Origin of the sequence: Nostoc sp. ChiQUE02 (genome assembly GCF_034531305.2) — a bacterium.
Taxonomy (GTDB): domain Bacteria; phylum Cyanobacteriota; class Cyanobacteriia; order Cyanobacteriales; family Nostocaceae; genus Nostoc.
The window spans coordinates 57,672-106,435 of sequence record NZ_JAVRBN020000026.1 but is presented as its reverse complement, the minus strand read 5'-3'; the positions used below and the strand labels follow the sequence as shown (position 1 = coordinate 106,435).

At 41.0% G+C, this 48,764-nt stretch carries 37 protein-coding genes and 1 pseudogene (1 of these 38 only partly in view); 21 read left to right on the top strand and 17 right to left on the bottom strand.

The features are described from left to right. The first annotated feature begins 896 nt into the window (after positions 1–896). The 6 genes from RM347_RS23980 to RM347_RS23955 all read left to right on the top strand — a co-directional run bounded on the left by RM347_RS23980 (position 897) and on the right by RM347_RS23955 (position 7,039). Positions 897–1,178: a 4a-hydroxytetrahydrobiopterin dehydratase gene (locus RM347_RS23980; protein ID WP_322716789.1), complete on the top strand. Its 282-nt coding sequence runs from the start codon at positions 897–899 to the stop codon at positions 1,176–1,178. Positions 1,179–1,772: 594 nt separating this feature from the next. Next, positions 1,773–3,500 (top strand): iron uptake porin, encoded by a 1,728-nt coding sequence (locus tag RM347_RS23975; RefSeq protein ID WP_322716790.1) that lies wholly within the window; start codon positions 1,773–1,775, stop codon positions 3,498–3,500. A gap of 356 nt (positions 3,501–3,856) precedes the next feature. Then, positions 3,857–4,294, top strand: a complete 438-nt coding sequence (locus RM347_RS23970) for an RrF2 family transcriptional regulator (protein WP_322716791.1) — start codon at positions 3,857–3,859, stop codon at positions 4,292–4,294. A 70-nt stretch (positions 4,295–4,364) separates the two neighbouring features. Then, positions 4,365–5,327 carry a cysteine synthase A gene (cysK, locus tag RM347_RS23965; RefSeq protein WP_322716792.1) on the top strand — a complete coding sequence of 321 codons (963 nt, stop codon included), beginning with the start codon at positions 4,365–4,367 and terminating at the stop codon, positions 5,325–5,327. A gap of 15 nt (positions 5,328–5,342) precedes the next feature. After that, complete coding sequence (locus RM347_RS23960; protein WP_322716793.1) at positions 5,343–6,044, top strand: J domain-containing protein; 702 nt, start codon at positions 5,343–5,345, stop codon at positions 6,042–6,044. Positions 6,045–6,166: 122 nt separating this feature from the next. Beyond that, complete coding sequence (locus tag RM347_RS23955) at positions 6,167–7,039, top strand: 6-carboxytetrahydropterin synthase (protein ID WP_322716794.1); 873 nt, start codon at positions 6,167–6,169, stop codon at positions 7,037–7,039. A gap of 66 nt (positions 7,040–7,105) precedes the next feature. On the opposite strand, the gene RM347_RS23950 is transcribed toward RM347_RS23955, so the two are convergent. Genes RM347_RS23950 through RM347_RS23940 form a run of 3 tightly spaced genes read right to left on the bottom strand, consistent with a single transcriptional unit; the run spans position 7,106 to position 9,580 of the window. Further along, entirely contained in the window at positions 7,106–7,663 is a 558-nt protein-coding gene (locus tag RM347_RS23950) for a Uma2 family endonuclease (protein ID WP_322716795.1), read from the bottom strand. Between the two features lie 32 nt (positions 7,664–7,695). Beyond that, positions 7,696–8,664 carry a PrsW family intramembrane metalloprotease gene (locus tag RM347_RS23945; RefSeq protein WP_322716796.1) on the bottom strand — a complete coding sequence of 323 codons (969 nt, stop codon included), beginning with the start codon at positions 8,662–8,664 and terminating at the stop codon, positions 7,696–7,698. Beyond that, positions 8,657–9,580 carry a class I SAM-dependent methyltransferase gene (locus RM347_RS23940; RefSeq protein ID WP_322716797.1) on the bottom strand — a complete coding sequence of 308 codons (924 nt, stop codon included), beginning with the start codon at positions 9,578–9,580 and terminating at the stop codon, positions 8,657–8,659. The genes RM347_RS23945 and RM347_RS23940 overlap by 8 nt, the downstream gene beginning before the upstream one ends. A 311-nt stretch (positions 9,581–9,891) precedes the next feature. Here RM347_RS23940 and mscL point away from each other — a divergent pair, with 311 nt between their 5' ends. Beyond that, positions 9,892–10,323, top strand: a complete 432-nt coding sequence (mscL, locus tag RM347_RS23935; protein WP_322716798.1) for a large conductance mechanosensitive channel protein MscL — start codon at positions 9,892–9,894, stop codon at positions 10,321–10,323. Between the two features lie 211 nt (positions 10,324–10,534). Here the strand turns inward: mscL and RM347_RS23930 are convergent, their stop codons facing one another. After that, on the bottom strand, positions 10,535–12,211 hold the full coding sequence (locus RM347_RS23930) for a DUF3352 domain-containing protein (protein WP_322716799.1): 1,677 nt from the start codon (positions 12,209–12,211) through the stop codon (positions 10,535–10,537). Between the two features lie 359 nt (positions 12,212–12,570). On the opposite strand from RM347_RS23930, the gene RM347_RS23925 reads away from it, so the two are divergent. The 5 genes from RM347_RS23925 to RM347_RS23905 all read left to right on the top strand — a co-directional run bounded on the left by RM347_RS23925 (position 12,571) and on the right by RM347_RS23905 (position 19,551). Continuing rightward, on the top strand, positions 12,571–12,705 hold the full coding sequence (locus RM347_RS23925) for a hypothetical protein (RefSeq protein ID WP_322716800.1): 135 nt from the start codon (positions 12,571–12,573) through the stop codon (positions 12,703–12,705). Between the two features lie 56 nt (positions 12,706–12,761). Beyond that, positions 12,762–15,425 carry a M1 family metallopeptidase gene (locus tag RM347_RS23920; protein WP_322716801.1) on the top strand — a complete coding sequence of 888 codons (2,664 nt, stop codon included), beginning with the start codon at positions 12,762–12,764 and terminating at the stop codon, positions 15,423–15,425. A 761-nt stretch (positions 15,426–16,186) separates the two neighbouring features. Next, the gene (locus RM347_RS23915; protein WP_322716802.1) at positions 16,187–17,911 is read left to right on the top strand and encodes an ABC1 kinase family protein; all 1,725 of its coding nucleotides are present in this window, start codon (positions 16,187–16,189) and stop codon (positions 17,909–17,911) included. 128 nt (positions 17,912–18,039) lie between these two features. Next, positions 18,040–18,408 (top strand): hypothetical protein, encoded by a 369-nt coding sequence (locus tag RM347_RS23910; RefSeq protein WP_322716803.1) that lies wholly within the window; start codon positions 18,040–18,042, stop codon positions 18,406–18,408. 258 nt (positions 18,409–18,666) lie between these two features. Beyond that, positions 18,667–19,551 carry a hypothetical protein gene (locus RM347_RS23905; protein ID WP_322716804.1) on the top strand — a complete coding sequence of 295 codons (885 nt, stop codon included), beginning with the start codon at positions 18,667–18,669 and terminating at the stop codon, positions 19,549–19,551. Between the two features lie 79 nt (positions 19,552–19,630). On the opposite strand, the gene RM347_RS23900 is transcribed toward RM347_RS23905, so the two are convergent. The 8 genes from RM347_RS23900 to RM347_RS23865 form a co-directional block, all read right to left on the bottom strand. Next, positions 19,631–20,665, bottom strand: coding sequence for an Npun_R2821/Npun_R2822 family protein (locus tag RM347_RS23900; RefSeq protein ID WP_322716805.1), 1,035 nt, complete (start codon positions 20,663–20,665; stop codon positions 19,631–19,633). Positions 20,666–20,681: 16 nt separating this feature from the next. Then, positions 20,682–21,572, bottom strand: coding sequence for an Npun_R2821/Npun_R2822 family protein (locus RM347_RS23895; protein WP_322716806.1), 891 nt, complete (start codon positions 21,570–21,572; stop codon positions 20,682–20,684). Positions 21,573–21,575: 3 nt separating this feature from the next. Then, complete coding sequence (locus RM347_RS23890) at positions 21,576–22,556, bottom strand: Npun_R2821/Npun_R2822 family protein (protein ID WP_322716807.1); 981 nt, start codon at positions 22,554–22,556, stop codon at positions 21,576–21,578. Between the two features lie 3 nt (positions 22,557–22,559). Next, complete coding sequence (locus tag RM347_RS23885; protein WP_322716808.1) at positions 22,560–23,519, bottom strand: glycosyltransferase family 10 domain-containing protein; 960 nt, start codon at positions 23,517–23,519, stop codon at positions 22,560–22,562. A gap of 90 nt (positions 23,520–23,609) precedes the next feature. Beyond that, on the bottom strand, positions 23,610–24,821 hold the full coding sequence (locus tag RM347_RS23880) for a glycosyltransferase (RefSeq protein WP_322716809.1): 1,212 nt from the start codon (positions 24,819–24,821) through the stop codon (positions 23,610–23,612). Positions 24,822–24,825: 4 nt separating this feature from the next. Then, complete coding sequence (locus RM347_RS23875) at positions 24,826–27,075, bottom strand: ABC transporter ATP-binding protein (RefSeq protein ID WP_322716810.1); 2,250 nt, start codon at positions 27,073–27,075, stop codon at positions 24,826–24,828. A gap of 231 nt (positions 27,076–27,306) precedes the next feature. Next, entirely contained in the window at positions 27,307–28,470 is a 1,164-nt protein-coding gene (locus RM347_RS23870; RefSeq protein ID WP_322716811.1) for a glycosyltransferase family 4 protein, read from the bottom strand. A 17-nt stretch (positions 28,471–28,487) separates the two neighbouring features. After that, positions 28,488–29,330, bottom strand: a complete 843-nt coding sequence (locus tag RM347_RS23865) for a glycosyltransferase (RefSeq protein WP_322716812.1) — start codon at positions 29,328–29,330, stop codon at positions 28,488–28,490. Between the two features lie 408 nt (positions 29,331–29,738). Here RM347_RS23865 and gloB point away from each other — a divergent pair, with 408 nt between their 5' ends. From gloB to dnaB, 3 genes are all read left to right on the top strand, one after another. Beyond that, entirely contained in the window at positions 29,739–30,512 is a 774-nt protein-coding gene (gene gloB / locus RM347_RS23860; RefSeq protein WP_322716813.1) for a hydroxyacylglutathione hydrolase, read from the top strand. Positions 30,513–30,735: 223 nt separating this feature from the next. Further along, positions 30,736–31,194, top strand: coding sequence for a 50S ribosomal protein L9 (rplI, locus tag RM347_RS23855; RefSeq protein WP_229464762.1), 459 nt, complete (start codon positions 30,736–30,738; stop codon positions 31,192–31,194). Positions 31,195–31,335: 141 nt separating this feature from the next. Next, positions 31,336–34,167: a replicative DNA helicase gene (gene dnaB / locus RM347_RS23850; protein ID WP_322716814.1), complete on the top strand. Its 2,832-nt coding sequence runs from the start codon at positions 31,336–31,338 to the stop codon at positions 34,165–34,167. A 78-nt stretch (positions 34,168–34,245) separates the two neighbouring features. Here dnaB and RM347_RS23845 read toward each other — a convergent pair whose 3' ends face one another. Both RM347_RS23845 and RM347_RS23840 read right to left on the bottom strand, forming a co-directional pair. Next, positions 34,246–34,767 (bottom strand): FKBP-type peptidyl-prolyl cis-trans isomerase, encoded by a 522-nt coding sequence (locus RM347_RS23845; RefSeq protein ID WP_322716815.1) that lies wholly within the window; start codon positions 34,765–34,767, stop codon positions 34,246–34,248. 78 nt (positions 34,768–34,845) lie between these two features. Continuing rightward, entirely contained in the window at positions 34,846–35,169 is a 324-nt protein-coding gene (locus RM347_RS23840) for a phasin family protein (RefSeq protein ID WP_322716816.1), read from the bottom strand. 177 nt (positions 35,170–35,346) lie between these two features. Between RM347_RS23840 and RM347_RS23835 the strand changes: the two are divergent. Next, positions 35,347–35,613, top strand: a pseudogene (locus tag RM347_RS23835) (TIGR03792 family protein); the annotation flags it as partial. A 223-nt stretch (positions 35,614–35,836) separates the two neighbouring features. Here RM347_RS23835 and RM347_RS23830 read toward each other — a convergent pair. Continuing rightward, positions 35,837–36,247: a 2TM domain-containing protein gene (locus RM347_RS23830; protein ID WP_322716817.1), complete on the bottom strand. Its 411-nt coding sequence runs from the start codon at positions 36,245–36,247 to the stop codon at positions 35,837–35,839. A 573-nt stretch (positions 36,248–36,820) separates the two neighbouring features. On the opposite strand from RM347_RS23830, the gene RM347_RS23825 reads away from it, so the two are divergent. Continuing rightward, on the top strand, positions 36,821–37,705 hold the full coding sequence (locus tag RM347_RS23825; protein WP_322716818.1) for a ParA family protein: 885 nt from the start codon (positions 36,821–36,823) through the stop codon (positions 37,703–37,705). 495 nt (positions 37,706–38,200) lie between these two features. Continuing rightward, positions 38,201–41,584 carry an EAL domain-containing protein gene (locus RM347_RS23820; RefSeq protein ID WP_322716819.1) on the top strand — a complete coding sequence of 1,128 codons (3,384 nt, stop codon included), beginning with the start codon at positions 38,201–38,203 and terminating at the stop codon, positions 41,582–41,584. 62 nt (positions 41,585–41,646) lie between these two features. Here the strand turns inward: RM347_RS23820 and RM347_RS23815 are convergent, their stop codons facing one another. Together RM347_RS23815 and ileS are read right to left on the bottom strand one after the other, a co-directional pair. Then, on the bottom strand, positions 41,647–42,798 hold the full coding sequence (locus RM347_RS23815) for a histidine decarboxylase (RefSeq protein WP_322716820.1): 1,152 nt from the start codon (positions 42,796–42,798) through the stop codon (positions 41,647–41,649). Between the two features lie 542 nt (positions 42,799–43,340). Continuing rightward, entirely contained in the window at positions 43,341–46,223 is a 2,883-nt protein-coding gene (ileS, locus tag RM347_RS23810) for an isoleucine--tRNA ligase (RefSeq protein ID WP_322716821.1), read from the bottom strand. Between the two features lie 317 nt (positions 46,224–46,540). On the opposite strand from ileS, the gene RM347_RS23805 reads away from it, so the two are divergent. The 3 genes from RM347_RS23805 to RM347_RS23795 all read left to right on the top strand — a co-directional run. Next, positions 46,541–46,909: a Crp/Fnr family transcriptional regulator gene (locus RM347_RS23805; RefSeq protein ID WP_322716822.1), complete on the top strand. Its 369-nt coding sequence runs from the start codon at positions 46,541–46,543 to the stop codon at positions 46,907–46,909. A gap of 321 nt (positions 46,910–47,230) precedes the next feature. After that, positions 47,231–47,596 (top strand): Lin0512 family protein, encoded by a 366-nt coding sequence (locus tag RM347_RS23800; protein WP_322716823.1) that lies wholly within the window; start codon positions 47,231–47,233, stop codon positions 47,594–47,596. A gap of 169 nt (positions 47,597–47,765) precedes the next feature. Then, positions 47,766–48,764, top strand: partial view of a Rieske 2Fe-2S domain-containing protein gene (locus RM347_RS23795; protein WP_322716824.1) — the 5' portion only. The gene runs 360 nt beyond the window's last position; 999 of the gene's 1,359 nt are visible here — the first part of the coding sequence; it begins with the start codon at positions 47,766–47,768; its stop codon lies off the right edge, out of view.

Here is a 48,764-nt window from a genome sequence, read left to right as displayed (position 1 = left end):
ATTTTGCTGAATGAGGGTATCCGCGCTTGGATGGCTCCTCAAGATCAACCCCACGAACAATTTGTATTCCCTGAGGAAGTTCTACCTCGCGGTAATGCTCTCTAAAACTCTAAGAACAAAAAGCCGACCATGACCTGAATAACAGTTGTGGTTGCCGAAAATTGACACTACCCAGATTAAATAATCTCCTTGTAATAAGCCAATAAAGTGTCAATATTCCCCATTCTCCAGTGATCTCCCACCAAAAGGTGGGAGATTTTTTTCTGTATATGGTTAATATCTCTAAATTTATGTGTTATGTTAGGTGAAGGTTATGAACCCAGAGTAAATTCTCTGCCCTTTTAAAACTAAGACCGCTTAGGCAATAAGGAGGTGATGCCCATGATAGAAAGTAGTAAATGCATGGGTCATCAGGTTGCAGTTAGCCGGCTGTGTGCCGGGGCTGTTCTCTAAAAGTTAGCCTTAGTCATCTTTGAGATACTAAGTTAGCTCAAGTAGCTAGGCAAGCTCGGAGTTCCTTCCGGCAGTCTGGTTGCAACCTGAAGACCCGCTAGACCGCTCTGACTTAGACCATCCGATCTAAATCAGGGCGGATAGTTTTTTATGGGTAACTTTTGTTTTATCAATGGTTAATTTTGAAAACTTAGATAACCATGCCTGCGGCGGGCAAAGCCAATGCGTTTAAGTTTTCTTAAAAAGAAAAATATTTTTCATCAAACCTTGGGGTCTGACCAGATGTGAGCAATAGCGTATATCTATTGAGTCTAATTTAAATATCCACACACGCATTATGCTCTGCTTTATCCTCCCATCCTTTCTTTGTAGAGAATAAAAGGGGTTGGATTTTATGAAATACATAATATGACCAATATAATACAACCAGGAATTTTGTGATTATGGCAAAACTACTTACCGAGGCGGAAATTCAAAAAAGTGCAAAGGTTCTGTCAGATTGGACTGTTGAAGGCTCCAAGTTGCAAATTACCCGTACATTCAAGAATTTTATCCAAGCAATCGAGTTTGTCAATAAGCTGGTGGAGCCGGCTGAGTCGGCAGGACATCATCCAGATATAGAGATTTCCTACAACAAAGTGAAGATTACACTCACAACACATGATGCAGGTGGGCTGACGCAGGCTGACTTTGATGTAGCGCAGGCGATTTCCCAAATTAATTAAGTAATTTCTTCTAACATCTTGCACTAGGCAACTGGAAGTTACCTCGACGGGACAACGTAGCGCATAGCAAGCTTTAAGAGTAGAACTACGGGTTTTGCTTTGGAGTGGGTGGGTTTCCAAAGCCTTGATTTTTAAGATCGCAATAGCAGACAAACTTCCTTTATATAGCCGAGCCAGTGTCTTTTAACTGGTGTGCGATTTTTACTAGGGCTAAGTGCAAGAAGTGATTTTTACTTACAATCTGCTAAGTGTCTAAAGCTTTGAGTAATTTAGCCAAATAGGGGGCAAATGCCCTAAACTCTACTCCATGCTTAGATATATAGATAACTTATGTGTGACAGTTATTAAGGCGATCGCTCTAATCTTGCCATCTAGATCAGATGTTTTATAATGTTATGATATAAAGATATGTTTTTGCATAAGTTAATTACATAAGTTTTTAACCCTAAGTTAATCGTTTATTAGCTTTGCAAAAACTAAAATTGTAGTAGTGGCAACTATGCCTCATCCACAAATTTTAATGAGATGTCGCATTTTTGAGAATTAGGTGCACGAAAACAATTATCTAAACAAGGTGTGAGGAGTAAGGAAAAGATGTCTAATTTATTGTGGAAATCCTTAGTGGTTAGCCCAGCAGTTTTGGGAGCAACATTGTTAGTTTCGACAACAGCAATTGCGGCTCCAAGCACAACCACTGAAGTATCACCAGCCAAGCAACTAGGTGTAACGGAAGTTGCCCAGCAGCCAGAAATATTGGCTCAAACAACGATAGATCAAGTTAATCGCTACAGCAACGAAGGCAATCAAAATAACTCTCAGTCTCAAGTAACATCGGTTTCTCAGTTTTCCGACGTACAACCCACCGACTGGGCATTCCAAGCATTGCAATCCTTGGTTGAGCGCTATGGTTGTATTGCAGGTTACCCGAATGCTACTTATCGCGGTAACCGTGCTTTGACCCGTTATGAATTTGCTGCGGGTTTGAACGCCTGTTTGGATCGGGTTAACGAATTGATTGCCACAGCAACAGCTGACTTGGTAACCAAACAAGATTTAGCTACCTTACAACGGTTGCAAGAAGAATTTTCCGCAGAACTGGCAACTCTACGCGGTCGTGTAGATTCCCTAGAAGCGCGGACTGCTGAATTGGAAGCTAATCAGTTCTCTACTACCACAAAACTAGTTGGTGAAGCCGTTTTTGCCGTTAGTGATGCGTTTGGGGGAACCACTGGTGATAACAATAATACCGTCTTCCAAGACAGAGTACGTTTAGACTTGCAAACCAGCTTCACGGGTAGAGATGTTTTGCACACACGTCTAGCAGCCGGTAATGCACAAGCCTTTTCACTAAGGGATAACGCTGGTAATCCTATCATCGGTGATGCGGAAGGCACACAAACATTTCAAGTCGGTAGCACTGGGAACAACAGCGTCAAAATAGACCGATTGACCTATGAAGCTCCCATAGGGCCAGCCCAAGTGTACCTCGCAGCTAGTGGTGGACGACACAGCCATTATGCAGCCGTTAATAATCCTTACTTTTTCGACAACACTGATGGCGGTAACGGCGCTTTATCTACCTTTGCTTCTGAAAGTCCCATTTATCGGATTGGTGGTGGTGCAGGTATAGCGCTCAATCTACCCCTTGGTAAAGGTGGCGGTATCCTGGGAAATAGCTCAATCACTGCGGGTTACTTAGCATCAGAAGCTAATAATCCTACTCTGAGTTCAGGTCTGACCAACGGCGACTATGCAGCTCTTGGACAGTTGAACTTTAGTGTTGGCGATCGGTTAGCTTTAGCTGCTACCTATGTTCACGGTTATAGTGCCGCAGGTGGTTTGTTATTCAATTCAGGTTCCACTTCAGATGGAACTTTTGGAGAGGTTCTAGTAGGTACTGGACAAGCTAACGCCCTTAGTGCTACAAATGCCTCTTCAAGCAATTCCTATGGTGTGTCGGCTGCGTTTAGACCCAGCGACAAACTGTCAGTTAGTGGCTTCGTATCTTACCATGATGTCACCGGCTTTGGTGCAGGTGATGATTATGAAGCTTGGAGCTATGGTGTTGGGGTAGCCTTACCTGATTTCGGCAAAAAGGGTAACGTTTTAGGTGTTTTTGCTGGTGCAGAACCCTATGCCTTTAACCGAGCAGGTGTTGCTGCTGGTAATGATATACCCTATCACTTTGAAGGCTTCTACAAGTATCGTGTGTCAGATAACATCTCTGTTACCCCTGGTGTAATCTGGTTGACCTCTCCTGGTCAAAACAGCGATAACGATGATGCAATTATCGGTACGCTCAGAACAACTTTCACCTTCTAGACTGTTGACTATCCACTAACAATTTTGAACTCTATTTCTCCCCGCCATCAGGCGGGGCTTTTTGTTTTCAGTACCAGCAATGGACAAACCCCAGTAGTTAACCGGAGTATACTAGAAAAGTTAGGAGTTGTGAGTTAGAGGTTATGAGTTATGGCGGTTTTTATATGAATAGAGCAGAGTAGGGTAGGCATTGTAATGCTCACCCTACCAGTGACGAACTTCTAACTTACGCTGCCAGCAACTTTTTCTGAGTGAGCTTTTCTAATAGAACTTGGCGGTATAAAGTTACATATCACGTAATATTCTAACTTCTAACTCCTAACTCCTAATTCCTAACCCTTAACTTATTGCTGCTTGTGGAACTATCGTGTAAATCAGAATACGCAATTCTGGCCTTATTAGAGATGGCCGCTCATTACGAAAGTGGCGAACCGCTGCAAATTCGACAAATTGCAGCACAACAAAACATACCCGATCGCTATCTGGAACAGCTACTAGCAACCTTGAGGCGTGGCGGTATAGTTAAGAGTCAGCGCGGGTCAAAAGGTGGCTATCTGTTAACGCGAGAACCCTGGAAAATCATCCTTTTTGAGATTTTGGAATGTTTAGAAGGGTTAGAGGCACGGGCTGGTGAAGAAAACGTTAATTCCAAAAGCATAGACAGTTCAGTTATAGAAGAAATTTGGCAAGAAGCAAGTCGCGCGGCAAATTCAGTGTTGCAAAAATATACGCTCCAGGATCTTTGTGAAAAACGAGATTCGCGGCGGCAATTGGATATCATGTACTACATTTAGTCAAGAGTCATTTGTCATTTGTTGATGACTAATGACCAATAACAAATAATTAATAATTAAGGACTAATTTATGCGAATAGCTCGTAACATTACAGAACTTGTCGGTCGTACACCCTTAGTGCAGTTAAACCGCATTCCTCAAGCAGAAGGATGTGTTGCGGAAATTGTGGTGAAACTGGAAAGTATGAACCCATCGGCATCAGTCAAAGACCGGATTGGGGTAAGTATGATTAACGCCGCTGAAGAGGAGGGGCTAATTACTCCTGGAAAAACAGTATTGGTAGAACCCACCTCTGGAAACACAGGAATTGCCCTAGCAATGGCAGCAGCAGCTAAAGGTTATCGGTTAATTTTGACAATGCCAGAGACGATGAGTGGAGAGCGTCGGGCAATGTTACGAGCTTATGGAGCAGAACTGGAACTAACACCAGGAATGGAAGGCATGAGTGGGGCAATTCAGCGGGCGCAACAAATGGTTAATACTACGCCAAATACCTATATGTTGCAGCAGTTCCGCAATCCAGCCAATGCAAAAGTGCATCGGGAAACTACAGCGCTTGAAATCTGGGAAGATACCGATGGACAAGTTGATATCATTGTGGCAGGAGTGGGTACAGGTGGTACGATCACTGGTGTAGCAGAAGTGATTAAAGCACGCAAGCCTAATTCCAAGGCGATCGCTGTTGAACCAGCCAATAGCCCAGTTTTATCTGGGGGACGTCCAGGCCCACACAAAATTCAGGGAATTGGTGCTGGGTTTATTCCGCAAGTATTAAAGATAAAATTGATTGATGAAGTGATTACCGTCACCGATGAAGAAGCGATCGCTTATAGTCGGCGTTTGGCAAAAGAAGAAGGGCTACTATCTGGCATTTCCAGTGGAGCAGCTTTATGTGCAGCAATTCGCGTTGCCCAACGTCAAGAAAACAAAGGGCGTTTAATTGTAATGATTCAGCCCAGTTTTGGTGAGAGGTATTTGAGTACGCCGTTGTTCCAAGACCTGGAGGCAAGGTTAGCCGCTAGCGTCAGTTAACAATAAATTGAATTAATGGTCAATTCTAAGCACGTTTCTAACCATTACGAAACTCTCAAAGTTAGTCCAAGTGCTAGCCAAGCGGAGATTAAGCAAGCTTATCGCCGCTTGGTTAAGTTGTTTCATCCTGACAGTAATCAGGAAACAGCCGATCGCGAGCAAATTATCCGCATCAATGCAGCTTATGAGGTCTTAGGCGACAACCAAAATCGCCGTAATTATGACCAAGAACTGCAAGATGACTCCCAAAAATTAAATAGCGATCGCCAACAGCGTACAGCATCAGCGCAACAGCATTACCAGACAAGACGAAAAACTGGACGGGATGTTGACGAGCAAGTTGAAGAATGGCTGCGCCAAGTCTACCAACCAGTAAATCGCTTGCTTTGTACGATTCTTTATTCGTTAGAAGAACAAATGGAGCAATTAGCTGCCGATCCCTTTGATGATGAGTTGTTAGATGAATTTCAGGAATACTTAAAAACCTGTCGAGATGACCTCAAGCAGGCACAAATTACTTTTCGCTCCCTGCCAAATCCTCCTAGTCTAGCAAGAACAGCTGCTCACCTCTACTACAGCCTCGATCAAGTAGCAGATGGACTCGATGAATTAGGTTATTTCCCTTTGAACTACGATGAGCGTTATTTACACACAGGTCATGAACTATTTCGCATAGCTTCGAGATTGCACTGTGAAGCACAAGCTTCTGTTACATAGTCAATTATTGCTGGATGACTAAGGACGAATGACTAAGGATGAATGACATATAACTTATGAATTAGTTTATGCTGGAAGCAGAGAAAAGTTAAGAAATTTTAAATTCTGCTCATAGTGTACTCATGCAATGCATTGTTAATCGCCGTGCTCAGTTTTCAGCAAGTCATCGTTATTGGTTGCCAGAACTGAGTGAAGCCGAAAATATAGAGAAATTTGGTGCAGGTACTAGATTTCCGGGACACGGACATAACTATGTTTTATTCATCTCCCTAGCCGGGGAATTGGATGAATATGGCATGGTGCTGAACTTGTCTGATGTGAAACACGTAATTAAACGGGAAGTTACCAGTCAATTGGACTTCTCTTATCTCAACGATGTGTGGGCAGAATTTCAACAAACTCTGCCCACCACTGAAAATATTGCACGGATTATCTGGCAGCGGCTAGCACCCCATTTGCCTCTAGTCCGTGTGCAGTTATTTGAACATCCTGAACTTTGGGCAGATTATATGGGAAACGCAATGGAAGCCTACCTCACCATCAGTACTCACTTTAGCGCCGCCCATCGGCTAGCTCATCCTAACCTCAGTAACGAAGAAAACGCTGAGATTTATGGTAAGTGCGCTCGTCCCCACGGTCATGGACACAACTATCATCTAGAAGTCACTGTTAAAGGTAAAATTGACCCACGCACCGGCATGATTGTCGATTTAGGGGGTTTGAATCAAGTTGTAGAAGATTATGTAGTAGAGCCATTCGATCACACCTTTTTAAACAAAGACATTCCTTACTTTGCCGAAGTTGTACCGACTGCTGAGAATATCGCACTTTACATTAGTAATTTACTGCGATCGCCCATTCAGGAATTGGGGGCTAAACTTTACAAAGTAAAATTGATTGAAAGTCCTAATAACTCCTGTGAAATCTACTGCACGGGGTCTGAATTAGATTCAGTCAACGCATCCGTAAATCAGTCAGTATTAGCACAAGTTTAACTAATTGAAAATTAGGCATAGGACATAGGGAATTTAGATCATCCCCATGCCCATGCCCATGCCCAGCTAGAAAAGTTTACTTACTAAGCAATTAAAACCAGGTAGCAAAGGACTTGTCAGTTCATCTTGATTAAATAAAGTAGCTGCTAACTTTAATGCAGCCTGTTCGCGTCGATAAACCTCAACTTTCTTTTGTACAGAATCGCAAATCCAATATTCTTGAACTCCTTGCACCGAGTACAGCTTTAGCTTTGTTTCTTTGTCGCGTTTTTCGTTTTTTTCGCCGGGTGATAAAACTTCTACTACTAACTCTGGTGCGCCCGTGAGATGTCCAGCCTCATCTAGCAAGTTTTGTAAGCGTTCATGACTTGCCCACACCACATCAGGAATCACATTGTCAGAATCTGAGAAAATAATTCCAGGTGCGATCGCAGCCTGACCTAAACCAGTTTCATCTGACCAAATTTTAAGAACTGTAACAATATTGGCGCAGCTCGTTTGATGATCCCAGTTAGGCGCTTTAGTCACAAATAGTTCTCCATCAATAATCTCATAGCGATTTCTGCGATCGCTAGCAAATAGCTCTAGATCAGCAGTCGTCCAACGCACTGGAGTTGTTTGCATAGAAACCCCCTAGCCTTTTCCTAAATCATATTTTAAAAATACCGACGGCGGGCAGAATATCGTAAATAGCGATAAATACCCCAAGCTAAAACTCCAAAAAAGAGATTTAGTAAAAAGCGACTAAATATAAACCACAAAATATAAGTGTCAAAAAGCTTTGACGGACTCAAAGGACTAATTTTTCTGGCTAGGAGTAACAACCCAAAAATAGCATTTCCACCCAGCAGGAGGGCAAACAGCACTAAACTCCTCTGCCAGTAACGGCGCTGGCTTGTACGGTCTGAAATCAGGGTAATTACAGTCTTACGTTGCACTTTTCGCAGTAATTGTTCCAGTCGCCAAAACATCCACAACAAAAACGGAAATAAACCATAACTCAGGAAACATATGGGTAATGAGTAACCCCAAGCAATAGATAGGACATTAACTAGAGCATGACAGATTACAGAATTTAGCCAAGCCCTAAAAATGAACTTCTTGTCTCGATTTAATCGAGTGTGAGAGGAAATATAGATTCCTAAGGCATATCCCCAAGGTGCAGAGAACATAGCGTGGACTGGCGTACCGATACTACGGTCAAGAGTTGATGCTGTACCGTGAAAAAAGTAAATCCAGTTCTCTTCGGCAGTGAATCCAAGGGCAACAGCTATAGTGAAGAGGAAAACGCTAGAGTGAAGTAATCGATACCTGGCTTGCAGATAGTAGGTTGGGACAATAACCGCAGCCAACTTGCAGCCTTCTTCAATTGGACCGACTTCCACAAGCTGCCGTAAGGCTACACCAAGAAGCGATTGCTTAATCTGATACCAGTCTACAAAAGAGTTGGCTACAATTTCAAAATTCCATTCGAGTCTAAGGGCTAAGATACCAGATATTGCCCCGATGATAAAGAACATCAGCAACCTTAAAAGAGGTGGGGCAAATGGTACCCGACAGTAGTAGTAGCCTAGCAGCAGCAATGGTGGTATTGCTGCCCACAGCAGTAGAGAAAAATCAACCACTCACCTGAGCAATAACTGTACGGTGACGGTGGGTATTGTTAGCGATCGTAGGAGTTTGGAAACCCGCCTCAACAATAGCTTGCTCAATGTCCAAAGCGAAATATTCATCTAAATACGGTTCAGTACTTTTGAGCAAAGTCAAAATGTAGGCTGGCATTTTTTTGTAAACTTCAGAATTTGGATTCATATCCATGATTGCCAAGTAGCCACCCGGACGCAGCAAGCGCCGCATTTCAGCTAAAATTTGTCGGGTTGCTGACTGGGGTAATTCGTGGCACATCAGGAAAATGGAAACTAAATCAAAAGAGGCATCAGGTAGCCCGGTCGATTCCGCTTGGGCATGAAGCCAGTTAATTTTAGCTTGACGTTGTTGGGCGCGGTAATTGGCAACAGCTAAAAAGTAGGGAGATAAGTCCAAGCCTGTAATTTTCGTATGGGGATAAACTGCTTGTAGGGCAAAACTACTCAAGCCAACACTACACCCTACATCTAAGATGTCTTGCGGCTCGTTAGGGATTTGACTTTTCAGGATATTGTGGTAGCTTTGGCGCAGCATAGGATCGCCTTGCGCTTCTTCAGCGCCCTGCCAAATCTTAGCGTGGACAGCGTAAGCAGCAGGTTCTACCTCAAAAGCAGCTTGCCAGCTGAGATTTCCGGTTTCGTAGGCATGGAATGAGGTGACGTAGTATTCTGGGTAGGAAAGCTGAAGATTTTCTACTTGAGCTAGATCAGCCTTCCAATCACGCGCCTGTAGCATTTCGACTTCTTGTGTCCAAGGCACACCAATTCTCTCGGCACGTTTAATCATCATTTGTCTAGCTTGATGCTTGGCTAGGTTAGCTAAAGGCTGGATTGCCAGTATGCCATTCACCAAGCGGGAAGCTAAACCAGGATTAGTGTTTACAGCAGCGGTCATAAATCAATTTGCATTTAACAGCCTTTTCTACTTATGACATACTTGCTGGACAGCAGTCTAAAAATGAATTGAATTGTATAACGGCAGTCTCACTGGCAGCTGAAAATTCGTGTTATGGAAGCTTTATATCTGGAAATCAGCGTCATTTGCTTCTCCATAGGCTCACCCTAATTTCCAATCTATAGTTCATCACAGCTATTCTTTTAAGATTGGCAAAATTTCAATAGTTAACAAAATCTATCTCAACAGGGAGGGCACAAAGCTAAATGCCATATAAAAAAAGACTACAACTAACTTATTGAGTCTCAAGTATGGCAAGAGCAAGAAGAAGAGTAAGTGGCTTTTTAAGAGATTTTCAAGAATTTGCCCTCAAAGGCAGCGTAGTTGACTTAGCGATCGCCGTCATCATTGGTACTGCTTTTGGCAAGATTATCACTTCCTTTGTAGAAGATGTGATCATGCCATTGATTAATCCCTTAATTAGTTTTACTGGCAAAGACTGGAGAACAATCACTATTAGTCCGGGAATCAAGATTGGTGAGTTTCTTAGCGCAATAGTTGACTTTGTAATCATTGCCTTAATTTTATTTGTGGCAATTCGAGCCTTACAAAAATTCAAGAGACAAGAAGAAGTCGCCGATGAACCCTTGCCAGATCCTAACCTTGTCGCCCAGGAAAGATTGACTGGCGCGTTGGATAGGCTCAACCAAACCTTGGAAACTCGGAATAATCAAGTTTTGTAAGTGGGGAGTGGGGGGATGAGGGAGAAATCAATTCAAAATTCAAAATTCAAAATTGAAGAAAAAGACTGGGGGAGATGTAGTTTTAACTTCCCGTAGGGTGGGAGATGAGGAAGTGAGGGAGTAGGGGAAGCAGGGAAGCAGGGAGCAAGGGAGAAGAGTTTTCCCCTCTGCTCCCTGCTCCCTGCCTCTTGTGCCTCTTGTGCCCAATGCCCTACTTTGCACTAGGCTTAAGAGCTAACAACATCTCCAATTCACTGGTGGATTTATCAGGGCTAATAGCGGTAAAACCAACACCACGAATGGAATTCAAAATGGTGATTGTATCGGCGTTAGATGATACAAAACTATTGATCAGAGGCACAGTTTTAGTTTTATCCATATCCAGGTAGAAATAGCCGCCGTTGGGCTTTTGCAAAGAACCAGTAACGGCTTTGAAAGCATCGCCATTATCGAGAGATGGATTCTTGCGATCGGCAACTGCGTCAGCAACTGGGCCACCAACAGCGACAAATACAGTATCTTGATCCAGCCAACCATGTGCCAGTAAAGCTCCTTGTCGGGGAATTTGCCATTCAGTTACGTCTTTACCACCGATATTTCTGTTGGCGACGTTGATTTGTTGGGTTTTGGCGAGGGTATCCAATTTTGTTAAGGTAGCTTCAGCAGTTTTGCGATCGCTAGTATCAAATACTAAAGCACCTCCAAAACCAACACTCGCTAACACCCCTTGATTTGATGGAATCGCACCAAAGGCAAATTCCCCATTCATCCAGCCAAAAATATCCTTATCCAGGTCTATATTGACAATTTTCAGTTGTCCTCGTGCTTGTTCCAAAGCTTGCTTCATTTCTGGATAATCTTTTGACTGTTCTACTAGCGCTTCCCAGCCACGGCTGATGCCATTTCCGCTAATCAGAGCAAAGGTATCAGTGGGAAATTGCCCAACTATATTTCCAGGGCTTGATTGATACTGAAACTTATTTAGTTGCGGATCTAAATTGGCGATCGCTTTTACTCGCACTCCTGCATCATCAACACCAATACCCGCCACCACAGATTTTATCTGCTTCAGTTGCGTCAGGGTTTGTGGGGGTAACTGCTTTGCCTGCGGACTTCCGGCTGCTAATTGCTGTACCATGCCTGCATAGTCTGGTACGTAAATTTGGGCAAGGCTGTTTTTGACATCCACTCCTTTAAGAATGTTACTAGCACCTTCTTGACTGGCAAAAGAAGACTGTCCTTTAAAGGTGTCAATTGCTTTTTCTACAGCTTGCTTTTTCGGAGCTAATACCAAGTGACTATTATTTAAAACAACGCTATAAGTCGGCTTGCCATTTTCTGTAGTTTCGATAATTTTTTGACCTTGATAGTCAGATTCCTGGAATTTTACCCCTTTTTGTGACTTCAATTTGTTAGCAAAATTCAAGGCACTCAGCTTGTCCTTGATTCCCACCACTATCAAGATATTCTGTTCCTGCTGTAAATTTGTTGGTACATTAGGTTTCCCAGAGGGCACGTTGAACTGTGCGGGTTTCACAGAATTTGGTGGTAGTACAGCAATCATGACACCACCAGCCCAAGGCTTTATGTCTTTTTCATAAGAAACGTTACCGTCACTGAACATTTGCTTATTGAAATCTTCCAGATTTTTTGCTACTAACTTTTTTGCTTCTGGAGTGCCAAACTGTTGTAATTTTGCCCAAGCTCCAGGGTCAGTAGTAATATAAGTTGCCATCAATGCTGTTGAAGGTACTACTTTCGCACTGCCTAGAGCATCTGAACTACCTCCTGACGGGCCTTTAAAATATGTATAAGCCGCTATACTTCCTGCTACAACTACAGCAGCACCAACAGCAGGAATGAAAAACTTTGATTTACTTTCGGGCATTTTGTTATCCTCTTTTGCTCAGATTGTCACCGAGATTTATACAAGTGTCACTGTAGAGTTTTCGGATTTATTAATAATTTCCGCTCATTGATCGGTATTTACTGATAAAATTAGTAGTCCTATAAGTTAGCAGTCTAAAATTACTCTCAAAAATACTTCAATGGGATGAGGAGCGAATCTGCACAATGATATGCTGTTCATCTCAAACAAAATAGCCTGCTCAACAGCGGCGAGCTATCCTAAGTTATAAGAACAATTAGGAGTATTTGTACTTAATGAGAAATTATCGAGGTGCAAGAGACTCTTGACTCGATGACAAAAAAGTGCAAAACATCAGGAAAAGTAAATGCGGAAGGGATATGGAAAAAAGTCCAAATATCGACAACCGACCTTTGGAAATTCGGGTGAGATTAATTTCAATCCCCAATCCCAAAGGTGAATTCTCACCTGCATATTACCCTGTTGATTTGGGAAATACAAATACCGCTATTTAGCTTAACAACATCCAGCCAAGCCAGACTTTTCAGGATTACAAGGTCAGTAAGGATCAATGTCGAAGTCTTATTTTGATACAGATAATAACGGACACAAACCTTTTGAGTTACCGGGAGCAAGACCACACTACAACCCCGATCGCCCCGGACAGGTAGAGCATATTTTTCTCGATCTCAGCTTGGATATTCCAAAGCATTGCTATCAGGGCAGTTGTAGCATTCGCCTCTTGCCAATCCGTAATGGCATTGACCGTTTGACTTTGGATGCTGTCAACCTGAATATCGAGTCTGTGCAGGTGGACGAGGTGCCACAAAATTTTGACTACGACGGGGAACAGCTTTCCATTCAACTTTCTGAGGCAACCCAGATTGGCAAACACTTGCTAATTGCGATCGCCTACTCGGTAGAAAAACCGCAACGCGGTATTTATTTTATTCAACCAGACAAGCACTACCCGAACAAGCCTACTCAAGTTTGGACTCAGGGAGAAGACGAAGACTCTCGCTTTTGGTTCCCCTGCTTTGACTATCCAGGGCAACTGTCTACTTCGGAAATTCGCGTCCGTGTTCCCAACCCTCTGGTGGCTATTTCTAATGGTGAATTGATTGACACCACAGAAGATGGTGATTATAAAATCTACCATTGGTCACAGCAACAAGTTCATCCTACCTATCTGATGACTTTGGCAGTAGGTGATTTTGCTGAAATTCAGGACGAGTGGAAGGGTAAACCAGTCACCTACTACGTAGAAAAGGGACGGGAGGAAGATGCTAAACGCAGCATGGGCAAAACTCCTCGGATGATCGAATTTTTGAGCCAAAAGTATGGTTATCCATACCCTTTTCCGAAATACGCTCAAGTTTGCGTCGATGACTTCATCTTTGGCGGGATGGAAAACACCTCCACAACCCTGTTAACAGATAGATGCTTGCTGGATGAACGCGCCGCTTTAGATAACCGCAACACCGAAAGTTTAGTCGTCCACGAACTCGCGCATCAGTGGTTTGGTGATTTGGTGGTGATTAAGCATTGGTCTCATGCTTGGATTAAAGAAGGAATGGCTTCTTACTCTGAGGTTATGTGGACAGAACAGGAATATAGTCTCCAAGAAGCAGCTTACTATCGTTTATTAGAAGCTCGTCGTTACTTAAGTGAAGATAGCAGCCGTTATCGTCGCCCGATGGTAACACATGTTTACCGGGAAGCTATTGAGCTTTACGATCGCCACATTTACGAAAAAGGATCTTGTGTTTATCACATGATTCGGGCCCAATTAGGAAATGAATTGTTTTGGCAGGCTATCCAAACATTTGTTCAAGATAATGCCCACAAAACCGTAGAAACAGTAGACTTACTCAGGGCGATTGAAAAGGCTACCGGACATAATCTTTTATTCCTCTTTGACCAATACGTTTTTCGTGGAGGTCATCCCGATTTTAAAGTAGCTTACTCTTGGGATGGGGATGCTAATTTGGCAAAAATCACGGTAACTCAAACCCAAGCTGCTGAAGGTAAAAATGGCAGTAAGGATTTGTTTGATTTAAAAATACCTATTGGTTTTGGCTATACCCAACAGGAAGAAGTTAGGAATGAGGAGTTAGGAGTTAAAAATAATTCCAAACTCCTAACTCCTAACTCACAACTCAAAACTTTTACTGTCCGGGTAAATGAACGTGAACAAAGCTTCTACTTCCCCCTAGAAAATAAGCCCCAATTTATTAGCTTTGATGTTGGAAATAATTACTTAAAAACAGTAGCTTTAGAGTATCCAATATCAGAGTTAAAAGCACAGTTAGAATTTGATCCCGACTCGATTTCGCGCATCTATGCATCAGAAGCTTTGGCGAAAAAAGGCGGGTTAGAAGCGACAAAAGCATTATCTGCGGCGCTAAAAAATGACCCATTGTGGGGTGTGCGTGTCGAAGCAGCGAAACAACTAGCCCAAATTAATTTAGATCAAGCCTTTGATGGCTTAGTTCTTGGGTTAAAAGATAAAAATGCTTACGTGCGACGATCTGTAGTGGAAGCACTTGCTCAAATTAAAACTGCTGAAAGCTATAAAGTTGTAAGAGGGTTAGTGCAAAAGGGCGATCCTAGCTACTACGTGGAGGCAGCAGCTTCTCGTGTGATCGGGGCGATCTCTGCGAGGGGCTTCGCCTACGCATCTGCAAACTTGGAAGAAAAACCCAAGGAAGACAAGGTATTAAAACTACTGAAATCCGTTTTAGAAGAAAAGGCGGGTTGGAATGAAGTAGTGCGAAGTGGTGCAGTTGCTGGATTAGCTGAATTCAAAACTTCGGAAACAGCTTTAAATCTGCTAATCGAATATACCAAACTTGGTGTACCACAACCTCTACGTTTAGCCACAATTCGCGCTTTAGGAAAGATTTCTATAGGTCAGAGTCCGGTTAATTTGGAACGAATTCTAGAAAAATTAACAGAACTAGCCAAAGAAACCTTCTTTTTAACCCAAGTGGCGGTAGCCGCAGCATTAGGACAAATGGAAACACCCAAAGCCGTTGGGATTTTGCGATCGCTAGCTGAACAAACAGCTGATGGGCGTGTACGTCGCTATGCTGAAGAAGAAATTTCCAAGGTGCAAAAGAATATTGGTTCAGAAAAAACCCTGCGTCAATTACGTGAAGATTTCGACCAACTCAAACAACAAAACCAGGAATTGAGAAGCCGTTTAGAAAACTTGGAGGCTAAATCTAAATAGCACTACATGATAATTAAAAGTAGCTAATTGGTAATTGGTAATTGTGGCAAAACCACCACCAATTACCAAATTTATAACAGTCAGAAATGATAATTCTGTTATGAGTCGTGGGTTGATTTGTTCCACCTAACTATACAATTTGTCCTGTAAGAAACCGAATAGATGGGCTTATAGATTGCTGATTTTGGAGCGTGAGGCGGAACCTTCTCGCTCTACATCTACAATTAGTGACAAAATGGGCTGTAATTACAGTTACCGCAGTAACTAGTGGTGCTTTTTTATCAACTTCATTCAGTAAGACGAGTGTTTTAGAAGACCATCTCGCAGAAGTATTCAAGCAAAGCTAAATGGGTAGCTAAGACAGTCTGAATTTTAAAATGATTAAATCCAAGACAGTAATATTACTAGTATTTTATCTAACTAGTAGTAAATAAAATTACCTAAGCTTCGCATTTTATTTAAACTCGCATACATTCAGACATCAGGTAAGCATTTATATTTTTATAACAAATGGTTAAGAAAAGATAAAATCATCTGAAAATTGGATAAGTAGTTGTAGTTTTATAAAGTATAATTAAGAAAAAGATAAACAAATCTAGGCAGTAATATAGGCTAAAATCACCTCGAACACTATCCTCAAAAGGGTAAAGTTCTAGTTGTTTTAGATAAAAGACTACCGCTATCCTGAACTTGCAACTAAGCTTGTGGGTCAGGAAAAAACAATAATTGTAAATTTTTCAGTTGAAGAGGCAAAAAAAGGCGTGAGTCAGTATCAACCTGCTCAACTAAAACTCTATAATCCAGATGCGATCGCTCGCTACTATAGTTACCGTCCCTGGCTAGCCTGGGGTCGATTGCTGAGAATCATCTGGTCTTTTGCAGGATTTATACTCAGTCTCAAGTGGGACGAATGGCAAGATCAAGTTGAGCAGAACAAGGGTAAACGAGCTATCCAGTTGCGAGAACTGCTCACCCGCCTCGGCCCGACATTTATTAAAGTTGGTCAAGCCCTCTCCACCAGACCTGACCTGATACGCAAAGATTTTTTAGAAGAACTGGTGAAGTTACAAGACCAGTTACCACCTTTCGACAATGCGATCGCTTACCAGATAATCGAAACGGAACTAGACCGGCCAATTCACGAAAGTTTTAGCGAGCTGTCACCTAATCCAGTAGCTGCTGCTAGCTTGGGTCAAGTATACCGGGGTCGTCTAATCAGTGGCGAAGAAGTCGCAGTCAAGGTGCAACGCCCCAATTTACACCCAGTAATCACACGCGATTTATATCTGATGCGTTGGGCAGCAGGTTGGCTAGCTCCTTGGTTGCCTTTAAATCTCGGTCACGACCTAACTTTAATTGTGGACGAGTTTGGCACGAAGTTATTTGAGGAAATTGACTATATTAATGAAGGCCGCAACGCCGAGAAATTTGCTAGCAACTTCCACAACGACCCACAAGTAAAAGTTCCAGGTATTTACTGGCGTTACACTAATACCCACGTTTTAACTCTGGAATGGATTAATGGCTTTAAGCTGACGGACACTAAACGCATCCGCGAAGCAGGTTTAGACCCAGAAGCAATCATCCAAATTGGTGTTACCTCAGGATTGCAACAGCTGTTAGAACACGGCTTCTTCCATGCTGACCCCCATCCTGGCAATCTGTTTGCGATGCCTGATGGACGTATGGCTTACATCGACTTCGGCATGATGGATCAGTTGGAGGAAACCACCAAACAAACACTGGTGGATGCCCTAGTGCATCTGGTGAATAAAGACTACACCGACTTAGCCGAAGATTTTGTAAAATTAGGATTTCTGACTCCAGACACGAATATTTGCCCGATTGTACCCGCATTAGAAGCGGTGCTAGGAAACGCTATTGGCAAAAATGTCAAGGATTTTAACTTCAAAACTATTACCGATGAATTCTCGGAACTGATGTATGAATATCCTTTCCGAGTCCCGGCAAAGTTTGCTTTGATTATTCGTTCCTTGGTGACTCAGGAAGGTATTGCCCTTAGCCTCAACCCGAATTTCAAAATTGTTGAAGTGGGTTATCCGTATATAGCACGGCGGTTGCTGACAGGGGAATCGCCCGAATTACGGCGACGATTATTGAATGTGTTGTTCAAAGATGGTAAATTCCAGTGGCAACGGTTAGAGAATTTAATTGCGATCGCTCGTACTGATAGCAACTTTGATGTATTGCCCACAGCCCAGATGGGGTTTCAATATTTAATGTCAGAAGAAGGCAAGTTTCTGCGACGACAACTGGTGCTTGCTCTCACCGAAGATGACCGCCTCCACACCGAAGATGTCCAACGCCTGTGGAACCTGGTTAAAGATGACTTAAAGCCGGATCGTTTATTAAATGTAGCGATTGGTATTTTAACAGAATTATCAAGAGAAGGCGCAGCTGCTATCTTACCAAAAGCTACATTCCTTGGGTCTTTTACTGGAAACCAGTCAGCAAGTAAAAATTAAAAAATCTTGGCGTTGCAGAGAAAGCAGCATGATTTAGCAAATTCCAAAATTCCCTCCTGCATCCCTTGCTTACCCCAATTCATTCCACTGTTCTGCAACGCCAAAATCTTTATCAACCAGGAGTTTTTATGTACTATTTTCCATTGCAACCCCCTTATTTCCTCTTAGTTGTTGGCTTTCTGGCAGCATTAACATCTGGTTTGGCATTATCTGGCACTTTGAAAGTAATTGTGCAGAAATGGCCAGACGATAGCACAAAAGATACTAAACCACGTTCCTCACTTAAACAATTGTTTGTGCCATTTCTTGGTATAACAGGCGGTACTTCTCTATTTATGTCTTCCGGCTTAGAAATATTTGGCTTTCCCTCCTTGCTAGCTTTAGGAGTTGGTTTACCAATTAGTCTTCTGACTTGTTTGTTAGTGTGGTTGCAGTTGGGAAGTATGCTCACCTTTATCGAACGTGAAGGAATGCAATCTCTAGACTTAGATTCTTGATTCTTTTTCTTAGATGTAGAAAACTCCACCAATATTAAAATCAACTTAAATTGTGACCGCCAGTAAATATAATTTCCTGGCGGTTAATGGTTAATACTGATTTTTTTTCAATTTAACAAATTTCAATATCTAATCACGTTAGAATTACGTACATGGACTTTAGTATCTCTGCTAAAAAAATAGTCAAGAATACTCAGCTTTGTACGAATTTTCGTGCAAATTTTTATTTTTATCTTTTCCAAACGAGCTTTACAAACTATGAGTCAACAAGAAAGAGAATTCTGCTTTTGCACCTTAGCCTTAGGTGAAAGATATCGCTCTCATGCTTTACTATTAGCTCAAGATTTTGAAAAACATTCACCTGGAACCAAATTTGTAATTTTAACAGATAAGCCACAGCAATTTAGTAATTATTCTCATGTTTTAGCCTTTCCACATCAACAACAAAGCATTGGTTGTTACCACGATAAGAGGTTTGTTATTGCCCAAGCCTTATCACTATTTAATACCTGCATTTTTGTTGATGTAGATATGCGAATTTTGGATAAAGTAGCACCAAATCTAAAATATCTTCCTGGCGTCACAGCAAGAAGTTGTACCAGTATTGTCAAACATAATAAAGTTTACATTAGTTCAGTAAATGATTTGCACAAGCCCAAGAGAACAAGAGACTTGGAAATTGTTCACAAAATAGCACATAAACTTGATTTGAATTTAGAAGATAATAATACCCAGTTTGTGATGGAAGTTTTATTTGCAGTTACAAGGCAAGATGGGCGTGAAATCGAATTTCTCAAGCATTGGGAAACTATTGCATTATATTGTGAGTTAAACGGTTTTACTTGTGCTATTGGTTATGCAATAGGATTAGCTGCTGCTAAAGCAGGATTATCAGTTAGATGGGATGTTATGGAGGATATTGTTTATTTTAAAGATTGGGTAGAACGAGAAAAAATTAAAAAAGGGCAAGCAAATCCAGAAGAAAGCTTGATATATTTTCAACAGCATAATGCAATTGAATACCCGAAGCGTTCGATTGTGAAAAAGGTGGCACTTAGACTAGATAGAACTATCGGCTATTATTATCGTTCATTGCGTCTAAGACTTGCAACCTTGAGTAATTTTAATTTTTATTACAGGTAAAGAGTAGGGAGTGGGGACTGGGAAATAAATATTTAGGAATGCTTTCTAAGTAGCCAATGCCCCATGTCTCATGACGCTTTTACTTAGTAATTCTATCTTTCAAATTGCGATATTTGAGCTTAAAATTATTGACTTTTTGCTGAATAAACTTGCTAGTAGACTTTTGTAGAAGAGTTATCTGACTTGGGCGGGTAAAGGTTTGAGGGCGTTTTTCAGGCGATTTTAAGTAGCGATAATGTAAGAAAATATCGCGGTAAGGAATATCAACATCTTCACCCCCACAAAGGCTCGTAAAAGATGAAGAAGATATACTCATATAGTGTAGGTATGTTAACCGCCGCCCTTGGTCATATAGGATATTATCTACTAAATCAAATTGAGAACTCCAGTGATTACCTGTTGCCTGTTCGCAGTCATGACAAGCAAAGTTATAATATGAAATACCACTTCTCAACACCATGTAGTTAAATAAAGATTGATCAGGTGCTAAAAAAGCCATAACATCAGCTTCACCTGATTTTAATTTGTCGAGTAAATTGGCTCTGATAGCTGAGGAAAAAATATTTTTTTTTGTGGCAAACCAACCAGCACAAAATATTTTAGACTGCAAATTATCTGTGTTGAAAACTTGCTGTATCTGCTCTGGGGAGCCATCAAAAATAAATTTTAAATCAGATTTATACTGAAAATCGTTGACTACCCAATCATAAGTATCTAATTTTTCATATACATAATCTACGGGCCCCATTAACAAGGTATCCGCATCAAAATAAATAAATCTGTCAAAGGGACCATCAATAGCACAAAATTTGCGATGCATGGGTAGCTCATAAAGTTCTGGAAAGCCCCACTTTCGCCAGGTTTTTTGCGCTCTGGGGTAATTTTTCCATATCTGGGTAGCAAAATTATCCCAGTAAGCTATAGTATCAGAGTCTTCAAATAAGGTGATATTATCCCTAGACGCAATCTCTGCTTTTACCTTGTCTAAGCGATCGTTATATGGAAGTATACAAATAGGAATTTTTCGACCAGCATTAGCTTCTATACTGTTGAGCAACGCAACTAATTGGTCATAGACAACATCATTCGCTAGGATGTAAATGCCATCAATCATTGGGATACTCCTAATATTAAGTGCGGGCAGCAACAAAGGGAAATAAACGGCGAGTCAGTTTAGGGATGAAAGCGAATTTACCTTCATGAAGATAGCGATAATGTTCCCACAATTGCCAATAGGGACTACCAGTTTTCATCCGCGTACCAGCCCAGTGGAGATATTTTAGTCGTTGTCCTCTGTCATAGAGGGCATAGTTTTGCTGTTGGAAATTTTGCGAACCCGCCCAACTACCAGGCCCTCCCCCAGGGATTTTGACGAGATTTCCACGTTTTGCAATTAGCTTGAGCACAAGATAATTTAAAATTGGTTGGTCTGTAACTCCTTCAGAAAAATCAAAATATTCGCGATGTGCAGCACATTCGCGCAAAGCTTCATCCATCTGTTGTTCGGTAATAATTCCTTTTCTCGAAGCCCAAAAGCCACTGTTGAAAACGTCTTGAAGCTGGACATCGGAAAAAATTTGCTGCTCTTTTACAAATGGGGAAAAGATATTTCGCAGCTTGTCATTGGCGTGATGGTAATCGCAACAGAAGAAATCGACTTCTGAAAGTTTGTCTAAATTGTCAGCGATTTTTTCAAAAACGACAATATCAGTATCAATATAAATAAATTCATCTAAAGGCCCAAACCACGCTACCAGTTTACGCATTTTGTTAGGTAAGGCGAGGAAATCTCTATCAAAAATTTCTCCGATGCGTTTGGTAAATGTATCAATAAGTTCTAAATCTGGGAAAATTTGGACGTTATGTAAGGTAGCAAGCTGTTCTGCTACTTTGTGATAATTTTCGTTAAAAGGTATGAGATAAATGGTTACTTCTGGGTCGTAGTAACGAATGCTATTTAATAAAGCGATCGCATTATCAATAACCCGGTCATTGGCAACAATATAAATTCCCCGACTCATAAACTATCCTTGGTTAATTAACTTAAATTTTCGCAAAGCTCTTGTAAGTAAATTTGGTGTAGAAGCGTCATTATAATTCTTAGGAGGATTTTTAAAGACTGGACGCTTTTCTGGTTCCTGTAGGTAACGATAGTAGAGAAATAAATCTCGATAGGGAAACTCAATATTTTCTCCAGCACAGACTGCTTGATTGATATTAGGAGGAATCCCAATGTAATGAAGATAAGTTAGACGATTACCTTTGTCATATAGAAGATGTTCTCGCTCCTCGAAGTGCTTAGATGTGGCAGAACATCCTGTTTTTTCATTATCTTGCAGTTGGCGAGCAAAGTTATAAATAGAAAGATTAGACCTCATTACCATGTAGTTGATCAGTGGTTGTTCGCCAGCACCGTCATACAAAATTTCTGCTTCACCGTTTTGTAAATTCGATACCAGCCAATCTCTTTGTTCTGAGTTAAATATTCCCCGCTTTGCTCCATAGAAGCCTGAGCAAAATATTTCGGAATCAATCCGGTTTTGGTCGAAAAGTTCTAGTAATTTGGGAGAATTAACATTGTATATTTTACTAACGTCTTTAAATTGGAAATCGTAGACAACAAAATCATAACTATCTAGCTTTTCAAACACTGTTGCTAGTGAGTTCATCACCAAGGTGTCTGCATCTAAATAGATAAACTTATCGAAGGGCCCATCAAAGGCACAAAAACGACGGTGAGCACCATACAATCGGAATTTACTACGATTCAACCGTTCTGGTGCTGCTGAGAGCATAAATTGATCCCAGCGGTTGATTGATTCTCGATCGTCGTAAAGAAATACATTAGGGCGTTTCGCGATTTCGTCAGCGATTCGTTGTGTCTGATCGTCGAAAGGATAAATACAAACAGGAGTTTCCGGCCCCAAGATAACATCAATACTGTTGAGCAAAGCCACCAGTTGATCGAAAACATAATCATTGCCAAGGGTACAAATACCATTCATAATTTATGAGTGTTGATCAACAAAGTTTGATAACCAGTTAAGCAGGTTTAATTTGTGTAAGATGATTTGACGTGCTTCTGCGATCGCATCTTTGGCAGCATACCAAGCATCAGGTGTAGCTGTCACTTCTTGGATGTAGGCAATGCCTTTTTCATCTAAACTGGGCAACCGCAAAAAACTACCCGGTGGCAATAATTTATCAGCAGCCGGGCCCCCATAGTAAATTGGCAGACACCAAGCAAGCAAACTATCCCAAAGTTTCTCACTTACATACCAGTTATTGTCAGCATAGTTTTCAATTGCCAGATTGTAATAGTATGGTGCCATGCCATACCATTTGTTACCTAGTTCTCCCGACTTCTTCGCCCATTCTGGTAAATTACGCCCATACAAATCAAATTTCATGCCACTAGATTGCAGGGACTGCAAAAAGTCTAAGCGTTGACGATGTTTAGCAGTGCGGCTAATTCCTGAAGTAATCCAACTACATGGGGCAACCTTTTGGGGAGGTGGCATTTCATTTAAATCTTGAAATGAATTTGAATGATACCAAATAGCAGGCATGTAGTCGGGAGTGGGGGCAAAATCATCGGGGCCAGAAATATAGCCGGAATACTTCTGGGCTTGTTGGTAATTATAATTAGTTATTTCGACAATTTCATCTAAAGGCGGTTCTCTTAGTAAATAAATAATCCGCTCTTTACTCACACCACGCAGTAGAGAATCAACATTTACTACTGATTTTTGCTGCCGTTTGCGAAAATTATTTAACCAAGATTTTTGTGGCGATGCTTGGGGAAAATCAAATTGATACATCAACAGAAAATCTGGTTTCGCTTCTAGTGCCTGCATTTGCATATTGCCCCAAACTCCAAATTGATTCGGGGTTTGTTGCCATAGCCAATCAGCTCTGGTTTCTAAACCTCGATAGCTGCTAATCATTCCTACAGTTTTAATAGTCATTTTAGTTATTAGTTATTAGTCATTAGTCATTAGTCATTAGTCATTAGTCATTAGTCATTAGTTATTTTATTTAATGCCCTCCATTTTTCCTTACACAATAAGTTGGGGAAGCAAAGATTCATCAACATAACTAAGGATTTTTGCCGCTCGATTTTCCCAAGAAAACTGCTTGACAAAATTGATACTATCTGGATAACCTTCTATCTTTCTGGGATGAGTTTCTAAAACCCGCTTCAGACTTTCGGCAAATTTGCTGGGGTTATCTGGTTCACACCAAGCAGTAATGGACTTAGTATCTTGAAACTCAACTAATGAAGGAATTACCGTCGAGACAATGGGAGTTCCAGAGGCGAAGTAGTCAAACAGTTTTAAGGGAGATGTGAAAGTTGCCGCTTTTCCCGAACAATGAGGGTGAGCTAAAACATCGGCTGCTTGTAGCAAAGATGCTAACTCATTATGTAAGACATAGCCCAAAAATTTAATATTATCAACCTGTTTTTCTTTTACCAATTGCTGATAATATTCGACTTCTGTTGGCTTACCGCCTGCACAGGCAAATTGCACATTAGGCATTTCATTAGCCACATCAATTAGTACATCTATACCTTTAAATTGTTGTAACGCTCCCGCATAAACTACCAATTTTTGGCTTTCGTTTTGCAATAATTTTTGACGCCATTCTGCCGCTTTTTCTGGTTGTCTCTGCATAAATAAGCGATTAAAACCATTGTGCAGACTAATTACTTTTTCCGGTGGCATCCCATTTTTAATCATACTTTCGCGGATGGTGTCTACAACAGTGACAGTAATTTGCAACAGCGGATTTGTGACAATTTCTGGCTCAAATGGCTTGTCTTCGTGGTGGTGGTGTTCGTAAATTGCCGGAACGCCATTTTTGATCGCAGCTTTGACAAAATTCCAGTTACGGCTGTGGACAAGTTTAGTAGTTGGAAGTATGTGAAATGGTAAATAATATTTGCTGGCAATGGTGTTAGAGTCAGTAAATTTGCCTCGAAAATGGTCAATTGGCCAAGGCATTGGTAAGGGAGCAACTTTTAATTTGTCATGGAGATTGTAATATTTAACAAGTTCTGTTGGTGTTTTTCTTGGTTGAAAAGGACGAGCTAGATTAATTAGGTTAATCGCTTTTGCTCCTTTGTCAGGGTATACCAAAACTGTTGAGTATCCCAAGTTGGCGGCAGCATTAGCTGCATTTGTAGACTGCACTAGGTGAGCCTCTGGCTGCGGCAACTCTTCACCGATGAAAAAAATATAGTGTTTTTTTAAAGCTGGATTTTTCATAACTTTAGATATTAATACTATTCTCAAACTTTTCTAAATTATCGAGCAGATATATAGCAGACTCATAACTTTCAGTAATTAATCCATTTTGTTCTTCTGTGGTGGATATCGAATTATCAGTTAGAGAGCGGAGAGAGCTAAGTATGAGGTTAAGAGAAGTCCGAAATTCAACGGCAATATGATTAAAGCTTTGATAATGGTTGCTAATAACATTTTGGTTTTGGTCAGAAATTGAGAGAATCTGCCCCTTGATTTGTAAGTTAATAACATCCTCAAAAACATCAATGGTATTGAGAATTCTCCAAGCTGATTTATAAGAGTCTTCAATTAATTCGTGCCGTTCTTGGGAATCGTCTACTAAATCATCAAGTAATAAGCGTAAGAACCCAATCATTGAGTTCAACTGCGTCCGAATTTCGTGAGAGATGCGGAGCAAGCTTTGATTGTGTTTGGTAGCAGTTTCAGGACGAGGAGCAAATTGCATTGAGTACAAACGTGAGTAGTAACCACCCTTTTGTAAAAGTTCTTCATGGGTTCCCACTTCTACCACCTGTCCTTGATCTAACACGGCTATTTGATTGGCTTTTTGGACTGTGGAAAGGCGGTGAGCAATTACTAGGGTGGTACGATCGCGACTCAAATCATCGAGTGCAGCTTGTACTAAACGTTCGGAAACGGTATCTAAAGCACTGGTGGCTTCATCTAAAATCAGAATTTCGGGATTTTGGAGAAGGGCGCGGGCGATCGCTAATCTTTGCCTTTGTCCACCAGATAACATCACACCGCGATCGCCAATTAAAGTGTCAAATCCTTGAGGCAATTTGCTAATAAACTCATAAGCATTTGCCCGCTTGGCCGCTGTCAGAATTTCATCTTCAGTAGCCTCTGCTCGCCCGTATGCGATGTTATTCTGCACTGAGTCATTAAAAAGAAAGGTATCTTGACTGACGATTCCCATCCGCTTCCGCAGGGATACAAGATCGAACTCCCGTAAATCGGTGCCGTCAATGGAAATACTGCCAGCGATCGGGTCATAGAATCTGGGTAAAAGGTCTGCCAAAGTGGATTTACCAGCACCAGAACCGCCTACCAATGCTAAGGTCGTGCCACGTGGTAAATATAAATTGACATCTTTGAGTACCAACTTTTCATGACCAGGGTAGGCAAAGCAAAGAGAATTAAACGACACTCCCTCTTCTAATTTTGTGTAGGGAAGCTTACCTTTGCCCATGAACGGCTTATCGTGCAGGCTTAAAAACTCATTCGTCACATCCACACTGGCGGCGGTACTGGCAAAGTTGCTGCGAATAGTATTTAACTGAGAAATTAATGGCAGCACTCGCAGCAGCACTAATAAATATGTCAAAAGTACGGTAGAAAGAGAAGAAACCTGGTCAGCAAAAAAGGTTTTGCTTAAAAGGACAATCAGCAGTAAAGCTGTAATACCCATCACCTCACTCAGAGGTGTGATCGCTTCCGAATTAACCTGAGATTGGAAATCTGCTAACTCGCGATCGCGAATTAATTTTTTAATTCGTCGATATTCTTTTTCTTCATTTCCCGTCGCCTTTACCAGCCGAATTCCGTTCAGGGTTTCTAGTACAGAGATTGAGTATGCCCTAGACATTTCACTAAGCTGCTTACCAAAATTTCTAGACCGGGAAATGGCATACTGATTTACTAACGTCACCAACGACAGCAAAAGCGTAGCAGCAATTGTCAATTGCCAAGAAATTGACAGCAATAAACCGACAAAAACTAAAACTGTGATTGCCAGGATAACTATCTTGACTGCACTACCTATAGCACTTGCAGCCCGGCCAATTTCTCCACCAAGACGGTTGATTAAATCACCAACCTTCATCTTGGCATAATAATCTATATCAATTTCTAATAATAGCCTCAACCCGGTTTCGCGCATATCCGATGTTAGCTTTCGGGTTAAAGAACTCGATGCTAACGCGCTGGCATAAGTAGCTAAATTCTTTAAAATAATTGTAAATATAATCGCCCCAGCCATTACTCCTATCCGGTAAGCTTCTGGAGTATTATCAAAAGGAGACATCATCGTTTTTAGGATAGGGGGAGCCGTACTTAAATCTACTTCTTGCCCCACAATTTTTAAAACCACTGGCACAATTAAAGCTGTGCTGATCCCATTAAATAAAGCTCCAGAAAATCCTAACAATATTGTCAGCAGAATCAAACCTGGATAGGGTTTAGCGAATCTTAGTAGTAGTTTTCTGGTAGACATTGGGTATTTTTATGCCACTTTCACTTATTAATATAATTCACAAATTACTTGTTAAATTAGCTAATCATCAAATAAATCAAACTAAATAATCTTCATCTCTCAGCTCCGTTAAAACACAGTTACACCTACAACACCAGCTTCTAGAGATTTTGCCAGATCGAATACCAGAAATGATTAGGTACAATGAGGGAATGAAAATCTCTTTTTCAATGCCTAATCCTTAATCAAGATTCACAACCGAGCAATTACCGACTTGAGCACAGAAGCCATAGCCTCTATACTATAGTGTTCTACACATCTTTCTCTTGCCTTGAGACCTTGCTGGTTTGCTAACTCTAAATTTTGAAAAATCAATTGAATTTGTTCAGCAATCTGTTCAGGACAAGCAGGCTCGACTAAATAACCAGTATCACCTAAAATTTTGGGAATATCTCCAACGCGCGTTGATAATACAGGTTTAGCCATTGCCATTCCATCTGTCAACTTCAGGGGAAACTGAGCACGAGTTTCTGGGGTATCTCGCTGGGGAACGACTACAATGTGAGCTGCTGCTACCAAATCAGGCATAACATCAGCTGGATACTTTGGTAATTTGATAATCCAGCGTCCCCACTTTTGTTGAAGTTGCTGATCGTAATTATCATAAGGACTGCCACCTACAATCACTAGTCTTAAGTCTGGCTGATTAATTTTATCCAGCGCCATGAGAACATCTTCTAGACCCTTATATGGTCTTGGCGCACCAGGAAACATTAAAATCCGATATTCAGATAAACCATAACGATTTCTGCTGGACTCAGCATCATATCGAGTGGGATCAAATAAAGAAGTATCCTTACCATTAGGAACAAATGTACCGCCAAAACGCTGCTGTAAAAATTTAGTATGCACTGTCACAGCATCAGCCTGACTTACCAAACCTTCCATCCATTTCACATACAAAGGATGATAAGGATTCCTGAGTGCGCCGTCTGGTTTCAACAATTCCCTAGCTAATTGTTTAGGTGTGGGACGATAATTCCAGTCATCGCCACCGTACCAACTGAGTTCCCAATCATCTATGTCTAAAATTAACGGCTTTCTGGTAAATATTTTCTTTAGTAGGGCAACTCCAAAACTTGCTATTTGTGGTTTTATAGCATAAATTATATCTCCATTAATTTTTGGTAAAAATTTTTGAATTTCTCCAAAAAAATCTGGAAAATTTTTGCCTGGTAAATTATAAACCTTTAATTCTGATGGTAAATTTCGATATAAGTTATCTCCAAATAAAAACCCCATAATTTCAACTTCATATTCTAAATTACTTAGGGCTGTTGCGATCAAGTATGCACGCAAAATGGCTGCACTTGATAAATCTGAAACTAACAGCGATATCTTGGAAAAGTTTTTCACTATTTTTATACTTATTTTTATTTAGTGCGCCAAGGATTTGTAACTTGATTTGGTAAAAACACTTTAGCAAATCTGTCAAAAAGCCTTGTATATAAGGAACGACTAATATTTTTAGCATATTGAGGTCGATAAGGATAGGTACAGTGAAGAACTTTAATTTGATCTTGAATATTGTAAGCATCCTGCCACTTGCTGAGATAATTATAAGTGGGTGGTAGGATTTTCATGTGAGGGCGTACAGATGCGATCGCAGATGCAAAAGCCCCTTGGTCTTTTAAAAGTAATTTATTTTGGTTGTTTTTAACAATCTCAAAATAACGTTGAAATTCTTCAAAAAATACCTTATTGACTTCTGTTTTCTTAAAAGCTATCAACCCGCTGTTATATTGCACACTATCTGCCTCCAGAGGTAAGCCGATAGATTGCAGAACTGGCAAAACATTTGGCAAAAGCTCTTCTTGTTTTCCACGCAATAAATTCGTGGCTTTAACAATAGAAGGTTGTACATCTTCAGTTAATAGCAAATCATATTCATCTAAATAGTCAAATACGTCATTAATATCGGAAAGTAAGCAAATATCTGAATCTAGGTAAATCGTTTTATCAAACTCAGAGGCTGCATATAGAGCTAGCTTTGCTTGCCGTGATGCTAAAACAGTATTTTCATTTGCAGGAGCCTGCTTTAAAATTACATTTTTAAAAGCCTTCAGAAAAGGATAGAGTACCGTTGGAACTTGGTCAATTAAAATAATGATTGGCTCTTGATGAAACTTTCTAATTGCCGCCAAAAAATGAATACAATCTTGAAAAGGATAAAGTCCAGTTAAAATTGTAATAAATCCTCTAGTTTCGGTTGACATAAATCAAATAAACAATTGTGGGTTACTTGGGAAATTAGATATGTATTTATTTTAAGAAAATCTTACTCTAGTTTTAGTTATAGCCAAATTCGATAGAGTAGAGATAAGCAAAATATAAACTTGACAATTTCTTATTTTTGAGTCAAAAAATAATAAAATAAATCTAACTTTGTATTTGTAGCTATTCCCAGAGGAATTTCACTGATAAATTCATTTGAAGTTGACTTTATTTAAGTATAATTACCATGCAAGTACAGTTGTATAATATTATAGTTAATATTCCACTATAGCTATAACGATCAAAGTATAAATACTTGATCTAGCTTGTGGAGGTAGCACTATTATTCACTGAAAATGTAAAATTGCTACTCAATACCAAACATTTATGTTGTAAGGGAGGCAGAGGTAATGCAGGTAATCCGTCTGGAAGCACTCTCAGACAACTACATATTCTTGTTGCATGATGATAAACAAAATATTGCCGCTGTTGTCGATCCAGCAGAATCTCAACCAGTATTAAAGAAACTGGCAGAATTAAAAGCTGAGTTGGTAGCAATTTTCAACACGCACCACCATAACGATCATGTGGGTGGTAATAAGCAATTAATAGAACAATTCCCGCAACTGATAGTTTATGGAGGAGCCGAGGATCGTGGTAGAATTCCCGGACAGCAGGTGTTTTTGCAACAAGGCGATCGCGTCCAGTTTGCAGACCGCATAGCTGAAGTTATCTTCGTTCCCGGACATACCCGCGCTCACATCGTTTACTACTTTCCCCCGGAAAAATCTGGTGAGACAGGCGATTTATTTTGCGGCGATACTCTATTTTCTGGCGGTTGCGGTCGCTTGTTTGAAGGAACACCGACTCAAATGGTGGACTCTTTAAGCAAACTGCGCTCTCTACCCGATGATACACGCATCTGGTGTGCTCACGAATACACCTTAAAAAATCTGCAATTTGCCCTAAGTGTGGATGGCGACAACGCCGACTTACAAAGGCGCTTCAATGAAGTGAAGGCTTACCGTAGTCGAGGAGAAGCTACCATCCCTTCGCTGCTGGGAGTGGAAAAGCAAACCAATCCCTTTTTACGTTGGGATCAGCCATCATTACAATCAACCGTTAAGAGTAGGGATGCAGTGCAAACCTTTGCGCGGATACGGGAAATGAGAAATAACTTTTAGTCATTAGTCATTGGTACTTATCTTTCCCAGTTACTAGTCCCCAGTCTCCAGTCTCCAGTCCCCACATTTTTCTATGGCTAATAGTTGCGATCGCACCCTTCCTTTCGCTACGATCTGTAAGCTTTAGGGTATAGGCAAAGAAGCTTGGAATACAGCACTCAACATTGTGAGCTATCCTACCCAAACCCAAATTAATCATATTTTACAGGAAAAACGGAAAACGATGGCGAAACGCGTGCAGTTAGTTTTAAATCAGGATATCAGCAAGCTGGGAAAATCTGGCGACTTAGTGGAAGTAGCTCCTGGCTACGCTCGTAATTATCTGATTCCCCAGAAATTGGCAACCAATGCCACTCCTGGTATTCTCAAGCAAGTAGAACGCCGTCGCGAGCAAGAGCGTCAACGGCAATTAGAACTCAGACAACAAGCTCTTGAGCAAAAAGAATCTTTAGAAAAAGTTGGCAGCTTGACAATTGCCAAGCAAGTTGGTGAAAACGAAGCAATTTTCGGTACTATCACCACTCAAGATGTTGCAGATGCAATTAAGGCCGCCACCGGTCAAGAAATCGATCGGCGTGGCATTACCATCCCCGATATTAACCACCTTGGTACTTATCAAGCCGAAATCAAGCTGCATTCTGAAGTAGCGGCGCAAGTCGATATTCAAGTAGTCGCTAGCTAGGAGACAGTAGGGGGAGCAGAGAAAGCAGGAGAAGTAGGGGGAAATAACAACTCCTAGCTCTTGTACAGACGCGATTAATCGCGTCTCCCTTGTACAGACGCGATTAATCGCGTCTCTAGCAAATCAAAACTAAAATCGTTTATGGCTGAAGAACTGAGTTTTCAAGGCGATGGTAGCGATCGCCTCCCACCACAAAATATCGAGGCAGAAGAAGCGATTTTGGGGGGTATTTTGCTAGATCCCGAAGCGATTAGTCGAGTTAGCGATCGCCTCCTTCCCGAAGCTTTTTACATTAGCGCTCACAAAGATATTTATCAAGCAGCTGTGAGGCTCCACGCCCAAGGTAAACCCACGGATTTACTCTCAGTCACAAGTTGGCTGACTGACCATGATTTGCTTGCCCGCATTGGTGGCAGAAATAAATTAGCAACTCTGGTAGATCGTACAGTGTCAGCTGTGAATATCGACGCCTTAGCAGGGTTAGTGATGGAAAAATACCTGCGGCGACAGCTAATTAAAGCTGGCAATGAAATTGTACATCTTGGTTACGAGACAGAAACCGAGTTACCACAGGTTTTAGACCAGGCAGAACAGAAAGTATTTGGTGTTACTCAAGAGCGCCCCCAATCGGGTTTAGTTCATATTTCTGATACTCTAATTAATAATTTCCAGGATATTGAAGATAGAAATCAAGGCATCGCCTTACCTGGTATTCCCTGCGGATTTTACGATTTAGATGCCATGACCAGCGGCTTTCAGCGTTCTGATTTGATTATTGTCGCTGGCAGACCATCAATGGGAAAATGCCTCAGCCATGATTCAGAAATAGTTTTGGCAGATGGAACAATTACCACAATTGAAGAATTATATAAACAACGTCATGGCTCATTATTGACGCTAAACAACGACTGGAAATTTACCTTTACTCAACCCTGTGCATTTGTAGATGATGGTATCAAACCAGTTTTTCGGGTAACAACTCGCTTAGGTAGGTCTATTGAAACTACAATCACTCACCCATATTTGACTATCCAAGGCTGGCAAAAATTAGAAAATCTGACAGTTGGCGATCAGATTGCTGTTCCGCGAAAAATCAATGTATTTGGTACAGAAACCATCCGTGAGTGCGAAGTAAAGTTATTAGCATATTTAATTGGCGATGGTGGTTTAACTAACTGCACTCCACGATTTACAAATAGTAATCCGTTATTGCAAGCAGAATTTTCCCAAGCAGTTGCTGATTTTGTTGGTTTAAAAATTCGCTGGCAAGATTCTCAAGGTACACGCACACCATCACTTTGTGTACGTGGAGACTTGGAATTTATTGCAATTCAAAGACGGATTTTTGCTGAAAGTTTTAAACTAGCGATTCAATCGCAGTCATTGACAGGAAAAGAAATAAGCCAATTAGTTGGAGTCAGTCCTACTTTACTTTGCGCTTGGAAGCAAGGAGATTGTGTACCAAATTTAGAAATTTTTGAGCTATTGTGCGAAATTTTACAATTAGAGTCAGAAGAGTTTGTATCTCATAGATTTGCCTGTATGAGCAAATCTCGGAAGAATTCGCTAACACTTTGGTTAGAAGAATTAGGTTTGTGGGGCAAAGATGCTCATTCTAAAACTATCCCAAATATCGTTTTTAAATTAGAGCGATCGCAAATAGCCTTATTTCTTAATCGTCTCTTTGCTACTGATGGATGGGCTGCACGACTTGCTAGCGGTCAATCACAGTTAGGCTATGGAACAGTCAGCCAGAAACTAGCAAGACAAATTCAACATCTTTTATTAAGATTTGGCATTATCGCATCACTCAAAAAACGGTCTATCAAGTATAAAAACACCCGCAGACCAGCGTGGCAATTAGATATTACTGATGCCTTATCTATCAAAACTTTTATCGCAGAAATAGGTATCTTTAGTAAAGAAGAAGCAATAGCAAAAGTTGCAGATGCAATATCTCAAAAAAGATATCAAACTAATCGTGACTTGATACCTGTAGAGATTTGGGAACAAATAGCAGTAGCAAAAGGCAATGAAGCTTGGAGTAGTTTAGCCAGACGGGCTGGTATTCAAGGCTATACAAATATGCATGTTGGTAAACGTGCCCTAAAGCGGGAAAGACTTTGGATACTAGCTACAGCTTTAGAGAATTTGCCACTTCAGCAGTTAGCAACCAGCGATGTATATTGGGATGAAATTGTTTCTATTGAGTTTGTAGGTAATAAGCAAGTTTATGACTTGACAATTCCAGAAACACACAATTTTGTTGCTAATGATATCTGTGTACACAATACAGCATTTTGCTTAAACCTTGCTCACAATATCGCCGCTTCTTATAAATTGCCAGTTGCTGTTTTCAGCTTGGAAATGTCCAAAGAGCAACTGACGCAACGGCTATTAGCTAGTGAGGCGCAAATTGAAAGTAGTTATTTGCGGACTGGACGCCTTAGCCAAACACAGTGGGAACCTTTAAGCCGTGCTATTGGTATCCTTTCCGAGATGCCAATTTATATTGACGACACGCCGAATATTACAGTTACACAAATGCGTAGTCAGGCAAGAAGACTGCAAGCTGAAGTTGGAAGTGAATTAGGATTAATTGTAATAGATTACCTGCAATTGATGGAAGGAGCAGGCGATAATAGAGTTCAAGAATTATCAAAAATTACTCGTCAACTCAAAGGTTTAGCGCGTGAATTATCTGTACCAGTTATTGCCCTATCTCAGTTGAGTCGAGGGGTAGAAGCACGCACTAACAAGCGTCCAATGTTATCAGATTTGAGAGAATCCGGTTCGATTGAACAAGACGCCGATTTAGTAATAATGCTGTACCGCGATGAATATTACTCTCCAGATACTCCCGATCGCGGCATTGCAGAAGTAATTATAGCTAAACACCGCAACGGGCCTACAGGTACTGCGAAACTTTTATTTAATCCACAGTTTACAAAGTTTCAAAATTTAAAAATTTAAAAATATTGGGCATTGGGCATTGGGCATTGTTCTGTGCGTCTTTGCGTTTCCCTTATCCCTATGCCCCATACCCAATCTCTACTTAACTCCCAGCAATTCCACATCAAACAGCAAAGTGGCGTTGGGTGGTATCACGCCACCAGCACCACGAGCGCCATAACCTAACTCTGGGGGGATGATTAACTGACGACGACCGCCGACTTTCATAGTGCTAAGTCCTTCATCCCAACCTTTGATTACCTGTCCAATGCCAATTTTAAAACTGAAGGGTTGGCCGCGATCGCGTGAACTATCAAACTTAGTACCATCTTCTAAAGTGCCGACATAGTGAACTTCAACCGTTTGTCCAGATTGAGGAGTCGCTCCAGTCCCTTCTTTTAATTCAACATACTTCAATCCAGAGGGGGTAGTTACGGCATTCGCATCAGACATAGTATTACTCGCAATTAAGATATTGTTTTCAGTTACAGTTGTGGGCGCTGGCGGTGTTTGGGTTAACTCGGCAGCAATAGCAGTATTCTGTTTACTGCCTACTTGCCCCACAACCAACAGCACAACACACACCAGCATGAACGCCACGCTGAGGAAAATTGGTTTCAAAATCAGTTCTCCTTACTTAGGTATCCTGGCAAAAAGATTACCAACAGGACACATTTAGTTTAAATCAGAAAGGGTATTCTAACGCCAAAGCTTATTTTCTAAATCGCGCACTTGACGCTCTAAACGGTCAATTCTACCCCTCAACTCGTCCACCTCTGACTGGCGAGCCACTCCCAAATCCTGCATCATATTTCGCATTTGCCGCTGCATTTGGACATCGAAGTTTCCCTGTTCCGACTTTAACTGCTGGGCAATATCATCTATAACTGCCTTGGCTTGCTCAGGATTGAGTTTACCGTCTTTAACCAAATCATCGCTGACTTGGCGCAGTTTTTCTGCTACTAAAGACGTTGTGCCAAGACCCACCATCATTAACTGTTGCAACCAGTTATTGCTGTCCATACTCCCTTCCTCTTACTTATTTCAAACCAGCCGACCCTTGCTCCTGAGTGTAGGCAATCAAGCTATGCTAAAAGCGTAGTTATTCTAGCCTACAGCTCTATTTTGGCAAATTAAGAAACACAGAGTTTAAAGGGCGTGGTTATAAAACTCCTCTAGTTTAAGGTTGCCCCGGATTGACGGGAGGATTTTGTTCAGAAGGACGCACAAATTTGGACAACAGCGCTGGCTGAATATCCTGAATTTCTTGGTAAAAAGGTTTGGCTCAACCCCAATGACCACACAGAAGTTATCCCGATCATTCGTTGGGCAGCGCAGGAGCAGTGGAAAGCCATACCCCAAGCAGATTTGCAGACTATTGAAGGCAAATTCATCCAAGCTCTGAAAGAATCCTATCTAATTGTGGACTCAGCAGAATTTCAAGTACGGAAATTTCTCTATTTGTAGGTGAAAGATCACTCCCAATTCGTCGAGGTGCAAAGCTGTGCGTTGGTGTCAAACCAATACTGATAAAAAAAGGCAAAGGGCAGGAGGCAGGAAGGAATAATTAGTATTAACTAAAACTGAAAACTAAATACCAATACAGTTCAGTTAATGCTTTTTTTCTCCCTTGCTTCCCCTGCTCCCTGCCTTACCCCTTAGCATCTCCATTTCTTAAAGTGAAGAGAACTTAAATTTGGGCACGCCATTTCTGAAAGGCTATCTCGTAATCCTCTGATTTAGTCTGATAAACACTCCACCAATGAAAAAATAGTCCTAATCCCCATCCTAATGCTGGGAAAATAGCCCAAAAATAACTAGGGCTAGTGATTAAATTCAAGGTAATAAGGAATAAATTCACCGCTGTAAAGGAAACAAAGTGTGTCCAAAAGGCTCTGCGTCGGAAAGTATTAAATCTGTGTCGCAGATGTTCTTCTTCTTGTTGAGCCAACCACTTTTGTTCAGTTGTTTCCAAAATATTAGAAGAAATACCTAACTCAGATGCCATTTCCAAAAGCTGTTCTCGTGAAAATTCACCTTCCTGCTTACGAGTGAGTGCTTTTTGAAGGATTTGTTGTACATCTTCTGAATCGTAAGTCATTTTAATTACCTTATAAGTTTGTGTGTAAATGCGCCTTTGATTTCACGAAATTATCGATTGGCTTCGTTTAATTCAGTTAGCGTTCGCCTCCGGCACGCTACCGAACGCTTCCACATTTTGCACTCAATACTTAGTGACATTCACAACACTATTATTTTCTCACAATTAATTTAGGGCTACTGTATTTGTCAATACCTCTATAATTGCTTTGATGAGAATGCCATAACTGCGATCGCAGTTATGGCATTAAGCCAAACATTGTTAGCAAAGAGATGCATTATGAAGCACAGGAGGCTGGTAGCCCGATTCTAGGTAAAGATACAACTACATGTTGCTGCCTAAATCCAGTAAACATCGCTGAAATTATTCTTTTAAATTTCCGAAAATATTAAATTTAATGGAAGATTTAAGATATCAGGAGGGGTGTACGCTACCTAGTAGTCTGTCAAGTTTGATTTGATCGGCTCGTAGTTTGCGCTTAAACGCTTAAGCGCAAACTACGAACAATCTGCACCCCTCAATTATTTCTTGACAGACCAGTAGATGGGAATGCGTCAACAGAGGACTCAATCAATGGGATATGTAATTGCTACTGCAAATATGAAAGGTGGCGTTGGTAAAACCACCCTCACCGTCAACTTAGCTACCTGTTTAGCTAAAAATCATGGCAAGCGGGTGCTTGTCCTTGATTTAGACAGCCAAATTAGTGCCACACTCAGTTTGATGTCGCCTTTAGATTTTGCCAAGCGTCGTAAACAAAGTAAGACATTTAGGTATCTGATAGACGAAGTTATTAATCCAGACCCACAAGCCAAACTCACAATTCAAGATATCGTTCAATCCCAGGTTTGTAATCTTCCAGGACTGGATTTATTACCAGGAGATATCGATTTGTATGATGAATTTGTAGTTTCCGAAATGCTCCATCAACAAGCAACTGCCTTGGGTGAACAGGACTTTGAAACGATTTGGAATCGCTTTGAAAGGGTTTTGATTAACAATATCTTAAAACCAGTACGTCAAGAATATGATTTTATCCTTCTCGATTGTGCCCCTGGCTATAATTTATTGACTCGTAGCGCTTTAGCTGCCAGCGATTTCTACATACTTCCTGCTAAACCAGAACCATTATCTGTAGTGGGTATTCAACTGCTAGAAAGACGGATTGCCCAATTAAAAGACAGTCACGGGCATGAAACCAAGATAGATATAAAAATGCTGGGAATTGTATTTAGTATGTCCAGTGCTAACCTCCTCACTGGCAGATACTATAAACAAGTAATGCACCGCGTTGTTGAAGATTTTGGTGTAGAAAAAATTTGTAAGGTACAAATACCAGTTGATGTCAATGTTGCGAAGGCTGTTGATAGTTTTATACCAGCTGTTTTAAATGCTCCCCAATCAGCAGGTTCAAAAGCTTTCTTTCAGTTAACTCAGGAGTTGTTGCAAAAACTATAGACCTACTTAATCATTTATGAAAAACACGATTTCCGACTTATTAAATAGGTCGGAAATCTGAACTTCTGGATTTTCATATAGGTCTGAATAAAAAAATTATACTCGCTTTGCAAAAAGCAAGCTAAGTGGAACAAATTTCAAAGGTCAATCTAAAATCCATCTCGGAAAGTTTTGATACCTGCACTGGCTATGCCAACGGATAGCGCAAGCCTTAGCGAATCTTCTCCCTACAGCCCTTCTCCGAAAGGAGACGCTACGCATAGCTTGCTTCCAGGGGTACGGGCATCCTGCGGCAGGCGCTAGCCTTTCCCTTTGGGAGAAGGGGAGACGCCTAAGTATAACGAGCATCGGAAAGCAACCCTTAGACTTTCTGCAAAATCCAAAATTCAGTGACAACTAAATTATTCTTTCTTCAATTTCAGTATTTATACGGAGGCAATGAGCAGCAAGATTCAGCTATTGAGTGAAAAGGTCAGTAAATCTCACTAAGAAACAATGGTTAGTAACGATTCTGCACGGGCAGAGAATAATCAGCACTTGCTAATGCGACTACCACGGACTCTGAGTTATCTCGAAACCTGGGGCTTTGGGTTAACGGGTCATGTTGGATGGATTGGCACTGCTCCCATCATTCATGCAGCGTTAGGTCCTAAAGCTATCTTAGTTTGGTTTTTTGGCACAATCGTTTCCTTTTTACTTAACTTGCAAGTACAAAGTCTAGGTAGACATTGGCCAGATGTCGCTGGAGGAACACCAAACTATACCACAAGGCTATTAAAGAACTTTCCTGGCTTAGGGCGTTACGTAGCTTTAGGATACTTTTTTAGCTGGGCAGCAGCACCAGCACTATATGCAATTATTCTCACCAACCTAATTAAAGTCAATTTTGAAACATTAGGTATTTCTTGTCCAGAAACTTTCTTAAAAGTTGTATTTACAGCGATTCCTTTTATTTTGGCATTCAGTGGCACCCGTGCTTTAGCACTCCTGCATTTATTTTTTGTATTCCCAGCAGTTTTATTACTGTTTTTGTTTTGTATTCAAGGCGTAGTATGGTTAACCTTCTCAACTCCTGATTTTAAATTTCTGCCAACTAGCACACATAGCCTGAGCTTTGAAGAATGGGCAAAGTGGTTTTTTCTGGCTAGTTATTCAATTTATGCTTGTGAAACTACTTCTTCTTTTGTTGCTGATAGCCGCCACCCATATAAAACTTTAAAGTTCTTAACCGTAGCTGCTTGGTTAATTCCTCCGGTATTTCTAGGTGGTTCTTGGGTATTAATGTGTTCGGCTACAAATCCAACAATACGTGACGATACGTTCTTAAATCTGGTAGCGGCTTCTAAGCCTTTTTGGGGTGAACATACCTCTTTTCTAGTAACACTTCTGATTACTGTATCTTGCCTTCTAAGTTCTGCTACGGCAGTTTCCAACTCGCCTCGGATTTTATACCAACTTGCCTTAGACAAACAGCTTTCTCCCATATTTGCATTAGTTTCCCGTCAAGGTATCCTTGGTCCTGCTATTTTAGTTACCTTTCTACTCAGTTTGCTTTGTCTAAATTTGGGAAATGTATCTGAACTTGTCACAGTAGCAGGCACTTGTTATCTCATGTCCATTATGGGACTACATTTGGGATTATGGCTTTGTCGGGGCAAACAGCACGTGTTATGGCCTTGGTTGTCACTTGGTTTTTTCTTGGTAGAAGCGGTAGTTCTAATAGTAGGAGGTTTAGCTTGGAATTGGAGAGATTTCTTAATGGGATTATTATTACCCATTGTTCTGATAATAGGAGATGTAGGGCTACGTCGTTTAAGATTTGCGCCATTACACCCGAACTGGTGGATACAGCGTTATGACACTAAGTCTAGTAGAAACAATCCAGACTTTGTAGTACTACAAGTGATTGTTTTAGTATCATTGATTTGTATTACTGTCACAATTAGTTGGGTTATCCGCGATTTTTTAGATAGATTTTCTACTAATCCTCAAAACTCTTTACTAGCTATTTTATTAGTGACGCTTTCTTTTACAGGAGTTGCGATCGCTTGCTGGACAACTTTACCACAAATTATTGCTATTGATGAGGCCCGCAAACAGGCAAGAAACCTATTTATCACTACTCTTGATACCGTTCCAGATACTGTTTTAGTATTAGATGAAAATGGTACTATTTCTCAAACCAATGCTGCTGCTGAAGAATTATTTCAGACAAGTATTCAGCAGTTGCTTGGGCAAAAATTGAATAAACTCCTAATATGCTATCGCGGCAAACCGGAGCAATGGTCTATTAGAAGTGAGCAAACTTTAAGAATAAAGCAAGGTTTACGAATTGTTGAATCGACTATTTCACAGCCATTTAATTCTCAGCTACGGGAATATGTTGTTATTGTCCGTGACATCACTAAGCGTAAGCTAGCAGAGGAAGAATTAGTCCAGTACCGTTATCAGCTTGAGCAGTTGGTGCTAGAACGCACTATTGAACTTATTAGAGTTAATCAACAACTTCAACAAGATATTATCAAACGTCAACAAGCACAAGAGCAATTACTGCACAATAGTCTTCATGATGGGCTAACTGGATTACCTAATCAACGATTATTTATGGAGCGGGTGCAGCAGGCAATAGAACATACTAAACAACAAAATAGTTATTTATTCGCCGTATTATTCTTAGACCTAGACCGCTTTAAAGTAGTTAATGACAGCCTTGGACATCTATTGGGAAATCAACTTTTGATTGCAATTTCTCATCGGCTAAAGTCAGTTCTGCGAGTCGGAGATATAGTTGCTCGTTTTGGCGGAGATGAGTTCACAATCTTAATTGAGGAAATTGAGGATATTAGTACTGCCATACAGGTCGCCGAGCGAATTAAAAAGGTGCTAGCTTTGCCATTTCAATTAAATGAGCATCGGGTATTTACTAATGTTAGTATTGGCATCGCTTTAAGTAAAGCAGATTATGAGCAAGCAGCGCAGATTCTACGCGATGCTGATGTGGCAATGTATTGTGCCAAAGCACTTGGTAAGGCACGTTATGAGGTTTTTGATCCAAAGATGCACGAGGGTGCGGCTTTGCTCTTAGAGTTAGAAACTGCTCTGCGAAATGCGCTGCTCAAGCAAGAAGAATTTTGTCTTGATTACCAGCCCATTGTTTCACTCACAACTGGCAAAATTATTGGATTTGAGGCACTGTTACGTTGGTATCATCCAGAACGAGGACTTATTTCCCCTCAAGATTTTATTCCTCTGGCCGAGGAAACTGGAATGATTGTTAGTATCGGGCAATGGGTGCTTTATGAAGCCTGTTATCAAATGCACACATGGCATAAACAATTTCCTAGCTCACTACCTCTGACAATTAGCGTAAATTTTTCTGGTAAACAAATTACGCAACCTGATGTGTTTAAAGAGGTTAAACATATTTTGCAGCAAACTGGACTGGAGCCATGCTCTTTGAAATTGGAGATTACTGAAAGCTTGTTGATGGATAATTTTGAATTAGCTACCACTGTGCTTTCCCAATTAACAGCGCTGAATATCGAGTTGCACATGGATGATTTTGGTACTGGCTATTCATCCTTGAGTTATCTGCACCGCCTACCAATCAAAACCATTAAGATTGACCGCTCTTTTGTCACCAGTATAGGTAGTCGAGGAGAAAATTTAGAAATTATTCGAGCGATTGTGACATTAGCTCATAATTTAAATATGTCTGTAACAGCAGAAGGGATAGAAACTGTAGAGCAATTAGCACAATTGAAGGCTTTACAATGTGATTATGGACAAGGGTATTTTTTCTTACCACCTATGAAACGTGCAGAAGTAGAAGTACTACTTGCTGCTAACTTATGCTGCAAAAACTTTTTAATGAGATAAAATCTTAGGATCAAATTTTGTTTAGAGAAAATCCTTGTAAAATTGAACGATTAATTTCACTATTAGTATAGTACTGGCTGGAGATAGAAATCCTCTGCATTATTAAGTAACCCTTCCTCTAACAAAAGTTCGTTAACAAAACTATCGATTTTCTCTCGAGTGATATTCTGCATGACTACAATGTGTACCCAATTTTCAAAAGTCGCTAACTGCCACTTTTTAATTAACCTTTGACAAGGTTTTTGAAACACTACGGTATTGGAAAATTTATTGAGCATACATGGATATTCTCTAATTTTCAGTTGTTGGAAAAGATATTGGGCATTCTGAATACAGGTGTTTGCTTCTTTAGCTAATCCATCATAACCTCTTGTTTGAGTTGCATACCAGAGAATCAGAGGGGTGTGACCATTTCTAGAACCCAAAATAGTTGTATCTGTCGAACCAATATATTCAATTGCTGTTTCAACTTTTTCTACCCATTTTTTCTTAGTTAAAACTACACCACAAGGCAAGGGAGAACCAATGAATTTAGCAGAAATAGCTATACTATCTATGGGTTTTTGAAAGTTAACTTGCGGAGCGCCATCTAGAAACGGTAATATTAATCCTGAAAGTGCGGCATCACAATGAATATAGTAATCTTTAATCTGATTGCGCTCTAAAACTTCTAGAACTTTATCTAAGTTATCAATCGCACCTTTGACAGTAGTTCCAATATTTAAATTTATGATCGCCGGATAAGTACGATTCTCGCTAATTAGTTGTTCAAAATGTTCATAATTCATCTCTCCGTTAATTTGTGAATTAACAACATTATGTTGGATGCGGAATAATTTAGCTGCTTTGGGTATGGAATAATGAGAGTCTTGTGATGAGTAAAGAATCCCATTAGGATAAATTTCTCTTCCTAAGAACATTCCATATAAATTACCTTCAGTTCCGCCAGCAGTAACATAACCCCAAAACTCATTTTTTGGAATTTTATACAGGTGAGCAAAAAAAGATAATACTTCTTGCTCAAACTTACGAGAATGGAGACCAAAATCTGGCTCAATATATGGATCTCCAGCATTATTTAACAGAAAATTAAAAAATTTTGCGATCGCACTATAATCACAACTTAAATTATAGGGATAGCCTGCATGAAACTGCGATCGCTGTTCTATTTGCAGCAAAAAATCTGCCAACTCTTTAGCAACTTTATTTGACATATCTTTGTATCTCTTAAATTTTGATTGAGTTAATGGATGTTTTAGTCTAAATACTACGTATTAATGCATACCTTTATATTTTCTTAATAATGCATCTCTTTGGCTCTTTTATTGAAGAGAATACAGTGAAAATACTGATGGATCTTCAGTAATAATACCCAAATTTTTTGTTCAAAAGTAGATTACACTTAGTCCTTACACACTGTATGAAATAACCATAATGTGTGTTACCCAAAATATCTATTTCAGGCAGTGACTGCAACCTGATTTAAGGTGAATTCGATGGATGATGTAGCAATACTGCTCGGGTTTTAGGGAAAAGGAGTGGAAGGCTCGATATATAAGGTTTTTTCCCTTTTAACCTTTTCCCTTTCTCCCAAAACCAGACAAGTATTGGATGATGTAGTGTCTATCTAATTAGCTGAATGAAAAGTCCTCTCCCTGGTTTTACTACGCAAAACTTTTCCTCTCCGACTCGCAGAGGGAAAGCCTTGAACTTTAGTTCAAGGCAGGGAGAGGTTCGTTGAACTCACGTATATTTACTAGAACTCTCCGGCTAAGGCTGCAACGCATCGTTCGCAAATTAGCGGATGCTCTGCTGATTCTCCCACATGAGTAGAGTAGTTCCAACAGCGATCGCATTTTTCCCCGTCTGCATTCGTTACCCCAATTCCCCAGTCTTCCGTCTGCGCTGTATATTTCAATCCTTGCAACCCCTCAGCAGAATCTAATAATTCCACTTGGGAAGTCAGCAATAAATACCGCAGTTCGTCGATACCGTTACCCTTCACAGGGTTAAAGGCTTTGATAGCGTCACCTAATTGTTTGTCAGGTATGTGAATCAAAGCTTTCGCTTCCAAAGAAGAACCAATGAGTTTTTCTATCCTGGCTTGTTCCAACACTTTATTCACATCGGTGCGGAGTTGTCGCAGCGCTGACCAAAATTCTGCTAACTCTGGATTACGCCATTTTTCCTCAACCTGCACCCAACCGGCTTCAAATACCGATTTGTAAGGTGTTTTATAAGGGAGATATTGCCAGATATCTTCGGCGGTGTGGCATAACACTGGTGCGATCGCTCGTGCTAAATTATCTAAAGCTATTTTCAGCACCGTTTGACAACTGCGACGGCGGAAAGAATCCTTTGCACTGATGTACAGCCTATCTTTGGCAACATCTAAATAAAAGTTGGATAAATCCACCACGCAGAAATTCTGTACAGTTTGGAAAAAGCGGAAGAATTGGAAACTCTCAAAGGCTTCGGTGACTTCCTCAAATACCTCGGTGATGCGGTGTAGCATATAACGGTCAAGTTCTGGCAATTCCTCGAAGGGGACTGCATCTTTTTCCGGGTCAAAATCATCCAAGCTACCTAGCAAAAACCTCGCCGTATTGCGGATTTTGCCTCTGACATCGTTCATCTGCTTGATGATGTTTTTGCCAATGCGGACATCGCCGGAGTAGTCTACCGATGATACCCACAGCCTCAATACATCTGCACCATAGGGCGGTTCTACTTTTTGATTTTTCCCGCCTTCAATGATTGTATTTGGGTCAACCACATTTCCTTCTGACTTACTCATCTTCCGCCCTTGTTCGTCCAAAGCGAAGCCGTGAGTTAGCACAGTTTTGTAAGGCGCAATGTCATTTACCGCTACACTGGTGAGCAAGCTTGACTGGAACCAACCGCGATGTTGGTCGGAACCTTCCAAATACATATCAGCAGGGTAGCGTAACTCTGGACGCTGCTTGGCGACAGCTGCCCAAGATGAGCCAGAATCAAACCATACATCCATTGTGTCTGTACCTCTGCGGTAAGACTTGCCATTTTGGCGATAGGATTCGGGTAATAACTCCTCAACCGAAAGTTCCCACCAAGCATCAGAACCAATTTCTGCGATAATTGCTTGAACGTGGTTGATAATTTCTTCATTCAGCAGTGGTTCTCCCGTGGTTTCATCGTAGAAAACGGGAATGGGTACACCCCAACTCCGCTGACGAGAGATACACCAATCGGAACGTTCTGCCACCATTGGCGTGATGCGATTTTCACCTTGGGCTGGAATCCATTTTACAGTTGCGATCGCCTTTAGCGCTTCTTCTCTAAATCCCTCCACGGAAGCAAACCATTGTTCAGTAGCGCGGAAAATCGTCGGCTTCTTCGTCCGCCAATCATAAGGATACTTGTGGGGGTATGGTTCTTCTTTCAACAAAGAACCAGCCGCAGCCAGTGCATCAATCACCGCCTGATTTCCATCACCCAGCACATTCAAACCAGCAAATTGTCCCGCTTCTTCGGTAAAATTGCCATTGTCATCCACTGGTGCAAGGATGGGCAAACCGTAGCGCTGACCAACAATGTAGTCTTCTTGACCATGACCGGGAGCTGTATGTACCAACCCAGTACCCGACTCAGTAGTAATGTAATCACCGCCGACGACAATCGGACTTTCGCGGTCATATAGAGGATGACGATAAGTAGTATGTTCTAAATCATTCCCCTTGAACGTGGCTTTTACAGTTAACTCAACTCCCAACGTCGAAGATAAACGTTCTACTAAATCAGCAGCAACGATTAGGTATTTAAAATTACTCTGTGCCTGTGCCTCTGGGCGAGAAACTTCCACCACTGTGTAGTTTAAATCCGCATTCACCGCCACCGCCAAATTTCCCGGAATTGTCCAAGGAGTGGTTGTCCAAATAGCCACACCCAAATCTGACAGATATTCTGCCAACAGTGGTTTTACAGCTGACGCCAAACTTGTAACTGCAAAAGCTGCATAGATACTGCGGGAAACGTGACCTTCTGGATATTCCAACTCAGCTTCAGCCAAAGCGGTTTTAGAACTCGGACTCCAGTGAACAGGTTTCAAACCGCGATAGATGTAGCCTTTCAAAAACATCTGACCAAACACGCCAATTTGAGCTGCTTCATATTCCGGCTTCAGAGTTAGATAAGGGTTATCCCAATCACCCCAAATACCGTAGCGTTTAAAATTTTGGCGCTGGTCGTTTACCGTAGCTAGACCAAATTCTTTCGCTTTCTGCCGCAGTTGTAAAGGCGTTAAATTTTGCCGTTCTGCTGACTTCATGTTCTGCAAAACTTTCAACTCAATTGGCAAACCGTGACAATCCCAACCAGGGACATAGCGAACTTTACGCCCTTGTAGCAGTTGGTAGCGATTAATAATATCTTTGAGAATTTTATTTAAAGCATGACCAATATGGAGTGAGCCATTAGCGTAGGGAGGCCCATCGTGCAGTATAAATAATTCGCCGGGGTTATTTTCGGAAAGGCGATCGTAAATTTTATTTTCTTCCCAAAATTTTTGGATTTCAGGCTCACGCTTGATGGCGTTTGCCCGCATCTCAAAGTTAGTCTTGGGTAGGTTTACAGTATCTTTGTAACTTCCTGATTCGGTCACAGTCTCATGCCTAGAATTAGGTGTGCAGGTTTTATCAATTATAGAAGATGACCTGATAACCAAAATTCCCTATTTGAACGTGAGTTCGATAAACCTCTCCCTACCTTGAATTTTCGTTCAAGTCTCTCCCTCTCCGACTCGGAGAGGGACGGTTTTGCCTAGTAAAACCAGGGAGAGGTTTCTAGGCGATTCGGGAACTAATCAGGAATTTTGCGGAGGTTGAGAGTTAACCAACAGAAAGTAGTATACTTTTCTGGGTTCGCGTAAAGCTATCCAAAAGTTTCGTCTAAAAACCAAGAATTTTGGGGTTGCTCTAAATGTTAAGTCCTGTAGTCACAGTCAGTATCTTTCAAAAACAACCCGACCCTAAAGGATTTTCAGCAGGTCAAGTCATCTTTGAAGAAGGACAGTCTGGTGATAATATGTACGGCATTGTGGAAGGAGAGGTAGATATATTAGTCAATGGCAAAGTTGTAGAAACCATTGAGACGGGCGAAGTTTTTGGTGTTGGGGTACTTGTAGGAGTAAAAAATAGAACTTATACAGCTATTGCCAAGGTGGACAGCAAACTTGCTTTCGTTGATGAGAAAGGGTTTCTCTTTGCCGTTCAGGAAACACCCATGTTTGCCCTAAAGGTGATGAAAAGTTACTCAGAGCGTCTGAGCCGCTTGCAGCATATGGTGTGAAGCAGGCAGTTCTTGCTGGAGGGTGCAATGAGCATGTGTGGCTCTCATTGCAGGACTCTAGGTGAAGGTTCTCGTAGAGAAGGGATGCAGCAATACGGTTTGGTTAAGCCCAAAAAATAAAAATGTGTAGGTTGGGTTGAGGAACGTAACAAGATCCCCCAGGGTAACCCAACTATTACAGGGTTTGTTGGGTTTCACTTCGTTCAACCCAACCTACAAATATTCTTAACCAAACCGTAGAGAAGGGATGCACTATTGCAAGTGAGCCTCCAGCCCTCTGCTTTTCTTGGTGAAAGATGCACAATTATAGCGGAGGTAGCAATGGCACGTAAACGATTGATTATTGAGATGGGGATGGGAATAGATCAACATGGACAAGAACCGACAGTAGCAGCATCTAGGGCAGTACGAAATGCGATCGCTCACAATGCTTTACCTGGTGTTTGGGAAGTCGCAGGTTTAAGTCACCCCAATGAAATGATTATAGAAGTTCAGGTGGCAGTGCCATATCCAGAACAAGTTAGGGAAGAAGAGGTACTAGCTGTATTACCATTTGGTCGAAAAACTCTCACCGTAGAATCTGGAGGGATGGTAGTTCAAGGGCGGGCTATTCCCGAATTCAATGATAAAAATGATGAAATGTTGATTGCGATCGCTGCTGTTACAGTTCTGATCGAAAATGAGTAGCTGAGGTAAAAGCTACAACATTTAGTTAATCAAATTTCGTATCTAAATAGGAACATTTCGGTGTATTTACATTGTTAATTTTTGAAGTTTCACCCTAAAAAAATTCTATCTCTGGGACTAATAATTTGCTGATTCAAAAGTATAAAATTATAGAAACCTGGAGAGAACTATGTCATTAGAAACAGAGACACTACAGGCGACACCACCAACTTCTACTTTTGAAACACTTGAGGAGAAGCAAGAATTTCACTGGAGGCAATGCTGGTATCCCGTCACTTTTGTGCAAGACTTGCCTGCCAACCGCCCTCATAGCTTTTCCTTGTACGATGAACCTTTGATTTTGTTCAAAAACCAAGATGGACAATTGATCTGTTTAACAGATCGTTGTCCTCACCGTACAGCGAAACTTTCTGACGGACAAATTATTGACGGCAAAATTGAGTGTTTATATCACGGTTGGCAGTTTGGCAGTGATGGTGAATGTGTGCACATTCCCCAATTACCAGCAGATGCAAAAATTCCAGTCAATGCTTGCGTGCCATCCTTTAAGGTTGTGGAACGCCAAGGCATGATTTGGGTATGGGCTGGCGAAAAAGAAACTGCTGTTGATGAAAATATCCCAATTCTGCCAGATTTAGATAAGCCAGGATTCGTGCGTGCAGACTTTATATTGGATCTGCCTTATGACCAAACATATTTAGTAGAGAATGTCATCGATCCGGCTCATGTTGCTATTAGCCATCATGGCACTAGGGGGGGTAGTAATCGCAAAAATGCTCAACCGCTAGAAATGGAAGTGCTAGAGAGTTCGGTTCAGGGGATTCGAGGTCAGTGGCGGGGAATTAATAAATCAAATGAAGCTTGGAAGTATATTGATTTTGTTGCTCCAAATCTGGTGCTGAACACTGCTTATATTGAAGACCGAGGCTGGACATTTGGACTAGCTTTGTATTCAATTCCTTTAGGTAAAGGGCGATGCCGTCTTTTAGCTAGAGGTTATCGTAATTTCATGACTTGGGGAGTCAAGCTGAGACCTCGCTGGCTCGATCACTTAAATACCAACAAAATATTGGAGCAGGATTTGCCTCTTCTGGCAGGACAACAGGCACAAATTGAGCGCTTGGGAACAAGTCTCAAAGAACTATATTTGCCGCTGAAAACATCTGAC

Excerpts from the sequence above, each read along its gene's own strand:
- RM347_RS23975 (WP_322716790.1), top strand. The coding sequence starts at position 1,773 with ATGTCTAATTTATTGTGGAAATCCTTAGTGGTTAGCCCAGCAGTTTTG.
- RM347_RS23885 (WP_322716808.1), bottom strand. The coding sequence starts at position 23,519 with ATGACTATTAAAACTGTAGGAATGATTAGCAGCTATCGAGGTTTAGAA.
- RM347_RS23875 (WP_322716810.1), bottom strand. The coding sequence starts at position 27,075 with ATGTCTACCAGAAAACTACTACTAAGATTCGCTAAACCCTATCCAGGT.
- RM347_RS23930 (WP_322716799.1), bottom strand. The coding sequence starts at position 12,211 with ATGCCCGAAAGTAAATCAAAGTTTTTCATTCCTGCTGTTGGTGCTGCT.
- RM347_RS23830 (WP_322716817.1), bottom strand. The coding sequence starts at position 36,247 with ATGACTTACGATTCAGAAGATGTACAACAAATCCTTCAAAAAGCACTC.
- RM347_RS23815 (WP_322716820.1), bottom strand. The coding sequence starts at position 42,798 with ATGTCAAATAAAGTTGCTAAAGAGTTGGCAGATTTTTTGCTGCAAATA.
- RM347_RS23900 (WP_322716805.1), bottom strand. The coding sequence starts at position 20,665 with ATGATTGATGGCATTTACATCCTAGCGAATGATGTTGTCTATGACCAA.
- RM347_RS23950 (WP_322716795.1), bottom strand. The coding sequence starts at position 7,663 with ATGCAAACAACTCCAGTGCGTTGGACGACTGCTGATCTAGAGCTATTT.
- RM347_RS23800 (WP_322716823.1), top strand. The coding sequence starts at position 47,231 with ATGGCACGTAAACGATTGATTATTGAGATGGGGATGGGAATAGATCAA.
- RM347_RS23920 (WP_322716801.1), top strand. The coding sequence starts at position 12,762 with ATGTCGAAGTCTTATTTTGATACAGATAATAACGGACACAAACCTTTT.
- RM347_RS23925 (WP_322716800.1), top strand. The coding sequence starts at position 12,571 with ATGGAAAAAAGTCCAAATATCGACAACCGACCTTTGGAAATTCGGGTG.
- RM347_RS23905 (WP_322716804.1), top strand. The coding sequence starts at position 18,667 with ATGAGTCAACAAGAAAGAGAATTCTGCTTTTGCACCTTAGCCTTAGGT.
- RM347_RS23840 (WP_322716816.1), bottom strand. The coding sequence starts at position 35,169 with ATGGACAGCAATAACTGGTTGCAACAGTTAATGATGGTGGGTCTTGGC.
- cysK (WP_322716792.1), top strand. The coding sequence starts at position 4,365 with ATGCGAATAGCTCGTAACATTACAGAACTTGTCGGTCGTACACCCTTA.
- RM347_RS23825 (WP_322716818.1), top strand. The coding sequence starts at position 36,821 with ATGGGATATGTAATTGCTACTGCAAATATGAAAGGTGGCGTTGGTAAA.
- RM347_RS23865 (WP_322716812.1), bottom strand. The coding sequence starts at position 29,330 with ATGTCAACCGAAACTAGAGGATTTATTACAATTTTAACTGGACTTTAT.
- RM347_RS23960 (WP_322716793.1), top strand. The coding sequence starts at position 5,343 with ATGGTCAATTCTAAGCACGTTTCTAACCATTACGAAACTCTCAAAGTT.
- RM347_RS23805 (WP_322716822.1), top strand. The coding sequence starts at position 46,541 with ATGTTAAGTCCTGTAGTCACAGTCAGTATCTTTCAAAAACAACCCGAC.
- dnaB (WP_322716814.1), top strand. The coding sequence starts at position 31,336 with ATGGCTGAAGAACTGAGTTTTCAAGGCGATGGTAGCGATCGCCTCCCA.
- RM347_RS23895 (WP_322716806.1), bottom strand. The coding sequence starts at position 21,572 with ATGAGTCGGGGAATTTATATTGTTGCCAATGACCGGGTTATTGATAAT.
- RM347_RS23820 (WP_322716819.1), top strand. The coding sequence starts at position 38,201 with ATGGTTAGTAACGATTCTGCACGGGCAGAGAATAATCAGCACTTGCTA.
- RM347_RS23890 (WP_322716807.1), bottom strand. The coding sequence starts at position 22,556 with ATGAATGGTATTTGTACCCTTGGCAATGATTATGTTTTCGATCAACTG.
- RM347_RS23980 (WP_322716789.1), top strand. The coding sequence starts at position 897 with ATGGCAAAACTACTTACCGAGGCGGAAATTCAAAAAAGTGCAAAGGTT.
- mscL (WP_322716798.1), top strand. The coding sequence starts at position 9,892 with ATGGCAAGAGCAAGAAGAAGAGTAAGTGGCTTTTTAAGAGATTTTCAA.
- RM347_RS23880 (WP_322716809.1), bottom strand. The coding sequence starts at position 24,821 with ATGAAAAATCCAGCTTTAAAAAAACACTATATTTTTTTCATCGGTGAA.
- RM347_RS23955 (WP_322716794.1), top strand. The coding sequence starts at position 6,167 with ATGCAATGCATTGTTAATCGCCGTGCTCAGTTTTCAGCAAGTCATCGT.
- RM347_RS23910 (WP_322716803.1), top strand. The coding sequence starts at position 18,040 with ATGTACTATTTTCCATTGCAACCCCCTTATTTCCTCTTAGTTGTTGGC.
- rplI (WP_229464762.1), top strand. The coding sequence starts at position 30,736 with ATGGCGAAACGCGTGCAGTTAGTTTTAAATCAGGATATCAGCAAGCTG.
- RM347_RS23940 (WP_322716797.1), bottom strand. The coding sequence starts at position 9,580 with ATGACCGCTGCTGTAAACACTAATCCTGGTTTAGCTTCCCGCTTGGTG.
- gloB (WP_322716813.1), top strand. The coding sequence starts at position 29,739 with ATGCAGGTAATCCGTCTGGAAGCACTCTCAGACAACTACATATTCTTG.